This window comes from Corynebacterium sp. MSK019, from assembly GCF_030232425.1.
GTDB lineage: Bacteria > Actinomycetota > Actinomycetes > Mycobacteriales > Mycobacteriaceae > Corynebacterium > Corynebacterium jeikeium_D.
The window spans coordinates 57476-115146 of the sequence record NZ_JASPJT010000009.1; the positions used below are offsets into that span (position 1 = coordinate 57476).

Annotated in this window: 43 protein-coding genes and 2 pseudogenes (2 of these 45 running past the window's edge); 22 read left to right on the top strand and 23 right to left on the bottom strand. The window is 58.4% G+C overall.

The window, feature by feature from the left end:
* Both gltB and QP982_RS07765 read left to right on the top strand, forming a co-directional pair.
* Nucleotides 1-4475 carry the 3' portion of a glutamate synthase large subunit gene (gene gltB / locus QP982_RS07760; RefSeq protein ID WP_502870639.1) on the top strand. The gene continues 148 nt to the left of window position 1, outside the view, so the window shows 4475 of its 4623 coding nt (coding positions 149-4623); its start codon lies off the left edge, out of view; its stop codon occupies nt 4473-4475.
* Nucleotides 4468-6009, top strand: a complete 1542-nt coding sequence (locus QP982_RS07765) for a glutamate synthase subunit beta (protein ID WP_284870378.1) — start codon at nt 4468-4470, stop codon at nt 6007-6009. The genes gltB and QP982_RS07765 overlap by 8 nt, the downstream gene beginning before the upstream one ends.
* Nucleotides 6010-6017: 8 nt before the next feature.
* On the opposite strand, the gene QP982_RS07770 is transcribed toward QP982_RS07765, so the two are convergent.
* Together QP982_RS07770 and QP982_RS07775 are read right to left on the bottom strand one after the other, a co-directional pair.
* On the bottom strand, nt 6018-8579 hold the full coding sequence (locus QP982_RS07770; protein WP_284870379.1) for a multicopper oxidase domain-containing protein: 2562 nt from the start codon (nt 8577-8579) through the stop codon (nt 6018-6020).
* 132 nt (nt 8580-8711) lie between these two features.
* Nucleotides 8712-9701, bottom strand: coding sequence for an LCP family protein (locus QP982_RS07775; RefSeq protein WP_141737765.1), 990 nt, complete (start codon nt 9699-9701; stop codon nt 8712-8714).
* A 366-nt stretch (nt 9702-10067) separates the two neighbouring features.
* Here QP982_RS07775 and QP982_RS07780 point away from each other — a divergent pair, with 366 nt between their 5' ends.
* From QP982_RS07780 to QP982_RS07805, 6 genes are read left to right on the top strand one after another with little or no spacing between them, the layout of a single operon-like run.
* A complete protein-coding gene (locus QP982_RS07780) occupies nt 10068-11945 on the top strand; it encodes a polysaccharide biosynthesis protein (RefSeq protein ID WP_284870380.1) in 1878 nt (625 codons plus the stop codon).
* Nucleotides 11946-11963: 18 nt separating this feature from the next.
* The gene (locus QP982_RS07785; RefSeq protein ID WP_284870381.1) at nt 11964-13208 is read left to right on the top strand and encodes a lipopolysaccharide biosynthesis protein; all 1245 of its coding nucleotides are present in this window, start codon (nt 11964-11966) and stop codon (nt 13206-13208) included.
* Nucleotides 13209-13211: 3 nt separating this feature from the next.
* On the top strand, nt 13212-14402 hold the full coding sequence (locus tag QP982_RS07790) for a glycosyltransferase family 4 protein (RefSeq protein ID WP_284870382.1): 1191 nt from the start codon (nt 13212-13214) through the stop codon (nt 14400-14402).
* The gene (locus QP982_RS07795; RefSeq protein ID WP_284870383.1) at nt 14402-15580 is read left to right on the top strand and encodes a DegT/DnrJ/EryC1/StrS family aminotransferase; all 1179 of its coding nucleotides are present in this window, start codon (nt 14402-14404) and stop codon (nt 15578-15580) included. Before QP982_RS07790 ends, QP982_RS07795 begins: the two co-directional genes overlap by 1 nt.
* A complete protein-coding gene (locus QP982_RS07800; RefSeq protein ID WP_070851594.1) occupies nt 15577-17304 on the top strand; it encodes a hypothetical protein in 1728 nt (575 codons plus the stop codon). The genes QP982_RS07795 and QP982_RS07800 overlap by 4 nt, the downstream gene beginning before the upstream one ends.
* A 10-nt stretch (nt 17305-17314) precedes the next feature.
* The gene (locus QP982_RS07805; RefSeq protein WP_070429100.1) at nt 17315-17968 is read left to right on the top strand and encodes a sugar transferase; all 654 of its coding nucleotides are present in this window, start codon (nt 17315-17317) and stop codon (nt 17966-17968) included.
* 29 nt (nt 17969-17997) lie between these two features.
* Here QP982_RS07805 and QP982_RS07810 read toward each other — a convergent pair whose 3' ends face one another.
* Both QP982_RS07810 and QP982_RS07815 read right to left on the bottom strand, forming a co-directional pair.
* On the bottom strand, nt 17998-18693 hold the full coding sequence (locus QP982_RS07810; protein ID WP_284870384.1) for a NeuD/PglB/VioB family sugar acetyltransferase: 696 nt from the start codon (nt 18691-18693) through the stop codon (nt 17998-18000).
* 58 nt (nt 18694-18751) lie between these two features.
* On the bottom strand, nt 18752-19279 hold the full coding sequence (locus QP982_RS07815) for an HPP family protein (RefSeq protein WP_224784065.1): 528 nt from the start codon (nt 19277-19279) through the stop codon (nt 18752-18754).
* 140 nt (nt 19280-19419) lie between these two features.
* Between QP982_RS07815 and QP982_RS07820 the strand changes: the two genes are divergently transcribed.
* Together QP982_RS07820 and QP982_RS07825 are read left to right on the top strand one after the other, a co-directional pair.
* Entirely contained in the window at nt 19420-19713 is a 294-nt protein-coding gene (locus QP982_RS07820) for an RNA-binding S4 domain-containing protein (RefSeq protein ID WP_070566500.1), read from the top strand.
* 3 nt (nt 19714-19716) lie between these two features.
* Complete coding sequence (locus tag QP982_RS07825) at nt 19717-20598, top strand: glyoxalase/bleomycin resistance/extradiol dioxygenase family protein (protein WP_070566502.1); 882 nt, start codon at nt 19717-19719, stop codon at nt 20596-20598.
* 250 nt (nt 20599-20848) lie between these two features.
* Here the strand turns inward: QP982_RS07825 and QP982_RS07830 are convergent, their stop codons facing one another.
* The gene (locus QP982_RS07830) at nt 20849-22033 is read right to left on the bottom strand and encodes an isocitrate/isopropylmalate family dehydrogenase (RefSeq protein ID WP_284870385.1); all 1185 of its coding nucleotides are present in this window, start codon (nt 22031-22033) and stop codon (nt 20849-20851) included.
* A 44-nt stretch (nt 22034-22077) separates the two neighbouring features.
* Nucleotides 22078-22626: a neocarzinostatin apoprotein domain-containing protein gene (locus QP982_RS07835; protein ID WP_147719267.1), complete on the bottom strand. Its 549-nt coding sequence runs from the start codon at nt 22624-22626 to the stop codon at nt 22078-22080.
* Nucleotides 22627-22829: 203 nt separating this feature from the next.
* On the opposite strand from QP982_RS07835, the gene QP982_RS07840 reads away from it, so the two are divergent.
* The 4 genes from QP982_RS07840 to QP982_RS07855 are packed head-to-tail and all read left to right on the top strand — an operon-like array spanning nt 22830 to nt 26479.
* On the top strand, nt 22830-23885 hold the full coding sequence (locus QP982_RS07840) for a heme/hemin ABC transporter substrate-binding protein (protein ID WP_049193908.1): 1056 nt from the start codon (nt 22830-22832) through the stop codon (nt 23883-23885).
* Nucleotides 23886-23896: 11 nt separating this feature from the next.
* Nucleotides 23897-24976: a FecCD family ABC transporter permease gene (locus QP982_RS07845; protein ID WP_284826744.1), complete on the top strand. Its 1080-nt coding sequence runs from the start codon at nt 23897-23899 to the stop codon at nt 24974-24976.
* The gene (locus QP982_RS07850; protein ID WP_284870386.1) at nt 24976-25800 is read left to right on the top strand and encodes a heme ABC transporter ATP-binding protein; all 825 of its coding nucleotides are present in this window, start codon (nt 24976-24978) and stop codon (nt 25798-25800) included. The genes QP982_RS07845 and QP982_RS07850 overlap by 1 nt, the downstream gene beginning before the upstream one ends.
* Nucleotides 25793-26479 (top strand): biliverdin-producing heme oxygenase, encoded by a 687-nt coding sequence (locus QP982_RS07855; RefSeq protein WP_048732014.1) that lies wholly within the window; start codon nt 25793-25795, stop codon nt 26477-26479. Before QP982_RS07850 ends, QP982_RS07855 begins: the two co-directional genes overlap by 8 nt.
* Nucleotides 26480-26522: 43 nt before the next feature.
* On the opposite strand, the gene QP982_RS07860 is transcribed toward QP982_RS07855, so the two are convergent.
* The 4 genes from QP982_RS07860 to QP982_RS07875 form a co-directional block, all read right to left on the bottom strand.
* Complete coding sequence (locus tag QP982_RS07860; RefSeq protein WP_242458691.1) at nt 26523-26996, bottom strand: hypothetical protein; 474 nt, start codon at nt 26994-26996, stop codon at nt 26523-26525.
* Between the two features lie 637 nt (nt 26997-27633).
* The gene (locus QP982_RS07865; RefSeq protein ID WP_284870387.1) at nt 27634-29397 is read right to left on the bottom strand and encodes a phospho-sugar mutase; all 1764 of its coding nucleotides are present in this window, start codon (nt 29395-29397) and stop codon (nt 27634-27636) included.
* A gap of 10 nt (nt 29398-29407) precedes the next feature.
* On the bottom strand, nt 29408-30058 hold the full coding sequence (gene deoC, locus QP982_RS07870) for a deoxyribose-phosphate aldolase (RefSeq protein WP_070549375.1): 651 nt from the start codon (nt 30056-30058) through the stop codon (nt 29408-29410).
* Nucleotides 30059-30162: 104 nt separating this feature from the next.
* Entirely contained in the window at nt 30163-31449 is a 1287-nt protein-coding gene (locus tag QP982_RS07875; protein WP_070566519.1) for a thymidine phosphorylase, read from the bottom strand.
* 169 nt (nt 31450-31618) lie between these two features.
* Between QP982_RS07875 and QP982_RS07880 the strand changes: the two genes are divergently transcribed.
* Together QP982_RS07880 and QP982_RS07885 are read left to right on the top strand one after the other, a co-directional pair.
* On the top strand, nt 31619-32038 hold the full coding sequence (locus QP982_RS07880) for a cytidine deaminase (RefSeq protein WP_049189792.1): 420 nt from the start codon (nt 31619-31621) through the stop codon (nt 32036-32038).
* Between the two features lie 45 nt (nt 32039-32083).
* Nucleotides 32084-33301 carry a NupC/NupG family nucleoside CNT transporter gene (locus tag QP982_RS07885; RefSeq protein WP_048732023.1) on the top strand — a complete coding sequence of 406 codons (1218 nt, stop codon included), beginning with the start codon at nt 32084-32086 and terminating at the stop codon, nt 33299-33301.
* On the opposite strand, the gene QP982_RS07890 is transcribed toward QP982_RS07885, so the two are convergent.
* From QP982_RS07890 to QP982_RS07900, 3 genes are all read right to left on the bottom strand, one after another.
* Complete coding sequence (locus QP982_RS07890) at nt 33296-34393, bottom strand: YihY/virulence factor BrkB family protein (protein ID WP_049172490.1); 1098 nt, start codon at nt 34391-34393, stop codon at nt 33296-33298. The two genes, QP982_RS07885 and QP982_RS07890, sit on opposite strands and share 6 nt — an antisense overlap.
* Nucleotides 34394-34536: 143 nt before the next feature.
* Entirely contained in the window at nt 34537-35538 is a 1002-nt protein-coding gene (locus QP982_RS07895; protein WP_049172610.1) for a sugar-binding transcriptional regulator, read from the bottom strand.
* 259 nt (nt 35539-35797) lie between these two features.
* On the bottom strand, nt 35798-37831 hold the full coding sequence (locus QP982_RS07900; RefSeq protein ID WP_284870388.1) for a M13 family metallopeptidase: 2034 nt from the start codon (nt 37829-37831) through the stop codon (nt 35798-35800).
* Nucleotides 37832-37937: 106 nt separating this feature from the next.
* On the opposite strand from QP982_RS07900, the gene QP982_RS07905 reads away from it, so the two are divergent.
* Nucleotides 37938-38864, top strand: a complete 927-nt coding sequence (locus QP982_RS07905; protein WP_147722184.1) for a glycoside hydrolase family 25 protein — start codon at nt 37938-37940, stop codon at nt 38862-38864.
* 27 nt (nt 38865-38891) lie between these two features.
* Here QP982_RS07905 and QP982_RS07910 read toward each other — a convergent pair whose 3' ends face one another.
* The 8 genes from QP982_RS07910 to QP982_RS07945 form a co-directional block, all read right to left on the bottom strand.
* Nucleotides 38892-39920: a TIGR00730 family Rossman fold protein gene (locus QP982_RS07910; protein ID WP_049193895.1), complete on the bottom strand. Its 1029-nt coding sequence runs from the start codon at nt 39918-39920 to the stop codon at nt 38892-38894.
* A gap of 40 nt (nt 39921-39960) precedes the next feature.
* On the bottom strand, nt 39961-43359 hold the full coding sequence (locus tag QP982_RS07915; RefSeq protein ID WP_284870389.1) for an arabinosyltransferase domain-containing protein: 3399 nt from the start codon (nt 43357-43359) through the stop codon (nt 39961-39963).
* A 132-nt stretch (nt 43360-43491) separates the two neighbouring features.
* Nucleotides 43492-45525 (bottom strand): galactan 5-O-arabinofuranosyltransferase, encoded by a 2034-nt coding sequence (locus QP982_RS07920; protein WP_284870390.1) that lies wholly within the window; start codon nt 45523-45525, stop codon nt 43492-43494.
* A gap of 74 nt (nt 45526-45599) precedes the next feature.
* Nucleotides 45600-47054 (bottom strand): MATE family efflux transporter, encoded by a 1455-nt coding sequence (locus QP982_RS07925; protein WP_070602246.1) that lies wholly within the window; start codon nt 47052-47054, stop codon nt 45600-45602.
* Nucleotides 47036-48097, bottom strand: a complete 1062-nt coding sequence (locus QP982_RS07930; protein WP_076772192.1) for a PLP-dependent cysteine synthase family protein — start codon at nt 48095-48097, stop codon at nt 47036-47038. Before QP982_RS07930 ends, QP982_RS07925 begins: the two co-directional genes overlap by 19 nt.
* An 18-nt stretch (nt 48098-48115) precedes the next feature.
* Complete coding sequence (locus tag QP982_RS07935; RefSeq protein ID WP_284870391.1) at nt 48116-49504, bottom strand: alanine racemase; 1389 nt, start codon at nt 49502-49504, stop codon at nt 48116-48118.
* Nucleotides 49498-50490, bottom strand: coding sequence for an ornithine cyclodeaminase (locus tag QP982_RS07940; protein ID WP_070429116.1), 993 nt, complete (start codon nt 50488-50490; stop codon nt 49498-49500). The genes QP982_RS07935 and QP982_RS07940 overlap by 7 nt, the downstream gene beginning before the upstream one ends.
* The gene (locus QP982_RS07945) at nt 50487-51455 is read right to left on the bottom strand and encodes a TauD/TfdA family dioxygenase (protein ID WP_070602250.1); all 969 of its coding nucleotides are present in this window, start codon (nt 51453-51455) and stop codon (nt 50487-50489) included. The genes QP982_RS07940 and QP982_RS07945 overlap by 4 nt, the downstream gene beginning before the upstream one ends.
* Nucleotides 51456-51619: 164 nt before the next feature.
* Between QP982_RS07945 and QP982_RS07950 the strand changes: the two genes are divergently transcribed.
* From QP982_RS07950 to QP982_RS10710, 5 genes and pseudogenes are all read left to right on the top strand, one after another.
* Entirely contained in the window at nt 51620-53152 is a 1533-nt protein-coding gene (locus QP982_RS07950; RefSeq protein WP_035010183.1) for an ABC transporter substrate-binding protein, read from the top strand.
* A 1-nt stretch (nt 53153) separates the two neighbouring features.
* The gene (locus QP982_RS07955; RefSeq protein ID WP_284870392.1) at nt 53154-54101 is read left to right on the top strand and encodes an ABC transporter permease; all 948 of its coding nucleotides are present in this window, start codon (nt 53154-53156) and stop codon (nt 54099-54101) included.
* Entirely contained in the window at nt 54098-54889 is a 792-nt protein-coding gene (locus QP982_RS07960; protein WP_284870393.1) for an ABC transporter permease subunit, read from the top strand. Before QP982_RS07955 ends, QP982_RS07960 begins: the two co-directional genes overlap by 4 nt.
* 20 nt (nt 54890-54909) lie before the next feature.
* A pseudogene (locus QP982_RS10705) lies at nt 54910-55396 on the top strand (ATP-binding cassette domain-containing protein); the annotation flags it as partial.
* Between the two features lie 365 nt (nt 55397-55761).
* Nucleotides 55762-56352: pseudogene (locus QP982_RS10710) on the top strand (ABC transporter ATP-binding protein); the annotation flags it as partial.
* 200 nt (nt 56353-56552) lie between these two features.
* On the opposite strand, the gene dprE2 reads toward QP982_RS10710, so the two are convergent.
* Together dprE2 and dprE1 are read right to left on the bottom strand one after the other, a co-directional pair.
* Nucleotides 56553-57314 carry a decaprenylphospho-beta-D-erythro-pentofuranosid-2-ulose 2-reductase gene (dprE2, locus tag QP982_RS07970; RefSeq protein WP_005510898.1) on the bottom strand — a complete coding sequence of 254 codons (762 nt, stop codon included), beginning with the start codon at nt 57312-57314 and terminating at the stop codon, nt 56553-56555.
* Nucleotides 57315-57339: 25 nt separating this feature from the next.
* On the bottom strand, nt 57340-57671 hold the 3' end of the coding sequence (gene dprE1 / locus QP982_RS07975; RefSeq protein ID WP_284870395.1) for a decaprenylphosphoryl-beta-D-ribose oxidase. The gene runs 1138 nt beyond the window's last position; only the last 332 of its 1470 coding nucleotides appear in the window; the start codon falls outside the window, past its right edge; its stop codon occupies nt 57340-57342.

The following is a 57671-nucleotide window of genomic DNA, read 5'->3' on the forward strand; positions in this document are numbered from 1 at the left end:
TTCAGGCACTGATCAACCTCGACCACCGCGGTGCCGCCGGTGCAGAGAAAACCACCGGCGACGGTGCCGGCATTCTCATTCAGGTGCCGGATGCCTACTACCGCGCTGAGCTGAGTAAAGAAGGCGTCATTTTGCCGCCGGCTGGCACCTACGCCACCGGTATTGCGTTCCTGCCGCAGTCGCGCATGGCCACCCTTGATGCCATCCGGGCTATTGAAGACATCTGCGCCGAAGAGGGCATCGAGATCTTGGCATGGCGCGATGTGCCGATTAACGCTGACGGGCTTGGCCAGATGGCTCGCCAGGCTATGCCGGTGCTGCGTCAGCTCTTCGTTACCGCGAAGAACTACGAGGGTCGCCAGCTCAGCGATATCGATCTCGACCGCAAGATGTTCTTCCTGCGTAAGCGCTGCGAGCGTGAGCTGGGTGAACAGGGCGCTGGCGAGGGCTCTGGTGGCGACACCGTGTACTTCCCGTCGCTGTCCAGCCGCACGATCGTCTACAAGGGCATGCTGACTACTCCGCAGCTGAAGGATTTCTACCTTGACCTGCAGCAGAAGGAAGTCACTTCCGCGCTCGCCATCGTGCACTCACGCTTTTCCACGAACACTTTCCCGTCCTGGCCGCTGGCACACCCGTACCGCTACGTCGCTCACAATGGCGAAATCAACACCGTGCGCGGCAACGAGAACTGGATGCGCGCCCGCGAGTCGCTAATTCGCTCTGGCAAGCTGGGCAACATCGACCGCGCGCTGCCGGTGTGCGACCCCAACGGTTCTGACACTGCGCGTTTCGACGAGGCCCTGGAGTTACTGCATCTCGGTGGTCGTAGTCTCCCGCATGCGGTCATGATGATGGTTCCGCAGGCCTGGGAGCACGACGACAATCTCAGCCCGCAGGTTCGCGCGTTCTACGAGTACCACGCCTGCCTGATGGAGCCGTGGGACGGCCCCGCTGCCATCTGCTTTACCGACGGCCAGGTCATCGGTGCCACCCTGGATCGCAATGGTCTGCGCCCGGGGCGCATCTGGGTGACCGACGAGGGCCTGGTGGTGATGGCCTCCGAAGCTGGTGTCCTGGATATCCCGCCGGAGCAGATTGTGCAGCGCACGCGCGTGCAGCCGGGGCGCATGTTCCTGGTGGACATGAAGGCCGGTCGCATTATTGAGGACAAGGAGATTAAGTCCACGCTGGCCGCCACCGGGCCATACGAGGAATGGATCAAAGAGGGCCTGGTCGACATCACCGACCTGCCACGAGAGCGCTACCAGTACATGCCGCATGCCCGCGCGGTGTTACGACAGCGCGTCTTCGGCATCACCGAAGAAGACGTTGACCTCATCATCCGCCCGATGGCACTCACCGGCGCGGAGGGCCTGGGTTCGATGGGCTCAGACACGCCGATTGCGGCACTGTCCAACCGCCCTCGCATGCTGTTCGACTTCTTCTCGCAGCGGTTCGCGCAGGTTACCAACCCGCCGTTGGACTCGCTGCGCGAAAAGTCCATCACCAGCATGAATACGTTGCTGGGTGCAGAGACCAACATCCTGGAGCCCACCGCCGATGCCGCCCGTCGCATCCGGCTTGAGCATCCAATCCTGGACAACCACGACTTTGTCACCCTGTGCCAGGCGGGCAAGAACGAGGAGTACTCCGAGTTCCGTGCCGAGGTCATCTCTGGCCTGTACCCGGTCGCCCGCGGTGGCCGTGGCCTGCGCAACGCTATCCGTCGTGTTCGCCGTGAGGTCTCTGAGGCCATTGACCGTGGTGCCCGACTGATTGTGCTGTCTGACCGTGAGTCCAACGAGCGCTTTGCCCCCATCCCGTCGCTGCTGCTGACCTCCGCGGTCCACCACCACCTGGTGGAGGAGCGCACTCGCACGCGCGCCAGCCTCATCATTGAGGCTGGCGACGCCCGCGAGGTGCACCACATGGCCATGCTGCTGGGCTTTGGTGCCGATGCCATTAACCCATACATGACTTTCGAAACCATCGATGAGCTGCGCATGAAGGACCAGCTCGGAGCTCTGACGTTGGATCAGGCCTGCTCGAACTACTGCAAGGCTGCCTCCAAGGGCGTGCTGAAGGTCATGTCCAAGATGGGTATCGCCTCACTGCAGTCCTACCGTGGCGCTCAGCTGGCCGACACCGTCGGTCTGTCGCAGGAGTTCCTGGACGAGTACTTCACCGGCGCTGTTTCTCCGCTGGAAGGTATTGGTCTCGACGAGGTCGCAGAAGATGTTGCCGCCCGTCACCGCAGCGCATTCCTGCCGCGTCCGGAAGAGCAGGCACACCGTGAGCTGGATCTCGGCGGCGAGTACAAGTGGCGCCGCGAAGGCGAGTACCACCTATTCAACCCAGAGACAATCTACACGCTGCAGCATGCGACCCGCACTGGTCAGTACGCGGTCTTCCGCGACTACACCAACAAGGTTGATGAGCAGACCAAGCAGCTGGCAACTCTGCGCGGCATGCTCGAGTTCGCCTCAGATCGCGAGCCGATCGACATTGAAGAGGTCGAACCGGTCTCGAGCATCGTCAAGCGTTTCTCCACCGGCGCAATGAGCTATGGCTCCATCTCTGCGGAGGCACATGAGACGCTGGCCATCGCTATGAATCGCCTGGGCGCCATGTCCAACTCCGGCGAGGGCGGCGAGGACCCAGACCGTTTCGAAATGGAGGCCAACGGCGACTGGAAACGCTCTGCCATCAAGCAGGTAGCTTCGGGTCGCTTCGGTGTGACCAGCCACTACCTGTCCAACTGCACCGACATCCAGATCAAGATGGCCCAGGGTGCAAAGCCCGGCGAGGGTGGCCAGTTGCCACCGAACAAGGTCTACCCGTGGATCGCGGAAGTCCGCATCACCACCCCGGGCGTGGGTCTGATCTCGCCGCCACCGCACCACGACATCTACTCAATCGAGGATCTGGCACAGCTCATCTACGACCTCAAGAACGCCAATCCGCGCGCCCGCATTCACGTCAAGCTCGTCTCCGAGCAGGGCGTGGGCACCGTCGCCGCTGGTGTCTCGAAGGCGCATGCCGACGTCGTGCTGATCTCCGGCCACGATGGCGGCACTGGTGCCTCGCCACTGACCAGTCTCAAGCACGCCGGCGGTCCGTGGGAGCTGGGGCTCGCTGAAACCCAGCAGACCCTGATGCTCAACGGGCTGCGCGACCGCATCCGCGTGCAGTGCGATGGCCAGCTCAAGACCGGTCGTGATGTCGTGGTCGCGATGTTGCTGGGTGCTGAGGAGTTTGGTTTTGCCACCGCTCCGCTGGTGGTTGAGGGCTGCGTCATGATGCGCGTCTGCCACCTGGACACCTGTCCAGTCGGTATTGCCACCCAGAATCCGACGTTGCGGAGCAAGTTCACCGGCCGTGCCGAGCACGTGGTCAACTTCTTCACCTTCATCGCCCAGCAGGTCCGTGAATACCTCGCTGAGCTGGGTTTCCGCACCATTGACGAAGCGGTCAGACATGCCGAGTGCCTGCGTCCGCGCAAGGATCTGGGCAACCTTCCGCGCGTCGCAAAGCTTGACCTGGAGCGAATCCTGCACGTTGCCGAAAGCCCCTTCTTTGCGGACCAGGATTCCTACTGCACGAAGGCGCAGGACCACGGCCTTGAGGGCGCGTTGGACGAGCGCCTCATCGACGAAGCGCAGCCCGCGCTGCGTACGGCGCGCGCGAATGGGCTGGCGCCGACACCGGTATCGCTGCACCATGCCATCAGCAATGTGAACCGTTCCGTGGGCACGCGCCTGGGGTATGAAGTCACCAAAGTCGCAGGTAAGCAGGGGCTTGCCGACGACTCCATCGTCGTTAACCTGCTCGGTTCCGCCGGTAACTCGCTGGGTGCGTTCCTGCCGGCCGGTGTGACCATCAAGCTGGAGGGCGATGCCAACGACTTCGTCGGCAAGGGCCTGTGCGGTGGCAAGATTGTGGTTCGACCTTCACGTTCGGCCCCGCCGACCGCGGATGTGGCTACCGACACCATTGCCGGCAATGTCATTGGTTTTGGTGCCACCAGCGGTGAAATCTTCGTTCGCGGCACTGTCGGTGAGCGCTTCTGCGTGCGTAACTCCGGTGCTACGGCCGTGGTCGAGGGCATCGGTAACCACGGTTGCGAGTACATGACCGGTGGCCGCGTCGTAGTGGCGGGCCCGGTCGGTCACAACTTCGGCGCCGGTATGAGCGGCGGTATCGCCTACCTGCTGGATAACGAGGTGACGCGGGCGAACATCAACACCGAGTTGGTCGACATCGTGCCGCTCGACGATGAGGACATCAGCTGGCTGGAGGCAACGCTGTCGAAGCACCGCAAGCTCACGGGTTCTAAGACTCGGTTCCCGGCTACACAGTTCATCAAAATTATGCCGCGTGATTACGCCCGAATTCTCGACGTAGTCGCGAAGGCAAAGGACAACGACGCTGACATCAACGAGGCAATCATGGAGGCAGTAAGCAATGGCTGATCCGAAGGGTTTCATGAAGTTCCAACGCGAAGAGCCTGCTCATCGCCCGGTTCCGCTGCGTCTGATGGACTGGAAAGAGGTCTATGAGGAGGCTAGTCAGGAGCACCTGCAACAGCAGGCTTCTCGCTGCATGGACTGCGGCGTGCCGTTTTGTCACTCGGCCTGCCCTCTGGGCAACATCATTCCGGAGTGGAATGATCTGGTGCGCCAAAACCGCTGGCACGAGGCCTTCGAGCGTCTGCACGCCACCAACAACTTCCCGGAGTGGACGGGCCGACTGTGCCCGGCACCGTGTGAGGGCGGCTGTGTGCTCGGCATCAACGACGATGCGGTGACCATCAAGAATATCGAGTTGGCTATCGTCGAGCGCGGCTTCGATGAGGGTTGGGTGCAGCCGATTGTGCCGACTTTCGACACCGGCCAACACATTGCTGTCATCGGCTCCGGGCCGGCGGGCCTTGCTGCAGCACAGCAGCTCACTCGCGCCGGGCATGATGTCACGGTCTTCGAGCGTGACGACAAGATCGGTGGTCTGATGCGCTACGGCGTTCCGGACTACAAGATGGAGCAGCGTTACCTCGACCGTCGCCTTGAGCAGATGGAAATCGAGGGCACTGAGTTCCGCACCAACATCTCACCGACAGCCGCTGACCTGGCCGATTTCGATGCAGTGGTCCTAGCTACCGGCGCCTCGCTGGCCCGCGACCTGCCCGTTGATGGCCGTGACCTCGAGGGCATTCACCAGGCTATGGAGTACCTGCCGGGTGCCAACCGCGTTGCCGTAGGCGAGCTCGACAGCCCGCCAATTGATGCCAAGGGCAAGAAGGTTGTCGTCATTGGCGGTGGCGACACCGGTATTGACTGCTTTGGTACCGCGCTGCGTCAAGGTGCTGCGTCCGTCACGCAGTTCGATATCCGTCCGCGGGCTCCGAAGTCCCGTGCGGCGTCGACTCCGTGGCCGATGTATCCGCTGGTCTGGAGCGTAGCTACTGCCCACGAAGAAGGTGAGTACACCATCACCGGTTCCGAGCCGCCAGAGGTTACCGAGGCGCTCGGGCTCAACGCCCGCGTCACCGGTGAGACGCTGGGCAAGCGCGTCTTCAACGTCAACACCGTCTCCTTCCACGGCGAGGACGGTCACGTGACCGTCCTGTCCGCCAACGAGGTCGAGGTCATCGATGGCAAGCGCGTGCCCATGGAGGACACGGATTTCGAACTCGATGCCGACCTAGTTCTCATCGCGCTGGGCTTCTCCGGTCCGGAGCGCGGCGGTCTGCCCCATGAGCTGGGGATTCAGTTCAACGATCGCGGTGTGATGATGCGTGACGACGACTACCTCGCCGTGCGCAGCGACATCGAGCAGAACTTCGACGGTCCGGTGTTCGTGGCCGGTGACAATGGCCGCGGGGCCAGTTTGATTGTGTGGGCTATCGCCGAAGGTCGCGCCTGCGCCGAGGCCGTGGACCAGTACTTGATGGGCGAGTCCAATCTGCCGCGCGCTGTCGAGCCGGAGGATGCTCCAATTAAGTTGTAAACCCTGGTTTAGTTCACCACTATGTTGCCGCGTGCCCCCATTTCGGCATGCACCATCTGGTGGTCGACAAAGCGGTACGTGCCAGGCTCCGGGAATTCGGCCTCAACATAACCACCCTGCGCGGCACCGAGGTCAAGGGCTTGGGCACCGCCCACGCCGTCGTCAAGCAAAAGCGCGCCCTCCTTGTACACGCGATGGAACTGCGTGCCGACGATATGGAAGCTCGTGCCCTTGTTGGGGCCGGCGGCAAGTACCCAGAAACGTACCGTCTCACCTGCGCGAATGCGAATTGGGTGGGTGAGATACTGGTCGGGGTAGCCGTTGAACTTGTAGATATCGGGGTCCTCGGCCATGGTCTTGTCGGCGTCGGGGCCGTCCTCGCCCCAGTAGCTTTCCGACTGCACCAGAAGAACCTCGTGGTCAACATCAGTGAGATTCGGTGGGTCGATGATGACGGCACCGTGCATACCGGCAGCGATGTGCATGGACATGGGCATGGTTGCGCAGTGGTACATCCAGATGCCCGCGCGGTCAGCACGGAAGCGGTACTCAAGCTTCTCACCAGGGGCGATGTCGCGCATTGGCTCGTCCGGCGAAACAATGCCGGCGTGAAAGTCGATGGAGTGACTCATGGTGCCGTCATTAATGAGCGTGACGACGAACTCGTCGCCCACCTTGCCGCGCAAAGTTGGCCCCAGCGGTTTGCCGTTGAATACCCAATGCTGCTGCTCGACGCCAGGGGCAGCGTAGCCGGTGAACTCGCTGGCTCTCAGGGTGACGTGGTGAACCGTGGCGTCCTCGGCGGGTTCTAATAGCGGGTTGATGGTGGGGGAATCCGGGCCGGGTTGCTCGCCGACATTCCCGAGCGCACCGGGAGTGGCATGGTCAGCGTGGTTGCCACCTCCGGTGTGGTGTGAATGATCAGTGCTACCTGTATTGACTGTGAGGGTCATGCCCATCTGTCGGTGACCAGCAATGGTGCACCAGCCGTCAATGTCACCGGGAACAACCGGCACTTCAATGGTGGCGGAGTTGCCAGGGGCGACACGTCCGGTGTCCTCGCCGGTGGCCAAGCGCAGATCGTGGACCTGGGAATCAGCGTTGACCATGGTGATGACCAGTCGGTCGCCGGGGTTTGCCTCTATAACGTTCGGGGTATAGGTCATATCGTTGGCGGTAACCGTGACCTCGACGGTTTCTCCGGTGGGCGCAACATCGCTGGTGGTTTCAATGCTTCCCGTACCGCCACCGCTCAGCGCAACACCAATAGTCACTACCAGGCCCAATACAGCCAGAGCGGCGGTAGTTTGAGCACCGAGTCGACGTGCAGTTGCGTGCAGTTCGACCGGCTTCGGCGTTGCTTCTTTGTTGGCCCGTGCCTTCTGACTTTCTTTCAGCGCACCAATCTGAGCCTTCGCGGCACGGCCGACAAGTGGCAGATAGGACACCAAGGCAAGGGAGACCATTGCGGAGACCGCTACTTTGGTCCAGGACGGCAGCGGCATTAGCCACAGTGCCAGACCAATATTGATGGTCGACCAGCGGAATGCTCCCGCGCGGTCAAGTTCCTTCATACCGGCGGAGACTGGACCAGCACCTCCGCCGATGGTAGCGGGCAAGAGTTGGCTCATCATGCCGATAAGCAATTGTGCGCCGAAACCGATTACCAGCGGCAGCGTAAGGGATGAGATTACGAAGCTGCCGTCAAGCGCCTTGACTGTGGCAACTGTGAGTGTGCCGATCAGCCAGACGACCGCAGCCGCAACAGACAGCGCCGGGTAGCTGAGGCGGTCGCGGGGGTCTTTAGCGACAGTCATGACGTTGTGCGCCCACGGAATGGCGGCTATGACCCAGCCGATAGTGATGATGCCTAGGCCGACGGAGGCGAACCAGTTGAAGCTGGTCAGTGCACCGATTGTGGTAGTCGCGATACCTATGAGCTGTACTGCTAGTGCCAGCTTCGGGCGGGAATGCGGCGACATCTGGGTTCGCCACAGCGCTGGGAACATGGTGATGAGCGTGCCGCAGGCCGCGAGCCCGAGGAAGCCAATGAGGTTGATGGCTTCATGTGCCAGTAGGAGGTCGTCGTGAAGCGCTTCGCCCTTCGGAGATGCGAGGATGGCGCCGAGCGTGGCGCCGATCGGCAGTAGGCATGCCGACGCGACGTAGTACGCAACGGAGATGGCGAATGGTCGATTGCGCTTCGCTACCAGGTCGCGTCCGAGGGAAATCGCATGCCATGCGACGGCGACGCCGACGACCGCTGCGCCGGCGGTGGTCACTGGCCACCAATCACCCAGCTTTCCGATGACTGTTGTGCCAATACCTACGTTGAGCAGGTAAATGTTTGCTAACTGAATGTGCCGATTGCCATCGGGCACATCGATTTTCAGTAGTTTCTCGGTGAAGTGGCGGCCCCAAATGAGGATGGAGTTGGTGACGGCGCCGAGGGTAAAGAGGTGCACCAACAGCCAGCGCCCATCGGAGACAAATGGGTGGACTAATGCGGCCACAATGATGGCAGCGAACCACCAGCGCACCGGCATACTGGCCTTGCGATGCCAGGACATGCGGTGACTCTTGCCAGGTTTAGAAGGTGGTTTGGTTGTGGGGGCTTGGGGTTCTGGTGTGGCGGGCGACGACATATATCAATAATACGCATACTAGTTGCGTATTTAATAGGGGTGCATGTAAGAGTGCTTTTATTTGGGCAGGTCTTCGCCGTTTTTGTAGGCCTGCCAGAACTGTGTGGTCTGCTGTGTCCAGACCGCATTGACACCATCGTCGGCAGGGCCTGTCGGTAGTGTCGCGGTGGACACCGGTGTGGACGCGGCGCGCTGCATCAGGCTGCGGACATCATTCAGACTGACAGTAGTGGCCGTTCCATTAGTTAGGGCGGTGAGGAGGGCAGTGAACTCCTTCATGGAGTTCACGGAGCCGCTGCTGTCAATGATTCCTTCGCTGCGGTAGTAATCCAGTAGCGCTCCCAGAATTTCCTGCTGGTGGTTGATGCGCGAGAGGTCACTGCCACCCGTTTCGGTCTTGCGAGCGCGAAGCTGTGTGACCACACCTTGGCCGGAAAAGTGCTGCTCACCTTTGCCTTCGCGGACGATGCGACCGCCGTCATCGACGGGGAGGTCTGCGCCGCCGAGGCTATCGATGATGCCGGTGACACCGTTGAAAGTGGTGGCGATGGTGTCATCGATGGGAATCCCAGCTTCTTCAGTAATCGCCATGGCTGCGCAGTCCATGCCCGCTTGGGCTGATCCGCGGTCATCGACATCGGCGACGGATCCGTAGGCGAATGCGGAGTTCAGTTTGTCCTTTTTGCCGGAGTGCTCGGTGGCGTGAGAACCAGCGCAGTCGGGTAAATCTACCAGGGAATCTCGCGGCACAGAGACAATGTCAATCCACTCCGGATCGTGACGCATACGCATGAGCATGATGACATCTGAGCGGTGTCCCACCATGGATGAGTCTTGACTATCGACACCAAGGATGAGCAGTGTCTCTTGGTGCGTGGCCGATGTGTCGGCGACGTTCTGTGTCTGACTCATCCGGTTTTGAATCAGCATCAGGGTAGCAAGCAACAGCGCCATCACCGTTAGAACTGAAACGGCAGTAATCAGTGCAGCAAGGAAGGGCTTTCGGATGATGAAAGCGCGTGCCCGACGCGTTGATGATGTGCTCACGGGGGAAGTGTAACCCTTTTGTCAAAAACGATTGTTTGAGTATTCACGCAAATACTTCCTTGAATAAGCATCTCAATAAAGAGGTGATTTTGCATTAATTGCAATCGTCAGGAAGTGGTTACGTTAGAAGTTAGTTTGTACAGCTAGTTATATGAATGTAAACAGATTGAAGCTTCGGTAAATAGTTGGTGAAACATTGTTTTACCAGGGAGAATGATGGGTGGAAAGGGTGGCTTTTTGGCTACCCGAACGATGGGGTAGCCCTTTGGGGTAGGAGCTGTAAATGTAGTTTATATCGCATAGTATGCCAAGCCTGTGGAACGCATTGTGCGTTAGGAAATTTAACCAGCAGTAAAAGGCATAAGAATGTTTATCCGAGACTGGAAGCAGCTCGCCTGGTGTGTATTTGATGTACTCGCTTGGCTGGTTGCGCTGTCCGCCGCTAACGGAATCGTCCGCGGGGAATTGGTATCTTTCTCTGAGATATCAGGCACTAATTTTTTGGTTGTCGCCGTCGCCGTAGTCGTCATTGTCCTGCTAGGCCTGCTGCTCGGGGAGTACACTAACCCGCAACGCGTATGGCCCGGCAGTCGAACTGAAGATATTGTTCTGCTGACCATCAGCATGGGTGGCGCTACCGCAGCCACTGGTTTGGCTCAAATTCTGAAGACCGTCCCGGAAATTGCGTGGTACGTTCCGTTCGCCGGTGGGTGTGTCGCAACTTTGGCAAGTATCTATACCCGAACTCTCGCTCGCTGGATCACCAACAACTTTGGTTCCCGCCAGACGGATGATCGCTTGATTGTTCTCGGTGCAGGCCGTCGAGCCAAGTTTTTTATTAACAGCCTTACGGATTCCGGTATTTCCCGTGAGAACCGCTTCCACTTGGTTGGAATCGTCGATCCCGAAGAAAGCGGCGAGAACCATATTTCTCGTATCCATGGTCTCCGCGTGATTCGTGGCATTGATCAGCTGGGCGAAGTCGCATCGCGCACTTCGGCGGAGTCGGTCATTATTGCGACTGATGAGCCACTGTCCACTGAGTGCATCAACGTCCTCAACCACATTTGTGAGGAATCGTCCCTGCGCCTGCTCATTCTGCCGCCGGTGGAGGAGTACTCGCGCCACCGTGGCGCTGTCGCTACCTCGCAGGTGCGCGAAATTAACATCGCCGACCTCATTGGCCGTCAGCCCCTACACCTGGATGAATCCAAGGTCGCTTCGATAATCCGCGGTAAGAAGGTGCTGGTCACAGGCGCTGGCGGTTCTATCGGTTCCGAGATCTGCCGACAGGTTCACCGCTTTGAGCCGGCAGAACTTATCATGCTGGATCGCGATGAGGGCGGCTTGCATGCCACTCAGCTGTCGCTGACGGGTTCGGCGCTTCTCGACGGCTCCGATACCGTCTTGGCTGATATCCGTGACGCGGAAATGCTGACGCAGATCTTCACCGAGCGCAAGCCCGATGTTGTCTACCATGCTGCAGCTCTCAAGCACCTGCCGCTGCTGGAGAGCTACCCTGCAGAAGCAGTGCAAACCAATGTCATCGGAACCCAGAACGTCCTGGATGCAGCCGCTGCGGCCAATGTTTCAACCGTTATTAATATTTCCACGGACAAGGCTGCGAACCCAGCCTCGATTCTGGGTGAATCCAAGCGCGCCGCAGAACGTCTGACTGCGCACATGGGGCAAACTCACGAAGGTGTCTGGGCATCTGTCCGCTTCGGTAACGTGTTTGGCTCGCGTGGCTCGGTCATTACGACTTTCCAGCGTCAGATTGAAGAGGGCGGCCCGGTTACGGTGACGCACCCTGACGTTCAGCGCTACTTCATGACCATTCCAGAGGCATCGCAGCTGGTGCTGCAGGCTACCGTTATTGCAGAGTCCGGTGAGACTCTGGTGCTGGAGATGGGTAAGCCGGTCAAGATTGCTGAGCTGGCGGAGAACCTTATCAGGCTCCATGACGCAGACGTAGAGATTGTCTACACGGGTCTTCGCGAAGGTGAGAAGATCTCCGAGGACTTGGTTGATGACCGCGAGGTTCCCAAGATTGGTGATCGTCATCCGCTGATCACTGAGGTACGTGTTGAGCCGGAACGGCTGAATTCGCGGATTCTCCCGTGCACACATAATCACGATGCTGCACGTCGTTGGCTTGCAGAGCACGGTGGGGCGCAAAGCAGTATTGCGGCGTATCCCGCTGGTGCACAATCACTTGCAACCGCTAGCTCGAAAGCAAAATAGTTAGGATGACTCCCCACCGTGACAACCACCAGCTCCTCTAACTTCGGGCAGCTGGCGCAAAGAGTTCGAACAGTTGCGACGATTTCGGCAGCTTCAGCGCTCGCCGCAGTCGTCGCCTTTGTGGTCAGTATTCTTTCCGCGCGAGTGCTGGGGCCCGCCGGTCGAGGTGAGGTCGCTACCGTTTTGCAGTTCGCCTATATTGTGGCGCCCTTCGTCGGCTTTGGGGCCGATCGGCTATTGCTGCGCCGCGATGATTACGACCACGGTCTCATTCCGAGTGGTTTCGCCATGACTGTGGTCGCTCTGATTGCCTGTGCCATCGCAGGTGTCGTCTACGGACCGTGGACGGCAATGGCCGGCATTGTCGCCTTGGTTACCGTGTCATTTTCAATGGTTCGTGCGATGGCTATCAGCCGCCATCGAGTGTCTTTCTTCGTCGCAGTATTCGTCTGTTTCCAAGGCTCGGTGCTGCTGATTAGCACTGCGCTGTATTTCGCTGGAGTCGAGGACTGGCGCTGGTGGGCTGCGGCCTATATCGTCCCGGCACTGCCACTGGCAATCTGGTCGCTAGCGAAGTCACGCGAGCATACCGATTCCCGTGTCGGCGGAGTGGTAGAGACGGCTCGTACAAATGCCCCGTTCATCGCATCGGGTCTCGGACCGCTGACGACCACACGCTTGGGTCGCGTTTTGCTGCCGGCGCTGGCCTCGCCGGCGTCGTTAGGCCTTTTCGTGGTCGTGGCGACGGCGACGGAACCGCTGTACTGGGTCGCGCAGTCGGTCGCCGATCAGCGCACCAGCGACCAGAGGGGTCGCGAACTCACCCCGTCTCGTGTGCTCCGACACCTTGGCATAGTCACTGCAGCGTACGGCGCGCTTGGTGCGCTCGGTGGTGTGGCACTCTACTTCCTCATCGTGCCGGTATTCGGCCATGAGTTTGAGCCTGCTCGGGAGTTGGTGCTGCCACTGACTATCGCGGCCGTGGTGCTCGGCTGCTACCGACACCTGTGCGGTGAAATTCTCGGCAGCGACAATCCCCGTCGAATTGGCCGAGTGGAGCTCATTTCCGCCGTTATCGCTGTCATTTGTTACCCGATTGGCATTCTTCTCGGAGACGCCCTCGGTCTCGCGTGGACCAGCGCAGTTGTCTACTTTGCAGCAGCCGTTGTTGCCGCAGTGGCGTTGATGCAGCCGAGCAGAGGCCCGAAAAATCCATCAACCACCAACGAAGAACTTCCCGTCGACGTAATCGAGGAAAGCTAAACAATGCGAATCACTTATATCCACCAGCACTTTGTTCTCCCCGGTGAGCCGGGTGGTTCCCGACCCTACGAGTTTGCCCGCCGAATGGCCGCTGCAGGCCACGAGGTGACAATGATCTGTGGTCGCGATGAGGCCATGGATAAAACGGTCGATGGCATCCACGTGCGTCGTTTAGCGATTCCGTACCGCAATGAAATGTCGAAGCGCGAGCGCATCGTCAGTTTCTTCAACTTCCTGGTGCGCGCCTCCGCGGTTGCTGCCCGTGTGCCTGCCGACGTGATTTACGCGTCCTCGACTCCGCTGACTGTGGCGGTTCCGGGAATTGTGGCGAAGTTTACCCAGCGTGCGTCGTTGGTGGCGGAGATTCGTGACCTGTGGCCAGAGGTGCCAATCAAGTTGGGCTACCTCAATAATCCGGTGGCGATTTTCCTGGCCAAGCAACTGGAGAAGGCATTTTATGCGGCATCGAGCGAGGTCGTGGCGCTGTCGCCGTCGATGGCCGATGGCGTCAAAGAGGTCGCTCCGAAGAAGCGCGTGACCGTCATTCCGAATGCGTCGGACTTTGAGCGTTTTGATGTCCCGGCCGAGCAGCGTGCAGCTTTCCGCAAGGAGCAGGGCTGGGGCGATGACGTGGTGGCGGTCTACGCCGGTGGTTTTGGCATGTCCTACCAGCTGGAGTGGCTTGTGGATTTGGCGGCGCAGCTGCGTCGTGATGGCGTGGAGAATGTGCGCTTTGTCCTGCTGGGGCAGGGAAGCGACTCGGATGCGTTGTACCAGCGCGCCGAGAACGCTGGCCTCGATGCCGATGCGATGTTCCTCGGCCGTCAGCCGAAGGAAGATGTCGCCAAGTACGTGTCTGCCGCCGATATCGCGCTATCACCGCTGCGTGATGACCCCTGCCTGGAAGGCAACTCCCTGAACAAGGTCTTCGATGCCATGGCCGCATCGCGTCCGGTGGTATTCAACCACGGTGGCTGGCTGGAGGAAGCCGCAACCGAGCACGATGCCGGTTGGCGTCTCTCGCGCGATATTCCGACCGCGGCCAAGCGATTCGCTGAGATCATCTCCGACCGCGATGAGATGCGCGCAGCGGGACAGCGAAACCACGAACTGGGTGAGAAGCGTTTTGCTCGTGACAGCCTGTACAACCAGCTCATCGAGGTACTCAACCGCGTCCGAAAGGTTCAGAAGTAATGACTAACGCCGACGCTAACAAGCCCAATGAGCGGATCTTTCTTTCGCTCGCGACAGTCACCGAAGCAGAAGAACAGGCCGTCGTTCGTGCACTCCACTCTGGTTGGGTGGCTCCGTTGGGCCCCGAGGTAGACGCGTTTGAAGCGGAGATTGCCAAGCGCTGCGGTGTTGAGCACTCGCTCGCGCTGTCGTCTGGAACTGCTGGCCTGCACTTGGCGCTGCTCGCGCTGGGGATTGGTGAAGGTGACTACATCCCGGTTTCCACCATGACCTTCGCGGCCACGACCAACGCCATCGCTTACGTCGGCGCTACGCCAGTGTTTGTCGATGCCGCAGAGGACGGCAACATCGACCCTGAGCTGCTGCTCCGCACCGTCGATGATCTGCTTGCCGAGGGCAAGAGCGTTCCCGCCGTGATGATTGTGGACCTCTTCGGCCGCTGCGCCGACTACCCGGCCTTCGCGCCACGCCTGGAAGAACTCGGCATCGCGCTCATCGAGGATGCCGCCGAGGCGCTCGGTGCCAGCGTCGATGGTCAGCCGGCCGGCAGCTTTGGCCGTGCCGCCGCGCTGTCTTTCAACGGCAACAAAATCATGACCACCTCCGGCGGTGGCATGCTGCTGTCCAACGATGCTGATCTCATCGCCCGCGCGCGCTACCTGTCCACGCAGGCGCGTCAGCCCGTCGCTTGGTACGAACACACCGAAATCGGCTACAACTACCGTCTTTCCAATCTGCTTGCCGCGCTGGGGCGGGCGCAGCACTCGCGTCTGGACGACATGATTGCTCGCCGCCGCCAGATTCGCGACGCGTACCTAGATTTGCTCGCCTCGCTTGACGACGATGCCCCTGGTAAAGGTACCCGCTTGCTATCTGACTCCGATGAGCGTTTCACCGAGAACTGCTGGCTGACCTCGATTGTGCTGCCGCAGGAGGCCGTCGATAAGGGTGTGCTGAGTCCGGACAGCGTGATTGCAGCGCTGGGCGAGGCCAACATCGAGGCCCGTCATCTGTGGAAACCGATGCACCTGCAGCCAGTGTACGAGGGCGCGCGGGCCACCATCAACGGCACCGCTGAGAATCTTTTCTCCCGTGGCATTACTCTTCCTAGTGGTCCGGCGCTGGACGATGATGACGTCGCGCGGGTGATTGGTGTTCTGAAGGAAGTGCTGGGATGACCAAAGCTATCGACACGGGAATAGCCCGGATATCGCAACTGACAGCTATCGAGGCGGTTCTGTGGCTGTTCTCAGTCGTCGTAGTGACATCGTGGACGGATCCGCTGCAGGGGGCGCAGATCGGTACCATTTTGTTGGCTTTTTTCTGCCTGCGTACTTTCTTGGGCAACGGCGGTCGGACAATCACACCGTTGGGCGTATTTGCGCTTGTGACCCTGTTTACGGCAGCTTTTCCTGCTTACGAAGCGTGGGATGACACAAGAGTTTCAAGCGAAGCGTTGCGCACGGCCGTTGGCCTCACCTACTTGCTGACCTTTCTCGTGACCATGATTTCTTGGCGCTTTGGTCGAGAAATTCGTTTCGATAAAAAGGTGCTTCCTGGCCGGTGGCTTTTCATCCTCATCGGCCTTGCGCTGTACGCGTTTTCGTACCAATTCCGCGCCTCTAATCTACTGCCTGGCATCATTATTGAAAGCCCGGCAATTGTGGGAATCCTGTTGGTTTCCTTTGGTGCCTGGTGGTCGCGATCGGTGATTCTCCTGGTTTTGTCATTGCCAGTAGTGCTAGGCATGTCGGCGGTGTACGTCCTAGATATTCATAGTGGACAAGGCCGCTTGCGTATCGCAGCTGTGGGGCTTGGGCTCTTGGTGTTGTTCGCGATTCGTGTGCGGGGTTTTTGGATCAAGCTTCTGGCCATTGTTATGGGCCCTGGTGCGTTGATGGTGTTTGCAACGCTGCGTAAAGCTCACCAGGAGAGCATCAATAAGGGTAATTCAGCTAACCGCACTGGTCTGGAATCTTTGACTGATCCATTTGTTACCTTCGCAAATCTGGTCGACCTGCATGAGCAGGGACGCTTTGAATTTCAAGGCGGAAAAAACCTGCTGACTCCGCTAACGCCGATTGCGCCGGAGAGCTGGGATTTGCCTCGTGCAGTGGGGTACGAGTTGGTTAAGTATTGGAAGCCAGAGAAGGCAATCCCGAAGTACGACTGGTATTCGGTGGCCGCTAACGCTACCGGTGAGTGGTACTGGATGTGGGGCAGCATTGGTGTCGTCATCGGCGGATTAGTACTCGGACTCGGCATTGCCCTGTTTAACTGGGCAGTTACTCGCGGACATGCTGCACTGCAGACGCGCTGGTGGGCGCCAGCATTGTTTATTACTGCAGTGACTTTCGCGGCTGGTCTGGGTGACCTTATTTGGGGCGGCCTGCATATTTACTGGTTCCGGACGCTGCCGCGAATTGGTCTTGAAATCGCAATCGCATTCTTCGTTGCCTTTGTGGTGGGAATCGTTTCCTTGTTCCGCAGTGACAAGACTAGGTTGACCGAAAGTACCGAGGAAGAGGAACTCACTTCTGAGCCAGTGCAGGCGGTAAATGCTATCGAGCGAGTTGCCGATGAACCTGTATCTGAGACGGATTCGGAGCCGGAACCAGTCTCTGAAGTGGAACCAGAACCAGTACCCGCAGCCGAGCCCGAACCAGTCATGGTCGCCGATAGCGGAGAGCAGGTTGTTCCGGAGTCGGGGCCAGCGGTGACCGTCGTCAAGCAAAGCGCGCCTGACAACAAGAATGACAACACCAAACTGCGCGTTGCGGCAGCCGCGTTTGCGACGGCTGGGGCGGCAGGTGCGATTGGTTGGCTGGTTAGGACGCGCCCGAACGCGGAGGTCGATGCGCGTGCCGAAAAGCTCTTGCACGAAATGTTCAACGAAAAGTAGGAGATAACCAGTGGATTCATTGGGCATCCGCGCGCAGCGAGCAGTCAAGCGTGGCATCGACATCGCAGCCTCGGCGGCAGGTCTGATTGTGCTGTCCCCGGTGCTGGGCGCCACGGCCTTGGCAGTGCGAACCTCTATGGGCAAGCCAGTCCTGTTCCGTCAGGAACGTCCGGGCAAGGACGGCGAACTGTTTAACATGCTCAAGTTCCGGACGATGCATCACCTCGATCCGGCAAAAGGGCTTGTAGACGACGCCTCGCGCCTCACCGAGGTGGGAAAACTCCTGCGCTCCACAAGCTTGGATGAGCTCCCGGAGCTCATTAACGTCCTGCGCGGCGACATGAGCCTCGTCGGCCCGCGCCCACTGCTTGTGAAATACCTTGACCTCTACACGCCTCGCCAGGCACGTCGCCATGAAGTTCGACCGGGCATCACTGGCCTCGCACAGGTGTCAGGGCGCAACGGCCTTTCCTGGGAGGATCGCTTTGAGCTGGACGTTCAGTACGTCGACAATTGGTCATTGCTTGCCGACGCCAAAATCCTCCTCGACACCATCCTGGTCGTGCTTAAGCGGGATGGGATTGCGGAGGAAGGCCAGGCGACGATGACGGAGTTTACTGGCCAGCAGGAGAAGGAGAGCACTTGCCAGGAGACTTCTAGCTAGCGTTGGGCTCTTAAGCTAGCGCATTTTTGTTATCGCAGTGTTTTCTTAACCTTTGCGGGAACCCCGGCGACTAGCGTGTATTCGGGCACATCCTTGTTCACTGCTGCACCGGAACCAACGTATGAACCTTCGCCGACGGCCACGCCCGGATTGATAACGGAGTTAGCCCCAATGGTGGATTCCGCACCGAGAGTGACGAATCCAGAGATGGCGGCCAGCGGGAAGATACTTACAAAATTATTTGTCACGGCATCGTGGCCGACCTCCACGTTTACGTGAACTTGGCAGTGAGCGCCGATTTCAATGTTGCAAGTGATTCGCGCACCAGGGCATACAACTGTGCCCGGACCGATGCTGACCACAGCACCAATTGTTGTGTCAGGATGAACCAAAGTTGCAGGAATAAGTCCAGTGGAATCTGCACGGTGAGCAATCGAGCGTCGAGCAGCGCCGTTGCCGATTGCAACTACGTAGTGCACGTCCTTAGGCAGATCCTTGAGAGTATTGGTATCGCCTAGGTACTCGATGCCTAGCTTGTGGAAATAGGTCATATCCGGGGTGCCATCATCAATGAGCCCCAAAATCTCCCATTGCTGTGGCAGTCCGTTTTCCACGGCGTAGTCATTGATATCGCGGATATGGCTAGCCACTTCGCGCCCAAAACCGCCAGCGCCGACGATGACAATTTTTTCGGTCGTCGTGTTGTTAATCCACTGCTTTGGCATGAGTGTCATTATCCCACTGATAGCCGTTTTTAGCCGGAGCGCTTGGCCCCGAATCCACCTACCACCAGTAGGTGGGATACCGAAGGCCGCGCAGTCGATTTGCGAGGATGCCAAGCACCACGATCATGATTGACGAAGCGAAAATGAAGCCTATGAAGCGGAAGTCGTTGGCAAGCCCATGGCCGTGTGGCATCAGTACGGTGACCATAGCAGTAGCGGTGGCAGGGGAATGAGCCGCGCGAGCAAGAAGCATGAGCGCGAAGGCAACGCCGGCGGCAACCGCTGCAGCAATGATGGTCGAACCCAGCATGTGCAGAATTGCGATGCCAGTCGTGCAGCCGATGAGGTGTCCGACCACGACATTTCGTGGCTGAGCCAGGGGCAGGTTCGGTGCGCCGACGATAAGCGCCATGGCAGCGCCAATAGGAGGCAAAAATAGCAGGTCAGAGACAGAAGTTGAGATGAGTGCCAGGGTCATCAGCGGCAGGCTCACGGCGACCGAGGCGGCGACAATATGGCGCAGCGGCGGGCGAGGTGGTGCTTCGCTGGCGATAAGGGGCCGTCTCGTTGGCCGTGAATAGGACATGGAAAGCATGTTAGGATGCGCTGCTTCGCTCCGCAGAGGTTCAGAGTTTTTATTGAAATAGAGGTTTCATGAGACGCTCTGAACCTCTCTGAACCAGCCAAACTCCGACCATTTTCGCCGGGTATGACACACTTAAGGGCATGGAGCCTATCGATGTCGCAATCCGGGACGAGTCCATCCGTCTCGGGCAATTCCTGAAGTTGGCCAACCTGGTGGAAACGGGCGGTCTGGCCAAGGAACTCATTGCTGAGGGCCAGGTCAGCGTGAACGGTGAGGTCGACACTCGTCGTGGCAAGGTGCTGCGTCCAGGGGACGTCGTCTCTATTGCTGGTATGTCGGCACGCGTGGCCACTGCCGATGAAGTCGATGATGACTACTTTGATGAGGCCACCGCCGATGATGACTTTGATCCTGAAAAGTGGAGGAACCTGTAACTCATGCCCGCATTTCCCGCCGAATTTGGCATGCCCCTGCGCGTAGATTTGCTCTCCGCTGCACCGCGTAAGACCGAGCGCTTCTACCGCGGCGTTCTCGGATGGGCTTACCGCAACACCGCGCCGATTCATGAGGATGCCCGCGAAGCTTCCGTTGGTCGACGCATCGCCATGCTGTCCGGAATGCCGGTGTCAGTGCTGCTGGAGGCCGATAAGGACGCTGAGGATGCCTTCGTCAACCAGTGGCGTGTGAACTTCCATGTCGACTCTGCCGCTGGTGCCGTCGAGAAGGCGCGCGAGCTCGGCGCCGAGGTCTTCCAGGAACCGACTCCGCTTGTCGACGGATCCACAATGGCCGTCGTTTCCGACCCCGCCGGTGGCCTGATTGGACTACTGGAACAACCGGGTGAGCAGGCCTTCATCGCAGCGGGCGAGCCCGGCACCCCGGTGTGGTTCGAGCTGGTTGCAGGCCCGGAGGAGACCTTTGAGCAGGTCGCGGACTTCTACCACAACTTCTTTGGCTGGGAAATCGCCGTGCGCAACAAGAACGAGCACGGCACTTTCGCAGTCGCGATGGAAGACGGGGCACCGTTCGCAGGTTTGGTAGCCAGCTCGGTTGCCGCACAGACCGATGCGGCCGATAAGAGCTTCGTTGGCTGGCTAGCGTACCTCGGCGTGGAGAACATCGACACCGCTGTCGCTAAGGCTGAGGAACTGGGCGGTTCCGTGCTCGTCGCCCCGCAGGCCACCGAGTTCGGTCCGCTGGCAACCGTGCAGGACCCGTGTGGTGCGGCAGTTGTGCTCTGCGAGGTGCCGCTGCCGCCGGAGGAGGACATCCGCGAGTCCGACCCGCTGGAAGGCATTGACCTCAGCCAGTTCCAGTAGGGGCTCAGAGTTCTTCGTCGTCGTCCTCGGGGGCCCGTTTCCCGGTGTAGTTAACGTGTAAAGGATCGTCTTCGTTAGTGATCTCACGTAAAGGCACAGCTCGAGCAGCACTATATCTGTTTCTACTCATATTTCTTGGCCCTCCCCCCTATGAGTAATCCCAGTCATCGGCGCTCTCCTTATCGGCGGAGGGTCAACGGCTGGGATTGATAGCAACCACTTTAATTGCGCTTCGTAATCGAGTCAATGCCTACAACCCCAGCTCCGCCCGCACTGCAGTCACAAACTCACTAGTTGTCGCGATGCCGCCGAGGTCCAACGTCGGCGCGGTGCACTTGGCGGCGTAGACGGCCTCGCGCAGCTTGGCTGCGGGCGCAAGTTCCGAGGTCGGATGCCCAAGGTGCTCCGCGCACATTGCCGCAGAGAGCAAAAACGCAGCCGGGTTGGCGATGCCGCGCCCGGCAATGTCCGGTGCCGAACCGTGCACCGGCTCGAAAACCGCAAAGTCGTCGCCAACATTCGCCGACGCCGCCAGCCCCAGCCCGCCAATCAAACCGGCACCGATGTCACTGAGAATGTCGCCGATGAGGTTTTCCGCGATGATGACATCAAAGCGCGCCGGGTCGGTCACCAGCTGCATTGCCACGGCATCCGCATTGGCAAAATCGAATGCAACCTGCGGATACTCCTCCGCCACCTCTTCAACTGCCCCGCGAATCACACGCGCAGAGTCCCGCAGGATATTCGGCTTGTCCGCCACCGTCACCATCGGCGTGGCCTCCGAATCGGGGTTTGCCGCCTGGCGCGCGAGAGCCAACTTGGCCGCCTGTCGCGCAAGGCGGTGCCACGCAAAGGACGTCGTCACGCGCAAAGAAATCGCAACGTCGCCACGCTTATCGACGGCGCGAGCCACCGTCGAGTCCTCCACCACCTCTGCCCACAGGTGGTGGTGCGGGGAGTCGGCCGGGGCGTCGTGAGACGGAAGGAGATAGTCGTGACTGTAGAGGCCCTCGGTGTTTTCGCGGACGATGGTGAAGTCGGCAGCCGCGCCGGGCAGGGTGACCGGACGGATGTTGGCGAAGAGATCGAGGCGCTGGCGCAGCTGGAGAACAGGGGAGCGGTAGATCAGGCCGGTACCGCGCAGATGCGGTGCTAGTTCTTCCTCAGCCTCGCGAGCGGGCTTGGAGGTAATCGCCGCGAGCAGAGCGGCGTCGCTGCATCCGAGTGTTTCCCAAGTTTCCTGCGGGACGGGATTGCCGTGCGCGCACCACTGGGACCAGCCAATTTGTGCCTCTGTCAGCTCCCAGTGCGGGAAGACATCGGCGATGAGTCCTCGGCAGGCATCGGTGATTTCAGGGCCGATGCCGTCGCCGGGCAGGAGTGTGATGCGGCGCGGTGCCGCTTCTAAAGCAGTCGCAGGCTGGTCGGTTTCCATGGCTCTTAGCCTAGGACTGCGACGCCTGCGCGTGTGCGGTTTGGCTACTTTGCGAAAGTAACCGGGATCTCGGTGATGTCCTCGAAGCCCTCGCTGTGGTCACCGAAGAGCTTCAGCACGCAGTCCTGCTGGGTGCAGTCCACGGCCTCGCCGGTGGGGACGACGCTGAGCTCGAAGTGTGCGGTGTTGTCGTCGGCGATGGTGGTGGTGCCGCCGGACTTCTTGGTAATCCACTGCTGCGACTGGGTGCCGGCACTGCGGTCGCCGGTGCAGTCCGGGACGGGGTTGCCTGGAGCCTTCTCGGCGGCGCAGAGTGCGGCGTAGTAGCCGTAGTCGGGGTCGAGACCAGACAGGTCGACGGAGATGACATCGCCCTCGGAGAGGTCGTTGACCGGCTCGGCCTCCATGGTTACTTCGCCGGCGCTGGCGTCGGTTTCTTGATCTGCAGCGGAGCTGGTGGTTTCCGAAGCGTTGGCAGCATCCTGCGCGGCATTGTCCGCGTCATCTGCGCCACAGGCGGCGAGAAGTGGAAGTGCGGCGACGGCCGGAATAGCCAGGAAAGCCGCGCGACGCTGGAGTGTACGAGTAGTCATAGGAGGTAACGTCCTTCCGAAAAACTGTAGAAATTACTATCCTTATTTAAGGGTAGGCTAACCTAGAACTAAAAGATAGCCTAAGATTCTTTGGGTGAGTAGAGCAAAGTCCTTTCTAAGCTCTTTGTTACTAGTGTTAGTCGTTATTTAGTCAATCTTTTTGTCGTCTATCTCCGTGCAGCGTCAGCTCACAGAGGGGGAATATGTTCACCGTGCCTGCCTGTCGCGTTCGCAGCCTTGCCGGAACACTGCTGAGTGTTGTCCTAGTCGCAGGACTAGTCGCCTGTGGTTCCGATGATGCCGCGAGGGAGGGGGCATCGTCGTCAAGCGCTGGCGTGACGACGGTTCCGCGCGCCGACAACATTTCCGCTCACGGTGCCGCGCATGCGAACCTACCTTCGGAAAACCCCGAAGTGCTGCTGAAAGACCCGAAGCCAGCAGAAGATAAGGACTACCAGCGTATTCTCACGCTTGACCGGGCGGGAGCACTCAGCCGAGCGGTCTACACGCTTGGCCTCGGAGACCGTCTGGTGGGGCGCGACTCCACCTCCGATTTCCCGGCGGTAAAGGATTTGCCGAACCTCACCATCGGCGGGCATGCAGTCAATGCTGAGTCGGTGATGAAGCTGAAGCCGGAGCTCATCATTACCGATGGCACGATTGGCCCTAGCCGTGTCTTCGACACGTTTGAAAAAGCGGGAATCACTGTCGTCCATGTGTCGGACGAGCGCACTCCTGAGACGATCAACACGCTTATCGACGAAGTCGCGGGCGCAGTCGGCCTGGCTGACCAAGTTGGCCCGGTGAAGGAGCACCTGGACAAGGAGCTGGCGGCTGCGACCGAGTACGCGCAGGCCAAGGCCGATGGCCGCAAGATGATGATTCTGTATGTGCGCGGAACCGGTGTGGCCATGATTGCGGGACCGGATTCTGGTGGGCGTTCTCTGATCACTCGTCTCGGCGGTGTCGATGCCGGTGAGGGCGTGGGTATTGAGGGTGCGTTCACGCCTATTACTCCGGAGTCCCTGATTGCTGCGGCTCCAGACACCATCCTGGTTATGTCTGGTGGCCTGGAGTCCGTCGGCGGGATTGAAGGCTTGAAGGAAATCCCGGGCATCGCACAGACCCCGGCGGGCCAGAATGAGTCCGTTGTGGACGTGCCCGATTCGCAGCTGCTGTCCTTTGACTCGCAGTCGCCGCGTGCGATTCGCGCCATTGCGGATGCTCTCTACGGTGCTGACAAGACTGCGGGGAAGTGACTGGCTGAGCAATGCAGACAACCGCGAACAAAACTAGTCCGTTCAGACAGGTGGCCGTTTTCATTGGACTCGCCCTAGCGCTGGTGCTGGCAATAGGTTGGTCGGCCTCCGTGGGGCAGTTCGGCGCCACCATCGGCGAATCACTGAGCTCAATGGTGAGGCTAGTGTTCAATGGCGGTCTCGGTGACACGCCAGAGCCCATCGACACCGTGCTGTGGCAAGTGCGATTGCCGCGCATCGCGCTGGCCTGCCTCGTTGGTGCGGGACTAGCCCTCGCAGGTGTGGCGCTGCAAGCGGTGTTCGGCAACCCGCTTGCCGAACCCGGCCTCATCGGCGTTTCCTCCGGCGCCGCCGTCGGCGCTGCCACCGCCACAGTTTTGGGCACCGCCGCCGGGCTTTCCGGAGTGCTCGGCGGAGTGTTGAGTGTCTTCGCCAGCAGCTGGGCCATTGCGGTCTCAGCTTTTATCGGTGGTGCTGTGGCCACGGCTATTGTGGCCGCCAATGCGCACGGTGGCCGCGATATCGCCCGAATCATTCTGGTCGGTGTGGCTGTGAACTCTATCTGTGGTGGTTTGGTGTCGCTTCTGACATTCGTGGCCTCCACGGCTGCCCGCGACCGCATTGTGTTCTGGCAGATGGGCTCGTTTGCCAGCGCCACCTGGACGCAGGTTGTCATCATTACGCTGGTGACAGTTCCGGCCGTAATTGCCATGTGGGTCAGCTACCGCAAGCTGGACATTCTGAGTCTTGGTGAAGCGCAAGCCCGCCACCTGGGTATTAACGTCGTCACGCTGCGTCGCGCCATCATTTTTGGCACGTCCCTGGTCGTGGCGGCTGGAGTGGCATTTTCCGGCATCATCGTCTTCATCGGCCTGGTCGTGCCGCACGCTGCACGACTGCTGCTGGGACCAGCGCATCGCACGCTGATTCCTGCATGCATCCTCGGCGGCGCGCTGGCCACAACGCTGGCCGACCTCGCGGCCCGCACCATGATCACCGGTGCGGACCTGCCGCTGGGAATGCTCACCTCGATTGTCGGTGGCCCACTGTTCTTCTGGCTGCTCCTGCGTTCGAAGAGGGCGGTGCACTAATGGAAATTCACTCTGGCCTGGGTATTTCTGCCGAAAATGTCAGCATCACCCTGGGTGGTCACCGCATCCTCAACGATATTTCCGTGGTCGCCGAGCCCGGAAAAGTCACCGCGCTGGTCGGCCCGAATGGTGCTGGAAAGTCGACACTCCTTGCAGCGCTTTCCGGCGACCATGAGCTCAGTGGCGGCAACGTCCGGATCGGCGAGCACTCCATTACCGAGCTCTCCATCGCCGACCTGGCCCGCTACCGCGCCGTCCTGGTGCAGAGCCAAGAACTGTCCGTGCCATTCACCAGCCGCGAAGTCATCAACTTCGGACGCAACCCCTGGGGCGGCCCGAACGAAGAGCTGCTCGAGGAAGTCATCACCGAATGCGACGTCGCGCACCTTCTTGACCGGGAAGTCCCGACCCTCTCCGGCGGTGAGCGCGCCCGCGTCCACAGCGCGCGCGTCTTCTACCAGGACACTCCCGTCGTGCTTCTCGACGAACCGACCGCGGCCCTGGACCTCCACCACGCCGAAAAAATCATGGGAATGATGCGCGCCCGCGCGGCGGCGGGCAAAGCCGTGGTCGTGGTCCTGCACGATTTGTCCGCCGCAGCGGCGTATGCCGATCACGTTGTGGTGGTGGCGCAGGGGCGCGTCGTAAAGCAAGGCCCGCCTGCGGAAACCCTGGATGCACAGACCGTCAGCGAAGTCTACGGCATCGGTGTGGAAGTGCTTCAGGACTCCGCGGGCAACCCCGTGCTGGTGCCTCAGCGTGCGGGCCACAATCTCTCACCCCAGTCTCCGAACCTCGCAGAGAAAGAAGAAAATCATGGTTGAAAACACGATTAAAAAGGATGACAAGCTGGCTGCTCAGCCCTTGGCAGAGCGACTCAAAGTGGAGACTGCGGGTGTCCACAGTGAAGCGGAAAACTCCGACTTCATGTCGAGACTGCTGGCGGGTGAACTGGACGCGCAGGCGGCCATCGATTTAACTGGTCAGCTCTACTTTGTTTACGAAGCGTTGGAGCAGGCAGTGCGGTCCACTGCGGAGTCGCCGCAGGTCAGCGCGGTCTACGATGCGCAGCTGGAGCGCCTGGAGGCTCTGGCGGCCGACCTTGAGCATTTGGTGGGGCCTGACTGGCGGGAAAAGATCTCGCCAGTGGAGGCGACAAAGAACTACGTGGCCGAGCTTCGTGAAATCGAAAGCAACGGTAACGCCAACGCCGCATTGGCACACCATTACGTTCGCTACCTGGGCGATCTTTCTGGTGGCCAGGTGATTGCGTCCATGCTGGCCAAGCACTACGGCATCGGTGCGGAGGGAACCCGATTCTATGACTTCTCCGCGATCGGAAAAATTAAGCCCTACCGCGACGGCTACCGACAGAGTCTGTCTGAGCTGGGCATTTCGGATGCCGATAAAAATGCCGTGGTTGACGAGGCGAAAAAGGCATTTCGTCTCAACCGGGCCATTTTCCACGACCTAGCTGGCGGCCTAGACGACGCAGTGGCGTAGGTCGCGGACTGGAGTGCTGTGACCGTGGCGGGGGCGGTATGCGTTAGCCGATGTACACCACTGCGTTACGGCCGCCCGTGCACTTGATGTTGCCGCCAGCAGGGCGGCACCACATGTTGTAGGTCAGGCCAGTCGTTGGGCTGTAGGCCGTGATGGTGCCGGATTCCGCACCAGTGGAATTGCGGTAGCGGACGTAGGCGCTGTGTACATTTCGAACGAACGGATCGCTCGTTGAGGACGTGCCCTTCCATGCGCTGGAGAGGTTGCCGCCAGCCAGGCCCGATGAGCGAGACGAGCCCGAATTACCGGATGAGCCACTCGAATCTTGAACAACCACGGTCTCAGTCTGTGTGACCGGTGGGTTGGGCTGGCTCGAAGCATCGGCAGCGGCCTGTGTAGTGGCAGCCGTCTGTGTGTCGGCCGCAGTTACCGAGTCATCTTTACTCAGGGTGACATAAAGTACCGCGCCAACCAGGCCCAGCAGGACCACGACCAGCACTGAAATGAGCGCAATCATTGTGCCGGAAGTACCTGATCTTTGCTGCGGATACGCCGGGGCTGCGTAAGCGAAAGTTGGTGCCGGCTGCCCAGCGAATTGGGGCTGTGGTTGTGGTTGGGGTTGAGGTGCCTGGTTCGGGTACACGGGGCCGAAAGAACCGGTGGAAGGATTCGAATTGTAGTTGGGGTCTGAGCTGGGGAACTCGTTATGCGACATGCTGGACGTACCAATCACGAGGAGGAAGTGTTCCCCCTGTGATGAGCCCAACCCGCGTAGCGAATGGTGCTCCATCCCCTGGGGACACGGTTAACGGCTTTTATTGTATTACTGGGAAAACTGTAAAGCATGTTAGGAGACGCATGTCTTGCGCAAAATGCGGCAAGGACGGGTTTAGCTAGACCCGAAATGAGGTGGTGAGCTTCAAATGAGGCTGTGACCATCGAGAAACTGCCTAAGTTTATGTCAGTTTCGGCACTAATTTCTGCTTGTTTTTGTCATAAACCTAGTCAGTAACTTGTGAGCCGGCCCAAGACTCCGGGCTGCACATGCGAAACTGGGGTGCGCGTGAAACCCCACGGCCATTTTTCGGCCGTTTCGTTCATGCGCACCCCAGTTTGTTGCGAGGTGTAGCTGGTAGCTGGTAGCTGCTTAGTGGCTACATCCCCAGGATTTCCTTGAGCTCGGCCTTAATCTGGTCGAGCCGCTCGGCCGCGGCCACGTGCGGAATCGCGGCCGAAGCGACCGGCAGCACGACTTCCAGGTAGCACTTCAGCTTCGGTTCCGTGCCGGAAGGCCGGGCAATGACGCGGTCGTTGGCCTCGGTGAGGATGAGAATGCCGTCGGTAGGCGGGATGTGATAGCTCTCGCCCTTGGCGTCGACCATGTCTAGGCCATCATTCATGTCCGTGACCTGCGTGACCTTCGCTCCGGCCAGTTGTGCAGGCGGGTTGGCGCGCAGAGTGTCCATGCCCTTGGTGATCAGCGATCGGTCCTCGACGCGGAATGTCAACGGGGCGGTCTTGTAGAGACCATGGGCGCGGGCGACATCATCCAGCAGGTCCTGAATTCCCAGCCCCTGGCCCTTCAGCCGCGCCACCGCGTCAGCGACACGCACCGCCGCAGATACGCCGTCTTTGTCTCGCACGACTGCCGGGTCAGTGCAGTAGCCAATGGCCTCCTCGTAGCCGAAGACGAGCCCGTCCACACCAGCAATCCACTTAAAGCCAGTCAGTGTAGCGCGATAATTCAGTCCGTGACCTGCGGCAATCTTGCCCAGCAGGCGTGAGGACACAATCGAGTTAGCCATTGTGGCCGGGAACTCTGCGCCCTCATCATTGGTCACGGTCGCAATCCCACGGGCCTCGGCATCCGCAGCGATGACTTCACCCAGAAACGCACCGATGTCGTCGCCGGAGAGCTGTCGCCAGCCGCCATCGACGCCGCTGTCCGGAATAGCTACCGAGCAGCGGTCCGCATCCGGATCAGCCGCGATGATGACATCCGCGTCTTCGGCACGTGCCAGCTCAAACGCAAGATCCAGCGCCCCGGCTTCCTCCGGGTTCGGGAACGATACCGTCGGGAACTCCGGATCCGGCGCGAACTGCTTCTCAACCACGCTGACATTCGAGAAACCTGCCGCGTTCAGTGTGCGCACGATGGTCTCGCCACCGACACCATGCATCGGGGTGAGAACAATCTTCGCTGCCTGCTTCTCTTCGCTTGACGACGTCGTTGCGAGCGCAGCCGCCCGTTTCACATAGGCATCCAGCAGTTCAGGACCAACCTGCTCGACGGCATCGAAGTCACGCGGGACCTCATCAGCCGGTGGAGCAGCGGCGATGGCGTCCGCAATTTGCTTGTCATGGGGCGCGATGATTTGGACGCCTCGGCGGGAATCCGACTCCACCGCGCGGCCACCGAGGTAAACCTTGTAGCCGTTGTCCTTCGGTGGATTGTGGCTGGCCGTGACCATGATGCCGGCATCGGCATTGAGGTGGCGCACGGCAAAGGCGGTCACCGGTGTGGGCAGCTGCTGTGGCAGAGCCAGGGCCTTGCCACCGGCTGCGGCGACAACCGCAGCGGCATCGCGGTGAAAATCGGCGGAGCCGTGGCGGGCATCGCAACCAATGACCACGGTGAAGTCGTCGCCCACAATGTTCTTCAGATGCGCAACCAGGCCAGCGGTGGCACGGATGACCGTGGCACGGTTCATGCGGGACTGACCAGCTGCAACGACACCGCGAAGACCTGCAGTGCCGAATTCGAGTGGCCCGGCGAAACGGCTTTCCAGCTCGGCAATCGCATCGGGGTTGGCGGCCTTGGCTTCGTCGTAAAGCGAAGAGAGCTCGGCGGCGGTGGCCTCGTCCGGATCGTGGGCGATCCAATCGGTGATGGTGGCTTGTAGCTGTTCGGAGAGCATCGGGGTTCGCCTACTTCAGACCGTCGAGGACAGCGGCGGAGGAGGAAAGACCCAGGCGAGAGGCGCCAGCGGCGATCATTTCCTCAGCGGCAGCGGCATCGCGGATACCGCCAGAAGCCTTGACGCCCAGGCGGTCGCCCACGGTTTCGCGCATGAGCTTCACGGCGTGAGCGGAAGCGCCGCCGGCCGGGTGGAAGCCTGTGGAGGTCTTGACGAAGTCTGCGCCTGCGGACTCGGAGGCCTTGCAGGCTGCGATGATCTCCTCATCGGTCAGGGCGGCCGACTCGATGATGACCTTCAGGACCTTGCCCGGAATGGCATCGCGAACAGCCTTGATTTCGGCCTCGAGGTCGTCGAAGCGGTGCTCCTTGGCGAAGGCGATGTTAATGACCATGTCGACTTCTTCAGCGCCATCGGCCACAGCGCGAGCGGCTTCAGCGGCCTTGATCTCGGCCTTTACCGCGCCGGAGGGGAAGCCGACGACAGTGGCGATGTGCAGGCCTTCCGGTACCTCGACTGGGAGCTGCGAGGGGGAGATGCAGATGGAGTAGGTGCCGAGCTTGCCGGCCTCAGCGATAAGAGCCTTGACCTGGTCAGAGGTGGCTTCTGGCTTGAGCAGGGTGTGGTCAATCATCTTGGCAACATCAGCGCGGGAAGTCATGGGAGAAATCAAGTCCTTTCGGAAATTTGGGAGAGAGCGTCAAGGTAGGGAGGTGGCGGGCTCGGGGCGGGAAGTGGCGCCGGCGCGAGTCTGTCAGTAATTTTCTAGGACACGCGATCGAGGATAATCTCGCGCTCGGCTGTAGGCGCGGTGTCGCCGATTTCAATGCCCGGCTCGATGGACTCGAGAGCGCGCTCGAACTTATCCGGAGTTTCAGTGTGCAGCGTGAGCAGCTTCTGGCCCTTGGCCACCTTGTCTCCCGGCTTGGCAAAAATCTCAATACCGGCAGTGGCCTGCACCGGATCATCCTTACGAGCACGTCCCGCGCCCAAGCGCCAGGAACCAACGCCGAGAGCCAGTGCATCCAGCTTGGTCAGGTAACCATCGGCTTGTGCAACCACGTCGTGCGTGTGAGGCGCCACCGGCAACGCGGCATCCGGATCGCCGCCCTGAGCGCGGATCATCTTCTTCCACGAATCCATTGCGCGGCCGTCCTTCAGAGCCTGCTCCACGTCGGCATCGTGCACACCAGCCAGCTCCAGCATGTTTCGGGCCAGCTCACAGGTCAGCTCCACGACATCTGCGGGGCCACCACCTGCGAGAACTTCCACCGATTCGCGGACCTCGAGGGCATTGCCGATGGTCAGGCCTAGCGGAGTGGACATGTCCGTCAGTAGCGCGCGGGTGTTCACGCCCGCGTCGTTGCCCAGGTCAACCATGGTGCGAGCCAATTCGCGGGCCTGATTCAGATCCTTCATGAAGGCGCCCGAACCGACCTTGACATCCAGCACCAAGCTGGAGGTGCCCTCCGCAATCTTCTTGGACATGATTGACGAGGCAATCAGCGGAATGCAGTCCACCGTCGAGGTGATGTCACGCAGCGCGTAAATCTTCTTATCCGCAGGTGCCAGGCCCGCACCGGCTGCTGCGACGACCGCGCCGGAATCTTCCAGGATTTGCATCAGGCGGTCATTCGGAACATCAGCCTGCCAGCCTGGAATGGATTCCAGCTTGTCCAGGGTGCCGCCGGTGTGGCCGAGGCCGCGACCGGACAGCTGTGGGACGGCCACGCCGTAGGAGGACACCAGTGGACCCAGCGGCAGCGTGATTTTGTCACCGACACCGCCGGTGGAGTGCTTGTCCGTGGTGGGCTTGCTCAGCGAGGCGAAGCTCATGGTCTCGCCCGAGTCAATCATCGCCTGAGTCCAATCCACAATCTCGCGGCGGTTCATGCCGCGGATGAAGATGGCCATGTTCAGCGCCGCCATCTGCTCATCGCCCACGACGCCACGAGTGTAGGCGTCAATGACCCAGGAAATCTCTTCCGGACTGAGCTCACCGCCATCACGCTTTACCTTGATGACGTCAACTACATCGAACTTTTCAGCCATTGTTCGCTCCTTTTATAGGCGATTGTGCTTAGCGATATTGGTCTTGTGAACTCTGCTGATTCCGATTATCATCAGCACTAGAACAAATGTCAATAGTTAACTTTCCATTTGTACCCACATAAGTATGTTTGCATAAACACCTCGCACAGGCTCGGGGAGGGAGAGCACAATGTCCCACATCTCAGACGAAGAACTACTGGCTAAGGCCTACGCAGCCACGGAAAACTCGTACGTCCCCTATTCAGGTTTTCCGGTCGGTGCCGCACTTCTGCTTGACGACGGCACGGTGGTCACAGGCTGCAACGTGGAAAATGCGTCCTATGGGTTGACCAACTGCGCAGAGCGCACAGCCGTGTTCCGCATGGTCGCAGAGCACGGCGGCAACCATAAGATTGCGGCCTGTGCCATTGTCGGGCGAAAGGCGGCACCGTGCCACCCCTGTGGTGCCTGTCGGCAGGTCCTGCACGAATTTGGGTGCAAGCGTGTCATTGTGGAATCCGAGCGCCCGGAAAATGGTGGTTTAGGCGCTCCGGCCAGCATCGACTTCGAAAAAATTCTCCCTTACGCCTTTGGTCCCGAGGACCTGTAGGCATCATCACCACAGCCTCTTTTATCAAGAAAGAAGACCTTAGTCATGGATAGACTGCAAGGCTTACTGGGCATCATCCTCGTCATCGGATTTGCCATTGCTATCTCAAAGAACAGGAAAGCCATTAACTGGCGCACGCTCGGCGTTGGCCTGCTGCTGCAAGCGGTGTTCGCGCTGGTAGTGCTGAAGTGGGAACCCGGCTTCCAGGCGTTGAAGAGCGTCGCCGGTGCCATTGAGAAGATGATCGACTTTACAAATGAGGGCACCTCATTTGTCTTCGGTAATCTTTTCGACGGCACGGGGAAAAACTTCGTCTTCGTGCTCAACGTGCTGCCAGTGATCATCTTCCTGGGCGCAGTCCTCGGTGCCCTCTACTACCTGCGGGTAGTGCAGTACTTCGTTGAGTATGTCGGGTCCGCACTGAAGTTCATTATGGGAACCTCGAAGGTAGAGTCCGTCTTCGCTTCCACGGTGATTTTCCTCGGGCAGTCGGAGGCTCCGCTCGTCGTTAAGCCGTATATTCCGAAACTGACCAAGTCGGAGCTGTTCGCATGTATGTCGGGCGGTTTTGCTTCGGTGGCCGGATCGACGTTGATTGGTTACTCCCTGCTCGGTGCGCCATTGGAGTACCTGCTGGCGGCATCGGTAATGAACGCGCCGGGCTCGCTGCTGATTGCGAAGACTTTCTGGCCGGAGACGGAGGAATCCGATCTGGATGCGTCGGTGAAGGATGTCCGCGACACTGAGTCGAAGAACGTCATTGACGCGCTAGGATCGGGTGCGTTGGCCGGCGGTCGTATCGCTGTGGTTGTGGCATGTCTGTTGATTGCGTTCATCGCTGTGATTGCGATGCTGTCGGCCATGATTGGCGGCATCGGCGGCTGGTTCGGTCAGGAAAACTGGTCACTGGAGGGGCTGTTCGGCCTAATCTTCGCGCCGATTGCCTGGTTGATTGGTGTGCCGTGGGAGAACGCAGGGCTGGTCGGTAGCTTCATTGGTGAGAAGACGATTCTGAACGAGTTCGTCGGCTACACCTCGTTCTCGGAGCACGTCGACTCGCTGGATCCGAAGTCCATCATGTTGGCGACCTTCGCCCTGGCTGGCTTCGCCAACCTGTCTTCCATTGCAATTCAGATCGGTTCCTTCGGTGCGCTATCGCCGGAGCGTCGCGGTGAGATTGCCAAGAACGGTCCGCTGGCGCTGATTGCGGGTCTGTGCACCAACCTGCTCAACGCTGCAATTGTGGGTGTGATTGCGCTATAGCTCTTCCTCAGTTCGGAATTCGGCCGCCTGCTTTTCTAGATTCTGATGGATTTTCTGCTCGCCCTCGGCGGCCGCGGTAGCTCGGGGTGGAAGCTGGATGTATCGCTCTGCGGGCAGGCCGGCGCGCAGTTGGCGCATCCTCTCAACCTCGGCATCCAGCTTGAAGCCGAAGACCACGACGACATTAATGCCCCAAAGTGCAGTCATGAGAGCAATGACGGCACCCATGGCGCCGTAGGGGTTTGAAGCCGCAAAGTTGAACAGGTAAAGCTGCAATGCCTTGCCAATACCCAGCGAGCTGATAATTGCCAGTGCCGAACCGGTACTGAGCCAGCGGAATTTGCGCATGCGCACATTCGGTGTGAAGTAGTACAGCGAGCCAATCAGAATCATCGACATGACGATAATGACCGGCCAGCGCAGCCAACTCCAGACGGAGATGCAGAAGTCAATGACCTGTCGCGTGGTCGATTCAATACCCAACGGGCGGGCAACCGGTTCGACGATGGTGATAACTAGCTGGTCATTGACAACAATCGCAATGAGCAGTACCACCGTGCCAATGAGCAGCAATAGCGTAATGGCGACCATGAGCAGGTGGTAGCGAATAAGCGTGCGGCCTTCGGATACGCCATAGATGGAGTTACCCGTGCGCGAAAATGCGCGCGTGTAGGCCGACGACGAAATCAGCGCAAAGACAATACCGATAGTCAGTGCGACGAGACCGCCCGTGGCGGAGCCGATAATCGTTGAGATGACATTGCGAATCGGTTCGGCATACTCAGCTGGAATGTAGCTGCGGATGAAATCCTCGGTCAGTCGGTTGAGGTCATCGGTGTAACCGGACAACATCAGCGTGGCAATTGAGTAAATCGCAAGCAGTGCGGGTGCGAAGGTTAGCACCGTGTAGTAAGTCAACTTCGCGGCGGCGTCGAAACCGAGCTCCAAGAAAAACTCGATACCCGCACGCTTGAGAGCGTAGAGCGCTCCTTTCCACCCCACGGGTGGCAACTTCTTCGCGGACTGAGCAAAAGATGCGTCCGCCGACTCGTAGGCCTGGAGTGTGTGCTTGATCTGCTGTGCTGGTGACACCTAAAGAATCGTCCTCTCCGACCGGACAGCGGCTGCAACATATATGCGGACATCTGCGCTCGCTTAAGTCTATCGGTCGAAGAGGGCAGAGACGCTTCTCGGGCCCGGGTGTCAGTTCTTTGTACTGATGCGTCCCGAGACAGCTAATCCGTGGCAGAGGGAGGGGTGGAGCTAGTGGGTGAGTCTGGCGAGCCCGGTGAGTCCGATGAGTCGAGCGAAAGTAGGCGCTCGGCGGTGGCATCGTCAATGACCAAGTGAGTGGCCAACTTTGTTCGAAGGGCCACATCGATAGCCTCGGCCTTGTGTGCGCCACCGGCCACAAGTACCCGAGTGGGGATCCGGCGCAGGTCAGAGAGGCTGATACCTACCGTGCGGGCATCGACCTCTGGCAGCGCAATGCCACCGTCCGGGCGGTAGAAGCGTGAGCAGGCATCGCCCACTGCGCGCTCCACGAGTAAGTCCTTTTCGGTTGCCGACAGCTGCCCCAAGTTCAAGGCCAGTGAATCATGGTCGACTGCGCCGACAGTGAAAACGGCAATGTCCACCGTCCGGCCAAGCGCCAATACGCTGGCGATGAACCGATCCTGTTCCACGATGCGCTTGGTCTCGACCGAATCGAAAATCACCGGCAGCGGCAATGTGCGGGCATAGGCATGGAAAGCGTGGCAGAACCCGCCAATAGTGCGGATGTCATTCGTCGACTTATCGGAATGACTCATTCCGCCCTTGAGCTGCACAATTTCCACGCCCGAGACATCCTTGGACTTCAGTTGCGTGGATACGGAGTACATGGTCTTACCCCACGAAACACCGAGAAGGGTACCGTCGACCACCAGCTCGTCGAGAAGCTCGGCGCCCACACGCCCCAACTCGCGGAGCAAGACCGCGTTGCCAGCGCGTGCCGGTTGCGCCAGGCGCACATCGTTGAGCTGGTAGCGATCCCGCATCTGCGTCGCGGTCTCTGAGGCTTCCTCGCGCGGGTCGTGGATTTCAATGCGCACGTAACCGCGCTCACGGCCAAGGTTGAGCAGTTTAGAGACCGTTGGGCGGGAAACCCCGAGTTCGGTTGCAACCTGAGACTGTGTGAGCCCCTCGCCGTAATAGAGCTTGACGGCGGTGAGTGCTTGGATGTCGCGGGTGTCCACAGCGGCCTCCTCCAGCAAGAGCACTTAGTAAGCGCACTTGTAACAGGAACCTCGCTTGATTGGGACCCTGCCCGACTTGGTCATCGGGAAAGCGTGCGCCTCACCTGTGATTTTAGTTCTACGTTTGCAAAAACAAAAAGTCAGCTTTTGCATTTGTAGTAAACGGTGAGGCGTTTGCTGTCCCCGGAGGCTGCGGAAGGCATCGGAGAGCCCGGAAAGCATCGGAGGATAAGGCAGCGCAGGTTGGGTTCCCGCAGAATTACCAGATATTCACGCGCTCATTCGGCTCACGCCACATGCCGTCCCCCGCTGAAGTGCCGAAGGCCTCATGGAACTCATCGATGTTGCTGGCAATGACGTTGCAGCGGAACTCCGCCGGCGAGTGCGGGTCAATGGCAAGCAGCTGACGTGCAAACTCCGGACGAATCTTGGAACGCCAGACCAGTGCCCACTGCTTGAACAGGTCACGGTAGGTCTCGGGGGTGTCCTCCAACCCGAGTTCCTTTCCGCGGGCAGCGAGGAAACGGCGGAAAGCGACGACAGCAATACCAAGCCCGCCCAAGTCACCGATGTTCTCTCCCAGGGTGAAGCGACCGTTGACACCGGGCAGGTCAGCGCCCTCCTCGGCCTGCTCGCGCAGAGCCTGCGGAACCAGGCCCTCGTACTGGTCCACCAGTGCGGAGGTCAGCTTCTCAAAAGCTGCGCGATCCTCATCGGTCCACCACTGGTGAAGGTTGCCGTGACCGTCATACTGCGAGCCCTGGTCATCAAAACCATGACCAATCTCGTGACCAATAACCGCACCGATGCCACCGAAGTTCTCCGCCGGGGAAGCGTCCGGTGAGAAGAACGGCGACTGCAAAATCGCAGCCGGGAACGTGATGTCATTGACCACCGGATTGTAGAAGGCATTGACCGTCTGCGGAGTACCATGCCACTCATCACGATTGGCCGGGGTGCCCAGCTTTGCCACCTCATAATCATGCGCAAAAGCGCTGGCAGCGCGAGCATTCTCCATCAGTGAATTCCCGAGCTCCATCGCCGAGTAATCACGCCAACGCTCTGGGTAACCAATCTTGGCCTTAAATAGCGACAGCTTCTCCAGCGCCCGCTCCTGCGTCGCCTTCGTCATCCACGGCAGCTCCGAAATGCGCTCCCGGTACGCCGCCAGCAGGTAGTCCACCAGTTCCAAGACCTGCTCCTTGTACTCCGGTGGGAAATGCTTTTCCACATACAGCTTGCCGACGTCATGTCCAACCGCCCCGTCCGCAAAGGCAACACCACGCTTCCAGCGTGCACGCTGCTCGGTCGAGCCCTGCAGGGTTCGGCCGTAGAAGTTAAAGCTCTCCGCAGAGAAGTCATCCGACAGGTAGGCGGCGCGCTGGTGGAGGACGCGCCACAGTGCCCACAGGCGCAGATCTGCCAGGTCAGTGTCCTGCCACAGCTTGCTCAAGTGCTCGAAGTACGACGGCATCATCACCACGATGGTGTCGATGGCAGTCTGGTTCGTCTTATTGACACCGGTGGCCGCGAGCCACTCCGCGACCGGGAAGCCGGTAGGGAGGTCAGCAATGGCCGTCTTGTTATAGGTCTTCAGTGCATCGCGGGTATCGACCACATTCCAGTGACCGGCGGCGATGCGCTTTTCAAAAGCCACGATGCGCGCCGCCGCAGCGGCCGGGTCCACCAACTCGAATGCAGCAAGCGCGGTGGAGAGGTCTCCCGCGCCGTCGTCATGCGAGGAGAGGAGCTTCAACATAGCGGCAACATGCTGCTCATAGGCAGCGAGGGTGTCGGCGTGACCAGGCTCGCGGTAGTAAGCCTCATCCGGGAGGCCGAGGCCCGACTGCAACAGATAGAGAGTATCCAGGTCCGAGCCGGAATCCTTCTCTACCCAGTACCCGAGCGCACCACCGACACCGAGGCGATCGAGGTGGCCGAGCGCCAACGCCAGCTCATGCGCGTTCTCGGCGGAGGCAATCATTTCTAAATCCTGCGCGAGAGGAGCTGCGCCGGCGTTATTAATAGCGGCTTCGTCCATAAAAGAGTTGTACAAGCGAGCGACGCGGGAATTCGGATCCGCATCGGCGGCAGTGGTGATGAGCTCGCGGACGTTTTCCTCCGCCTCATCCCGCAGCTTGTAAAAGGCGCCATCGATGGGGCGGTCAGCCGGGATGACGTGATTACTAACCCACTCACCGTTGGTGGCCAAGTAGAGGTCATCCTGTGGGCGAGGAGTCGTTGAGAGTTGGGACGTTGCGGACTGGGTCTCAGTATTAGTGCTATTTGTCATGCCGCCAGTCTAGGGGCAAGGGCGGATTGAAGCTGTGACTGGAGGGGCGGGATAAGTTTAGGATTACGAATGGGGCTAAAGTGATTTAGGGGGTAAGGTGCAAACCATGAAATTTCTTCCACTTTCCGCGACCGCGGTGCTGAAGCGACGCCCGGGCCGCGCCACTTTGGCAAGTATCGTGGCCGTTGCGCCGCTGACCTTGGGTGTTATTGCACCGGCTGACGCGCAACCCCAGGACGCATCTGCACACTCCAACCCGTCCGCTGCTGATTCCAAGGGGTCGCTCGACTTTTTGACTGTTCAGGAGTCGCAGGGCTCTGGTGCCAACGGTTCCTCAACTGGTTCGGCTACCAGCGCATCGTCGAACCCGGCTCGCACCGGCTTCCACATGGGGCCGACTGGTGTGGACGTCTCCAAGTGGCAGCGCCCAGGTGGCGTCGCGCTGAAATGGAACGAGGTCGCAGCTAGCGGCCAGAAGTTCGCTTTCATCAAGGCCACCGACGGTGTCGAAGGTGACCAGAAGTACTTCCTCGAGGACTCCATCGCCGCCGCGAAGGCCGGTCTGTACGTGGGCAGCTACCACAAGGCACACCCGGATCGCTCCGCAACCGCGCAGGCTGACCAGTACGTAGAAGCACTGCAGCAGCGCGATGAACAAATCTCCACAGACAAGACACTACCGCCTGTGCTTGACATCGAGCTAGACAATGGCCTCAACCCAACCCAGCTGCAAAAGTGGACCAAGGACTTCCTCGAGCGCGTTGAGGAAAAGACCGGCGAAACCCCGATGATTTACACCTACCGTTGGTTCTGGCAGAACCCGATGGGTAACTCGACCGACTTCACCGACTACCCGCTGTGGCTCGCCGCCTACGAAGACAGCGCTCCGACCTCGCTGCCGGGCGGTTGGGAGAGCATGGCCTTCTGGCAGCGTTCCTCCACCGGCCGCGTCGATGGCATCCCGACCATCGTGGATGAGGATGTCTTCAACGGCACCGAAGCTGAGCTGCAGCAGCTGGCTGCTGCTCACTAGCAGTGTGTTGTGGGGCCTGGGGGCAGGCTAAAACTTCGTCCGCCCCGCACGCCACGCAATCAACGCAGGCAGGAGCTTGTCGACGTCGTCGACGACGATAAGCGCATCGAGAAGCTCCGGTCGCACAAACCCCGCATCCACAACTTTGCGCAGGAGCGCCAACAGGGGCTCCCAGAAGCCCGAAGGTCCCAGCAACGCCACTGGCTTGGCATGAATCCCCAGGTGCTGCTGGGTCCACACCTCGAAGAACTCTTCCAGTGTGCCCGCACCGCCGGGGAGTGCAACAAAAGCATCGCCGAGCTCATACATGCGCGACTTTCGATCGGCCATAGTCGCAACAGTTTCCAGGTGAGTCAGCCGCGGATGGGCAATTTCCTTCTTGACCAAGACCTCGGGGATGACACCTGTGACACTGCCGCCGTCGTCAAGCGCTGCGTTAGCAACCGTGCCCATAAGACCAATCGCCGCGCCACCGTAGACGAGCTCCACCCGATTTTCCGCGAGTGTCTGGCCGAGACGTTCGGCGGTGACGCGCCAGGCGGGATCGTTGCCGAAGCCGGAGCCGCAGAAAACAGTTAGTGACGACAGTGCGCGCTGTGGCTGTTCACGGCCAGCGGCAAGCTGCGGCAGCTCTTCGCGGAGCTTCGGCAGAGTAGTCTCGGCCAGCATAGGGGCGATTTTCCCGGTCGGCAGCCAGGGGTCGAGCCAGCGGACCTCTTCAATCTCGGCATGGGGCTGAACGTTTGCCAACTCGTCGGTGAACTCTCCGACATAGCGCACATGGTGGCCGACGACCTCGAAGCCCGCCTCGTTGGCGGCGGCTGCGCGGGCGATATTCCACGGACGCAACAGCGATAGCTCGATGTCCACGCCGAGCTCCTCGGAGACCTCGCGCGCGGCGGTGACCTCCGGGTTATCGACGGACTCACCCGGCTCGAACTTGCCGCCGGGCAGCATGAACGTATCCGTACCTCGCTTACGAACGCACAAAACCCGCCCCACCGGGTCAGTCACAACCATTGCGGCGACAACGATGGAACGGGTTTGTGCAGTCACTCGGTCTCCTTAGGTGAAGGAGGCACCGAGGCTCTTTCGCCTAGGGATCCTTCACAATCATCTTCCCGGGCGAGTATAGACCCGAGCGAGTGATATCTTCATACTCAATTTCGGCGACATCCGGCTTGACCTTGTCCTTATTCGGACGCGGCGAGAGCTTCTCGACGGAACCCCAGTCGCGGCGCCAGTCGTTCTTGAGGTAAGTCGGTACGGACGTAGCCTCATTCACAGCGTCGGAGAATCCGAGCGGACCACCGCCATCGACCGACTGCCAGACATCTGCACCGACGACCTTCAGGCCACGGTCCGGAGTGATGCGGTATTCCGGAAGCTCTGCGACACCTGCGTAGTGGTCGAACGGACGCTGGCACGGGAACTGGAAGGCAACCGGCCAGTCCGGGATAGTCGCAGTTTCCGGCGAAATGACATCAGTCATCGACTGCAGCTCGGCCAGGCGCGGCGGGGTCAGTGCCAGCCACTGATCCTCGGAGACGTCATTGTCCTCCGCGACCAGTCGCACAGCGGTCGCTCCCTCTGGGATCTCCTCGGTCAGGAAGCGCAGGTTACGCCAGGTCGGAGCAGGGCCGATATCAATCGGCTCCGACTCGGAGAGGACCTCGAAGCCATCCTCGTCGCCGCCCTTGCGACCGTACTCTGCCACCAGCTTGCGACCCTGCTGAGCCACACCGTTGATGTCGTGGTGGAAGATACGGCCGGCCGCCGATACGACGAGTAGCGGGTGGTCCTCGTCAATCTCAGGCAGCTGGAACCAGGAAGTTTCCAGGCTTGCAGGACGCTGAATGTCCTCGGAGTAGGAGCCAAGCACCGGCACCTTATCCGGATCCAAGCCAAATGGCAGCTCGACCTGCGAGCCGTTGACACCCTTGTCGGCGCGCTTGCCGCCGTCGGTGCCCGACGCGGAGCCGCCCTCAACTGTGGCGTCCGGATCAGTAGACTGATCATCAGTGTCGGCAGTACTTGCCTGGCTCTGGCTGGTGTCCACAGCTTCGGCCTTCATGTTTGACGGGACGCCGTTCGGGTCGAAGCCACGGTTCTTGCCGCCACCGCGCAACGATTCCGCTAGCGGCTTGCCATCGACGGTATTCAGGAAGCCATCGTTCGGATCGGTTTCCATCAGCACATCGCTCGCCATATTACATGTCTGACCAGCCAAGGAGCGGATATTGCCCGCGGCGACCGAGTATGCCGGGTACTGCGATACTGCGCCCTTGCCCAGTGAAGCCACCATGAACATCGTCACCAGCAGCGTCGTCACTGCAATCGGGGACGATGCAACTGCATTGACGCGGCGCGCGCGTGCCGACTTTTCCTGCGACTTCGGCTTGGTACGGAACTCCTGGACGAAGTTCATTACGGCACCAGCCAGCAGCAGTAGCAAGGCCAGAGCCAATACTGCTGAACCCAGCTGGTGGCCGCGCAACTGAATGGTCTTGTCGAACCACGGCACGCCGTAGGACGACACATACCACCAGCCGTTAATGCCCATCAGCGAGAAAGCGAGGATGAAGGTGATACCACCGGCAAAGAACAGCTGGTTGCGCGGGTTACCTGCTACCCAATGGCTAATGGCCATAGCGGCAAGTGCTGCCAGGGAAGCCGCGATGCCCGCGTACACGCCGAAGTGGTGCGTCCACTTTGTCGGCGTGAAGGTCAGGAAGAACATGGTGCCGATGAACATGAACACCAGGCGTGCCGACGGGCCGGCCAGAGCCCCCGGAACGGTGCGGTGACGAAGCAGCGCGGCAATCGTGATGGTCAAGCACGCCAGTGCAATCAGAACTGGGAAACGACGCGGGAAGGCGCCGTCGACCGACTGCAGCACCAGCCAGTAGTAGCGGACGTACTCGTTGTACCAAGGCTCCGACGGGCCGATGATGCTGCGGACGCGAATGGACTCGCGGACCGTGGCCAAAGTCTGGTCGCCGAAGACACCGACCAAGATTGCGGTGCCCGCAGCCAGGAACGGCGCAATCTGCATCAGTGGGGCCTGCCAACCACCACCGAGAGCCTTATGGCGCTCAACGACAATGCGCACCAGCATCGGGATGCCTGCGAGCAGGGCAGCAACTGCCATTAGGCCCGTTGGGCCCGAGCCCAGTGCCAGCGTGGCGATAACCACTGCGACTGCAGCTGGCAGCAGGCGTCGAGTCAGAATTGCGCGCTCAATGAATACCCAGGTCAGCAGGGATCCCAGAGCAATGACCGGCTCCGGGCGCAGTCCGTTGTTGTACGGCAGCCAGAAGGCCAACAGCACACCAGCAGCAGACCAGTAGGCCACCCGGCGCTGGGCAATCTTGTCGCCGAGGCGCGGGATAACCATTCGGGAAATAATGAACCACACCAGCAGTGCGGACAGCAGCGCCGGTAGTCGCATCCACAGAGATGAGGTGGACACCTTCACCATCAGCGACAGCAGGTCGTAGTAAGGGCTGCCGAACGGTGACTCAGGAGCGCCGAACCAACGGTAGTAGTTCGCCATGTAGCCCGACTCGTCGGAGACGCGCGCCATGGTGAAGATGTAACCGTCATCGGAAGTGTTGCCACCGATGAAGTGCCAAACAACCAAAATCGTGCCAACCAGGATGTCCAGCGGAGTCGGCTTCAACGCACCGCGCTTGAACAGCGGAGTGAAGGAGGAACCGTCGATACGGTCAATGCGAGCTAACGCGACCAGAGAAGCCAGCGTCAGAAGCAGACCCAAGTACATGACGATGTACTTCACCACTGTCGGGTGTGAGGTGTAGCGGGAGTCGATGTTCATGTGGACATCGAGTCCATCGGCTACGGCCTTGGCCGCGTCGCCGTCAGCGGGCAGGTCAGTGTAGATACCGGTGACCTGCGGGCGGTAATCGCCCTGTGCGGTGGCGGTGAGCTTCTCACCATCTGAGTTCTTGGCGCCGTCGATGTTGACGGTGGTCTCATGCTCGTTTGAGCGGATCTCCAGGATCTTGCCCTTGTTGCTGGCAAGCTCCTTCTTATCCAGGCTCATCACCACGCTGTCGCGCAGAATGACGTCGAGGCCGTCCTTGCCCGAACGCACCATCAAGCCCCGTTTAGTCGGCTTATCCGCGGTCGGCGGGATAGTCGACAACAGGGTTGTCCGCTTGTCGGAAAGTTCATCCGTCAGCGACAGAGGCAGATCGACGCTCAAATCCAACGGTGCCTGCGCCATGAGTGGCGCATCCACTGAGTTCAGTGTGTCGCGCTGAGGCCAAGACACGGAGGACTGAGTATTCACGACCGGGAGGAACGGTGTGATGACAAAGCAAATGAAACCGACGATTCCAGCGATAATCGCTGTCCAACGAGTCAGTGTCGTAGGAGAGGGGCCGTCCATAGGCGGTCTCTCCACGCGGTCGATGGTCACTTCGGGTGAGCCGTCGACACTTTCTTTGATTTCTTTAGTTTCGGCAGTCACAAGGAAAGATACTACGGTAATTGGCGTTTTTCTTTGAGTTTGCAACGCGAAAGTTACATCACAGTTTCCACATTAGTAACAGGAATCACGTTTATAGCAGGGGATAGCCGCCCAATACCTACTTGCCAACACCTATTTGCGAACCGCCACTACAAACGGGCCGACCTGGTTTAGCTCCCAGTGCTTCTCAAATGCAGAGCGGGCAAAATTCAGGCTCCGGAAGACCACATTCGGATTGTTCGGATAGATATCATCCGCGATGTCCAACGTCAGCGGAGCGGCATCCTCGCCATCAGGCGTCTCAACTTCGCCCCGCATCACAATGGCATCTGGTCCGCGCCACGGCGTTTCGTCCATTGTCTGCACGAGCTCATCGGGGTCGCGAATCTCCGACCATTCCTCCAACGCCTGATTACGGCGGTCAAACTCACCCAGAGGGTTAGCGTAGTGGCTGGTCAGTGCCTGGAATCCGTACCAGGGATAGAGTGCCTGGAAATTCTTCTCATCCGTCAGCACCACTGTCTGGGCCGGATCGAGCCCAGCCTCCTTCAGCGTTTGGTCCACCGCTGAGTACCACGCCCCGGCATTCGGTGGGAAGCGGTCCGCGCGCTCGCCGTTACCGTCGGTGTCGGTATGCGCCAAGTCGATGGCGCCATGCAACTTATTCGGAATCGACTGTGCGTAGCCAATGCCCGCCAGCAACAAGACTGCCGCCATTACCGCGGAAACACGCTTGGCAATGTGAGCTGGTGCCGCTTGCGGCCAGTACTTCTCGATGCCGTTGAGACGGGCGTCGGCAAGCGCGACCACACCAGCCGCGATTAACATGAACGTAATCGGTGCGGTGAGGCGAAACCCCAGCAGCGTGCGTCCGAGCAGTGTCGCCACCATCGAGGCCACTACCCAGCCGTAGAGCACCAGCGTGCCCAGGCCGAGCGCGCGCGCATCCGGCTCTGTGGCGCTGACCAGCATGCGCACGACACCGATGAAACACAGCACACCGATCACGCTGGCAGCGAGCATCGGCAAAGGCAGCTGCGCGCCCTCTGGCGGCAGGTAATGCGTCGCTGTCGCGCCCGAGCGCGGTGCGCCCGCCGCAACCGCCAGCATGTACGGACCCCACACCGTCGCCGCAATCAGCATCGATCCCACGCCCATTATGATCAGGCGCACTACAGGCATCCACGAGCTTGACGACGTCCACGCGACCACGGCCAACACGACCACAATAAGCGCGCCTACGGCAGTGTAAAGAGTGTAGAAAGTCGCAGAAATACCCAGGAAGACGAGCACGCCAAACATGGCGGACCAAGCGCCGGTGAGACCGCGCCAGGCCATCACGGTCATCGCCGGAAGACCCATAGCAACGACTGCGGCGTAGGGCTCATCGGCGACAGTGGCCAGGGCGACGGCCGTGGTTGTCAGCGCAATGCCAGTGGCTACTGGCAGGGAGCCACTCAGGCGTTGCCACACCGGAACCAAAACACAGCCAGCAGCGGCGAGTGTCATCAACGCCCAGGGCTGGAAGACCTCCCAGCCGGCAATGCCCAGGATATTGGCCAGGCGTCCGCCCAGGAAGAACCAACCAGCGGGGTAGAAAGACGGGATGTCGATGTACGACATGTCATGCAGGCCAGGCTCCGCGGCCATCCTGGTGAGATACTCAGTGCGGAACTCCTGGTCGACAGAAAGGCCGTCCAGCCACAGCCTGGTCGAGCCCAGCGGCAGGCCGACGGCAGAGACCACCAGAATGGCCGGTGACATGTAAGCCATCAGGTACGTCAACCACGTTAGCCACCTGGGGCGATTGTCTTTGCCCTTGGTGGCGAAGAAATACAGCAGGACGGTGGTGAGCGTCAGCGTGATGACAATCAGCGCTGTTGCGACCGCCCTGGTCAGCTGCGAGCCACCAAAGGCCGGCAGCGACAGGCGGTGGAACACAAACCAGGACGCCAGAGCGATAACCGAACCGCCCACAAGCGCTGCGACCAGGTAGAGGAAGGCAGCCTTGAGGGAGAGCTGGTCATCATTGAAAATCTCGTAACGGTCTTCGTCGGTGAACTCGCCTGCGAGCCGGTTTGTGGAAAACTCTGTAGTTTCGTCAAAAGCTGGCGAAGCCTGTTGGGCTTCGCTGCATGATGAGGTGTCGGCCTGCTTGTCAACCATGCTTTTAAGTGTTGCACACGAACGTGAACGACCGGATACCTGCGACGTGGATATCGCTTTGAGGGACGAGTTCTTTAGAGTTTCACGGTAAGGTCTTTACGCGTCGCGAGAAGGAAAGCTCTCCAAAGGATTATTGAAGAACTGGCAAGCCCGATGACCAATCCCCACCACACCCCGTGAGGCCCTAGACCGATGGGAAAAGCAAGTACTAAAGCAGCTGGCAAACCTATAATCCAATAACCAGTGAGGGATGCCTTCAAACCAGTAGTGGTGTCGCTAATCCCGCGCAGGAGACCGATAGCTATGTTTTGTGCAGTATCGACAAATTCCATCACTGCGCCAATAGCCAACAACCCCAATGCGATGCTTAATGTCTCGGTGGCATTGGATTTCTCGGAGCTGTTTATAAATGGGGAAAGTACGAGGCGGGGAGCGCAAAGAAAGCTGACGGAAGCAACAGCAACGATGGCAGCCATCATCGTTTGAGTTCGAATGCCGACTTGGCGTGCAAGGGAGTTGTCATTCAGACCCCAAGCGCGACTCACAAGAATAGAGCTGCCGTGGGAGAACCCAACACCAATCTGGAAAACAATAAAGGTTATTTGATAGACGACGTTGTGCGCTGCGAGTGCTTCTGTGCCAAAGGATCCCATGACCATCGCCAGCACAGAAAACATGCCCGCTTCGGCTCCGTAGGTTGCTGAGACTGGAAGCCCCAGACGAAGCTGAGTGCGGACGAGGTGACGGAGCCTTCCGTGCATCGTGTCTCCGTCGGCACTCCAGAAATCGAGGGCAAGAAAAGTTGAGAGGTCGGGATCTCGGATGGTGATTCGCAGATAAATTAGGGCCGACAATAAATGAACCAGTGTGGTGGACAGTCCAATGCCTAGCAGACCCAATGCAGGAAACGGCCCGAATCCAAAACCGAGCGCGTAGTTCAACGCTGCATTCACTACGATCATCGCGACGGTTATGTGTAGTAGCGATTTTGGTTTACCGAGGCCTACACAAAACTGACGGGAGACTTGGAACCACAAACAAGGAACAAGACCTGGCGCGAGCAACCACATCATGGAAGTGGCTGCGGAACTAATCTCAGCGGACTGGCCGAAAAATGGCAGCGCGTAGGCAATCCCGATTAGCACTAGTGCTCCCACGAGGCCACTGGCAGTTGCTAGGAACCAGCCGGTGCGTGAAAGATTGCGAATTTCGCCTTGCAACGTAGTAACAGATAGTTCAGAGTCCGCTCGTTCGCGAGATTTGCTTTCGTACAGCGCATGAGCCGACGCAATCCTATTGCCCAGTGGTGTTAATAGGCCCACAGCCATTGTGCGTACTTGGTTAAACCACACCACTGCCAAGCCTCCGCCAGCCAGAGCCTCGAGGCTAAGTTGACCCATCATGAGAGTGTCCGTGGTTGAGATTGCGATGTTCGCAAGCTGTGTGCCGGCGAGGGGAAGAGACATCGCCAAAAGCTGACGATTTAAGTTCTGTGAGGTAGTACCGGGCACTACTTTTCCTTCGACCATGAAATTCGTGTTGAACCTAGCGGAATTGAACTTTTCCCAGCGCGCAATGACGTAATTTGTGCCCAAATTTTGTCCTCGAGGGCGACATCGAGTAAACCACGTTCGGACATCCACTCATCGTTGAATACGGTATCTAGATACTTTTCCCCTCCATCGCACACCATGGTCAACGATGTAGAGCCAGCGGGAAAGCCCGGCAGGAGCTCGAGGGCTGCTATTACGGCTCCGCCAGCAGATCCTCCCAGTAGAAGCCCCATGTGCTTTCCGATTGTTCGGCATGCAGCGAAAGCTGCTTTGTCGGATACCTTTGCTCCGTAGTCGAGTAAGTCGTAGCGAACTGAAGTGCCGATAACTGCACCTTCGGGGGTGCCCGTTCCAGATTGCCAATAGTCGTGTCCAGGAGCACCGAATGCAATGGAACCTTCCGGTTCGACGCCTATAATAGTGGGACGGTGTCCCAATTGATGGAGACGTTCAGTAACTCCAAAGAGGCTTCCACCTGTGCCTACGGCACTAATGATATGAGTCGGGCTTTCCCCAAGATCATTTAAAATTTCATCAGCTGCAGGGTAATAACCCATCGAGTTTGCGACATTGTCATGCTGCTTCATGAATACCCAGCCGTGTTGTTTGCCGAGCTCCTCAGCATGGTTTTCTCTAGCCGATGTGGCGAGCGAATCGTCATCTTGATTGGAAACGAAGCACATCTGTGCATTCATTGCACGCATGGAGTTCAATTTATCTTTACAAGAATGATTATCGACGACTGCTACGAAGTCGTATCCGCGCTCAAGTGCAAGAAGTGCTAAGCCCTGTCCAGTATTACCGGAAGTCGATTCAACGATAGTGCCATGCTCTTGAAGTCGGTTATCCTGCTCTGCCGCCTTAATCATCGACTGGGCCATCCGGATTTTCGCACTTCCAGTTGGGTTGAATTGCTCGAGCTTAAGCAAAACGCGACTTTTCTGGGGAGTACAGACAAGCTCGAACAGAGGAGTATTGCCAATGAGTTGAGACATCTGCGTATAAATTCTTTTTGGCATCTTTATTTGGCCTCTGTTCTAGCGATCTTCCGTGATGGTCATGGTGACAGGATTAAAGGCGTATTTCTGAGGAATCCGATAACCGTGGAAAGCAGACTCGTTCGAGTCCATTTGATACCCGGCTGTGTCGGGATAGACTAGGAAATCTCCAGGTCGAGGCCTGTCGGGGAGTTGAATCATTCTTTTGCTGAGATAATCGCTGTCTAAGCACGTTGATCCGGAAACTGCTGTTGCGGTAGCTACTCCCGAGTCGATAATGACTCCGTTACGCACAAGGTATGGGTCCGGATAATACTCCGAGTTGAACCATTGCTCTGAGAGGCTGAGACTAGTTCCACGTACGACAGTTACTGTCCGTGCAGCATTGGGCAATGCGTGACACGAAAGAACAGGAAAGAAACTAGCACCCGCGAACTGGCATAAAGACCGTCCAGGCTCTGCCAAAATCTTTATGTTGTGACGATGAGCGCGCTGAGCCATGGAGTCCGAGCTGCGTCGAGTGGACTCCATATCTCGACGTGTCAGTGGGCGATGTTGATTAGCTATAAACCGTAGTGAGTATTGTCCGGATAAAGGTGATCCGAACGGATATTGGTCTTTAGGTTTATTCGAATCTATGAACATTTCGTTTTTTAGTCGAGATTGCAGGTTTCGCCAGACTCCATACTCGACTGAGCTTGTGGGAAATCCACCTCCAATGGAAATAGTGTCGGCCCGTGGAGACAGGGAGCGCACCTTGAGTAGGGTGTCGATTGCCAGATGCGACATGTTTATCCTCTCGTGGAGGTCATAACCGTTGCAGTGGAAACTTAGGCCGGTAATTTCGATGTTGGCACGGCCTTGGCTAAGACGAGCGGTTAGAGACAAGGCGGTATCGATGCTCATACCAAACCGTGTGGAGGGGGTTTGGTTCGCAATCCGGAGAAGAACTCGGAGCTGATTAGGCGTATCGATTTCGTCGACAAATTGGGAAATTATTCTTGAATCTACTTCATTGGAAATAGTTAGAGTTGCATCGTGGCAAACTGCCAAATGGATAAGTTCTCGACTCGGTGTAGCACCAGTAATGATTAATTTATTTCCTGGTACACCAGCGGCCAGAGATGATTGGAACTCTTCGACGCTGGCGACATCGATTCCACTGTCGAAACCACGAAGAGCACTCAGTGCTATCTCGCGACTGAAGTGCGCGGACTTATTTGCCTTTTTGCCAAACCGGATACCGAATTTAATGCCGACTTCCTTAGCGGTTGTATGCCAGGCTGAAAGTGTTTGAGCAAATTGGTTTGGGCAAAGGACATGAAAAGGGGTGTCGGAAAGCTCAGCAATGAAGTCAAGTTTCCCTGAGCCAATCAGAGCCGTTTGCCAGCTTGGAACATCAATCTTGCATGATATGGCACTTACCACAGGGATATCTCCGTCCCGAATCCCTGCTTAAGACCTTCCTTGGCGAGGATTTGGCCGACAGCGATATCGGTTAGAACTAGTCCGCTGTTATAGCAAAACGTAGTTTCGTCAATACGAGGCAGTTTGCGCCCTTTGCGGAGCAAATCGGATAGTTCGGCATGGACATTCGGCAACCGACCATCGGTGTCAGCGTAATCGCGACCGGTAACATTCATCTGTTCGATACTCGTCGTGATGACTCTGCTCGCTTGATGACAGATATCAGGGGCGATTCCGTAGCCCACAACAACGACGGTTGCGTGCCGGGGAATATCGGATGCTGTGACAGTACAACGAGTCTCAGGTCCAGCGGCCCCGATAATGAGATCACAGTTTGAACTCACAGTTGTAGGATCGTCTACAATCTTGATTTTTATTTTTCGGCCAAGCTTCACTGCTGCTGTTGATGCAATCTTGGCGCCTTTCTCTAGTCCCACGCTGTGGCTGCCGGCGAGATAAATCGTGTTTAATGTTTCAAAGGTTTCAAGGAGAAAAGGGGCTGCGTTTTGTCCTTGGGTTCCCGAACCGATGATGAGAGCGCTCTGAGGAATTGCACCAGCATACTGTGCCAATAGCGCTGAGACTGCCGGGGTTCTGAGAGTTCCTGCCGCAGCGCCGTCGAGAAGTGCAATAGGATATCCGCTGGAATCGTCGTACAGTGTGAGGGTCGTGTAATAGCTTCTATCCCTGGCGCTTTGTTGGTGAGTTTTGCTCCAATGGGTATAGGAAGTCTTGAATCCGACGGAATTTGAAGAACGACTTCTGCCGACCATCGAGTAACTCACGCTTTCAGGTACTTCAACTTTGATTTTCCCTGGGCACAGAGTTCCTGGCTGGTCGAGCTCGATGAGAGCGGATTTCACCGACTCGAGTACGGACTCGGGTGAAATTTTTATTTGAGCTAATTCTGATCTGCTGAGGACGGTCAGGTTAGTTCGCTGTTTCATAGGATTTCACCATCCATAAATCGGATGTGTTGGCCGTAGCCGGGTTCGTTGATTTCATTGATGGGGCGTGTGTTTTTGGTTCCCATAATGTTGATGCGTAGCATCCAGCGGTCGGTCCCGTCGTAGTTGGCTACGAAAGGTACTCGTCCGTGGGCGCATCGGTCATTGTTGATGATGACCATCTGACCTGGCTTTATAGGTACCGTATAGGTGACAGTGTGAAGAGCCTGTTGAAGCTTCTCAAATGCCTCCCACCACTGTAAGGTTCCAGAATTTTTGTCTGTGTAGGCGGGGTCAAACCTCATGCCTAAATTGCCATCAGTTTTCCAGATTGATGTCATGGCAGTAGGAGCTGCATATTCGTAATCACCGTAAGATGCATCTGGAATAATGATGGCTCCGTCCCCGGTTAGAATTTTTTTCGAATCTACATCGAGTAGATGCCATGCTTCATCGATGGGGGCCAGCGTAGTGCCGACATTTTTGGGGTTACGAAGACCAAATAAAGCGAAGTGCGTCGCGCGCCGCGGATGAAAAGCATCTTCTGTGTGCAGGGTCAATGTGGTGTTGCTGCTGGCGCCAACTTGCTGGTTCTCCTGGCCGCGGGTCGGCACCAAGTCTGTGGTGATACGGCCTTTCTGCTGTCCGAACCATCCGAATGGGCGACCGACAGCGCTAGCGATGATCGCAAGAACGAATCTCCAGGTTCGGACCTTGCCAACGCATTCCTGCCACGTGGCTGGGGTAGGTCCGTGAACTGCAGGGAAGGGAAGTCCATGGATGGAAGTGGCATGGGCAGTAGGGGAGAGCAGAATTAGTTCTTTCAGTTCCTCCAGCTCATCAGTCAAAAGATGATTGATGGCATTGTACGAGTCGGGAGAGCTAATCTTCTGTGTCGCAGCCAGTTCGTCGGCAGCTTTAACGATCCTGTGTGAGAGTTCTTGGCTCAGGTGCAAATGCTGCATGACAGAGAGATTAGGTGAGGGTAGCCTATGCTGTAAAGGTTGGCCTAGGTAATTATTCTTAAAAGAATTTCGTTAGTAGGCTTGCCTAAGCTTTACTGCTGCTGTAGTTGTTAGCTATGTCTTTTCTCCTGTGGGCAGTCTTTCTTAGAGATTAAGGAACCATCATGACCAATTTTTCTCGACGCCAATTCCTCGCTGCAATGGCAGTTATTGGGACAGGCACTTTTCTGACGGCGTGTACGTCACGAGAGTCGACGGCAGGGGATGGGGCTGCCAGTGGGGATGAAGTCGAAAACGTTAATGTGCTGCGTGTTGGGGCTCTCGGGAAAGCGGCAAGCGCTCAACGAGACCCTTACCAGCTTTTGCCTAATGATTCAGATATGCTTATTAGCTCCCTGATCTGGGAGGCTCTGACGGTGCCGGGCGAGAAAGAAACTGTAGTGCCACGCCTGATGCAGGAATGGAAACAGAATAATCCGACTGAGTGGGAATTTATGATTGCCGACGGTGCTACCTTCCATGATGGTTCCTCGGTCACATCTGAAGATGTCGTGTGGTCGTTGAAGAAGATGCTTTCGGATGAGGAAAACTCATTCCGGCTTCCAGTGATGCCTGATAGCATTCGTGCTGCTGGAGCCAACGTCGTTGTGATGGAAACTGCGGAACCGAATTCACAGCTTCCGATGCTTGCGCGATTGATGACCTTCGTGATGAAGAAGGGTTCCTCTGCTGAAAAGCCCATTGGATCGGGGCCGTTCCAGCTGGTCAGTTGGGAAAATGGTTCTGCTAAGCTCAAGCGTTTCGATAACTATCACGGAACAGTAGCAGGAGTTGCTGAGGTCCATGTCATTCCATTTGAAGACTCCACCGCAATGACTAATGCGCTGTTGTCCGGGCAAATTGACTTAGCTCAAGCTGCGGGTCCTATTGCGGCCCGATCCGTCGAAGGAAATGAAGATATAAAGATTGTGCGCCGGATGAATGACTCGGTTATTCCACTAATCATGCGTACCTCAGATGGGCCTTTCTCAGATGTGAAAGTTCGTCAGGCGCTGCGCCTTGCAGTTGATCGGGAGCAAATCATCCAACGAGCTCTCTCCGGTTATGGAACCCCTGCAAACGACATTCTTGGAACGGCAGATTCGAACCTGGATTCTTCGTTAGTGCGTAAGCGTGACGTTGTGAAAGCGAAGAATCTCCTCCAAGAGGCAGATTTTGACCTTGAGAAAACGTATGACTTGTACGTTACCCCTGAGGCTCCGGGTCAAGTAGAGGCGATGAAGGTTATCGCTGATCAGGTGAAAGAAATCGGCATGACTCTCAATGTAGTGGAGCAGGATTCGGGTACTTTCTACGACGAGACATGGACCAAGGCAGACCTATATTGTGGCTATTGGGGAACTAATGATTCTGTGCTCTTCTTCGCTGGGAAGGTTCTCGACGGTGACGCGGCCTCTAATGAGACCGCATTTGATGATGCTGAATTCAACGAGATCTATGACCAGGTACTGGAAAGCACCGATACTGAGAGAATTAACCAGCTAAGCCGCCAGCTGCAGAAGATTGAGTTCGAGCGATCCGGGTATCTGGTCTGGGGTGCATCTGACGGAGTCGATATTGCGAGAGCTAATTTGAGTGGTCTGCCTAAGGCTCCAGGCTATGGTCGTGTCCTTCTTGAAACCGTCCAGAAGGCTTAGTGTGCCAGCGGAAATCGCGCGTTGGCTTATTCCTCGGCTGATAATTCGTGGAGGCTTACTTTTCGCAGTTCTCGGACTTGTTTTTGTAGCGATTGATTGGCTGCCCGGTAATGCTGCCTCCGCAATCTTGGGCGCAAACCGGACCCCGGAAGCTCTGGCAGCGCTAGAAAGAAACCTGAATCTTGATAAGCCGCTTATGGCCCGCTTCCTGAGCTGGCTGGGAAGTGCGTTTGCGGGCGACTTTGGTACTTCCGTAAACGGAGTACCGATTATTAATCTGCTGAGTTCAGCGCTGCCTGTGACGCTGGCAACAACTGGTATGGCATTTTTAGTCACTGCTGTTCTTTCGGTAGCAATCGCCATTTTTTGGGCTTCACGTGCTGAAAGACCCTGGATTTCGCACATTATTGACCGATCGACAGTGGCATTAATTGCGCTACCAGAGTTTGTCGTTGGTGTGTTTCTGGTAGCGGTATTCTCTCTCTGGCTTGGTTGGTTTCCCGCGGTCACTATAACCGCGGAAGGCTTGCCAACCCAGATAAGTATGTACGCATTACCGGTTATGGCGCTGGTAATTCCTCAGGCGGCCTGGAATTCGAGAATGCTTTTCGCAGCGTTCGAGGATGCTTCTCACAACACTGCGGTCCGCAATGCTGAGCTAAACGGAATCGTGGGAAATCAGCTGGCACTTCGACATATCCTGCCGCTATCCGCACCGACATTTGCTACTTCAATGGCTACAACAGCAGGTGTTTTGGTAGCAGGGACAGTCACAGTCGAAGCGTTATTTAACCATCCTGGAGTGGGGCTTTTGGTGTCTAATGCAGTCGCGCAACGGGATATCTCGGTGATTCTTGCCGTACTTGCTGTAACAGGGGCGATCATATTGGTGTTGCTGACTGTGGCAGATGCAATAAAAGTCGCATTCACCCCGAAGGTGCAACTATGATTCGAAGGTTTTTAGCGGGGGCCTTTATCGCCCTAGTGTTAGGCGGACCGGTCGCTGCTGGTTTGTTTGGCATTGAACTGTCGGCGCATGGCGTGCCCTTCGCTAACGGTAACGAGGAGGGTTTCCTAGGAACAGAACACCTGGGGAGAAGCGTGGGCGCTGCAGTGCTTGTCGGTGGCCGGTCCTTGGTCGTAACTGCAATTATCGTCGGTTCTTTGACCACGGCATTTGGCGCTCTATTCGGTATCTTGGGGTCGCTAAAGCCAAAACTGGGCTTCTTTATTGAAGCAGTGGCGGATGTCACCATCTTGGTGCCCGCAGTAATTCTTTTGCTTTTAACCGCAGTCTTGTATCCCAATGGTGGGCTACCAGCGCTTATTGGTGTTTCGGTTGCGGTGGGTACGCCTTATGCTGCCCGTGTGGTCGCCGCCGCCACCTATCCCGTTGCTAACGCTGGTTATGTTCAGGCTGCGCTGGGCAGTGGCGTATCGACCGTCTCGATAATCTTGCGGGACATCATTCCCAATATTTCCGCAGTACTTCGTTCGGTATGGAGTCTTCGCATTATCGAAGCGCTGTATGTGCTGGCTACGGCGAGCTTCCTTGGGGTCGGGAGAAGCCTCGGTGAGTTTGCATGGTCAGCGATGGTGCGGGATAACGCGAGTGGAATATCACTGAACCCCTGGTCAGTACTTGCACCAGCCGCCGCGTTGGCAGCGACATCGATTGCTGTAGTGGCCCTGATTAATGGGAGGCAGAAGGAACCGAAGGATGTGCCGAGCTCGTGATTGATGTAGATATTTCCGTGATGCAAAGCGGGCACGTTATCCTACCCCGCACAGTGCTCACTGCCCGAGCGGGTGAGATTACGGTTTTAACTGGGGTGAGCGGCTCCGGGAAGACATCACTTTTAAAGGCATTGATTGGTGCGGTACCGGAGAGATCGGAAGTAATTGGTGGGGTTTCTGTCGAGTCCAGTGGGTGGCGAGATGTAAACCCGCTGGAGCTTCCATCATGTGAATTAGCTCATTTTCGCCGTGAGCACATTGCTTTCGTAGGACAGGATCCGGGCGCCGAGTTGCCACCATTGATGTCAGTAGCCCGGATGCTCCGGGAGCTAGCTCCAGCGGCCGACGTTGCAGCGTTGCTGCAGCGTGTAGATCTTCCAGCCAGCATTGCTTCCCGACGTATTCACCAGCTTTCTGGTGGACAGCAGCGACGGGTGGCACTGGCTCGGGCACTATCGCGTTCGCCTGAAGCCATCGCTCTTGATGAGCCCTTCGCCGGCCTTGACTCCGATACTTCGACGGTAATCGCTCATCTGCTAAGAGGCATCGCGGATAGTGGCGTTACGGTCATTTTCACCGCCCACCAGGTTCCTAAGCTTGCGATTTGCATTGACTCGGTCGTGGCTGTCGGGAATGGAACGGAAAAAAGCGATTCGATCACCCAGCGCGTGGAACGCCAGAGTGTAGAGACGACTTCTGGCCACAGCCCGCGTTCAGTAACGAAAGGCATCCAGGTCACAGAACTCTCCAAAGCCTCGATTGGTGAATCTATGCCGGGGGCGGGGGCAGGGGCGGGTGCGTCTCCAGTCTTAAGAGTTTCCAACCTGAGCTGCGTGAATAATGAACGCGTGACTCTTTTTCAGGGCCTCTCTTTCGCTGTACAGCGTGGCACTATGGTTGGGGTCAAGGGACCGTCGGGAAGCGGAAAGTCGACACTACTTCGGTGCCTAATCGGGCTAAACCACGCAGAGTCGGGTGAGATTGAATGTGCTGGTGTAACTCGTGAAGCTAAGCGTACATGGCCACGGAAGAATCGTTTGATGATGCAGATAGTTCCGCAGGATCCTGCCTCTACGTTGAACCCGAAAATGACCGCGCTCGATGCCGTAGCGCGTGCAGCCCGGGTGTCGGTAAGGGGACGCCGTGACGCACGCCGAGCGGCAATAGATTTGCTCGATCAAGTCGGTATCGATAAGCAGCTCGCACAGCGTAAGCCAAGTGGACTCTCTGGAGGGCAGAGGCAGCGTGTTGCAATCGCACGTGCTCTAGCCGTGCGCCCAAAGCTCCTGCTCTGCGATGAAATTACCTCGGCGCTTGATTATCAAGCAGCGACCAAAGTGATGAGCGTTCTGCAAGAACTCAACAGCGAGGGAATGGGCATAGTTCTAGTCAGTCACGATGATGAGCTGCTGCAATCGTATTGCTCCACGGTTATCCCAATTGGAACTGCAGCTGTGGGTTGAGACTAATACACGCTTGGTTGTCTGAGCCCAGGCGCTAAAAGTGGGGTCAAGGATGAAAAGGGGGCCTAAGTGCAAGAAACTCTCAAGTTTCTTGCACTTCTCGCCCTCCTCAGAAAACAGCCCTGGGGTTTTATCGAAACGGATGCAAGAAACTTGAGAGTCAGCGCGGAAATACCCTGTAAAGCTCTGCTGTTCGAGTCTTAAATCGGCAGCTTCTTGAAAATCGGGCGCGGGATGTGCTTCAGCACCATCATCACCAGCTGGAACGCTGGCGGAGCCCAGACCAGGGTTTTACCGGCCTCGACGGATTTCACTGCGAGCTTGGCGACATCTTCCTTGTTCACGGTCAACGGAGCCTCGTCTACGTCTGCGGACATGCGGGTACGGACCTGACCCGGGCGGATAACCAGGGTCTTGACACCGTACTCCTCCAGGGCTTCGCCCAGGTTCAGGTAGAAACCATCCAGGCCGGCCTTGGTGGAACCGTAGACAAAGTTGGAGCGGCGCACGCGCTCACCAGCAACGGAGGACATGGCAATGAACTGGCCATGACCCTGTGCCTTGAACTTCTGACCAACCAGAACACCCATAGACACCGCGCCGGTGTAGTTGATGTTTGCAGCCAGGACGGCCTTGCGCTGGTTCTGCCAGAGCTCCTCGGCGTCGCCAAGCATGCCGAACGCGACGATGCAGATATCCACGTCGCCGTCGGCAAATGCCTTATCGACGACCTCCGGGTGGGAGTCGAAGTCCGTTGCGTCGAAGTCGAGGGTGACCACCTCGGAAGCGCCGGCGGCCTTCATCTTCTCAGCGGAGGCCTCGCGCAGTGGATCGTTGGGCAGGGAAGCCAGGATGACCTTGGCCGGGCCCTTCTTCAGGAACTCGGCGGTAATAGCCAGGCCGATTTCACTAGTGCCGCCGAGCAGCAGGATGGACTGGGCAGCGCCTACAGCATTAATCATTGGGGCTTAAATCCTCTCGGTTCTTTTAGTGCAGTTCCAGTCGACGCGACATGTCAGAGGCGAAGACACCGTGCGGGTCGATCTCGTTGCGGGTGTTCAGCCAGCTCTGCATCTCGGGGTACATCTGGTGGAAGTTAGCGGCGGAAGTGCGCGATTCCTTGGCCAGGTAGAGGCGGCCGCCGAACTCCATGACGCGCTTATCCAGATCATCGAGGAAGGCGCCCAGACCCGGCTTGATCGGGAAGTCCACGCAGACGTTCCAACCCGGCATCGGGTAGGACAGTGGAGCGCGGTTACCCTCGCCGAACAGCTTGAACACATTCAGTGCCGAGTAGTGGCCGGAGCGCTGGATATCGC

Excerpts from the sequence above, each read along its gene's own strand:
- QP982_RS07925 (WP_070602246.1), bottom strand. The coding sequence starts at position 47,054 with ATGGTCGAAGGAAAAGTAGTGCCCGGTACTACCTCACAGAACTTAAAT.
- QP982_RS07835 (WP_147719267.1), bottom strand. The coding sequence starts at position 22,626 with ATGACTACTCGTACACTCCAGCGTCGCGCGGCTTTCCTGGCTATTCCG.
- QP982_RS07840 (WP_049193908.1), top strand. The coding sequence starts at position 22,830 with ATGTTCACCGTGCCTGCCTGTCGCGTTCGCAGCCTTGCCGGAACACTG.
- deoC (WP_070549375.1), bottom strand. The coding sequence starts at position 30,058 with ATGACTTCCCGCGCTGATGTTGCCAAGATGATTGACCACACCCTGCTC.
- QP982_RS07930 (WP_076772192.1), bottom strand. The coding sequence starts at position 48,097 with ATGCCAAAAAGAATTTATACGCAGATGTCTCAACTCATTGGCAATACT.
- QP982_RS07885 (WP_048732023.1), top strand. The coding sequence starts at position 32,084 with ATGGATAGACTGCAAGGCTTACTGGGCATCATCCTCGTCATCGGATTT.
- QP982_RS07875 (WP_070566519.1), bottom strand. The coding sequence starts at position 31,449 with ATGGCTGAAAAGTTCGATGTAGTTGACGTCATCAAGGTAAAGCGTGAT.
- QP982_RS07770 (WP_284870379.1), bottom strand. The coding sequence starts at position 8,579 with ATGTCCTGGCATCGCAAGGCCAGTATGCCGGTGCGCTGGTGGTTCGCT.
- QP982_RS07850 (WP_284870386.1), top strand. The coding sequence starts at position 24,976 with ATGGAAATTCACTCTGGCCTGGGTATTTCTGCCGAAAATGTCAGCATC.
- dprE2 (WP_005510898.1), bottom strand. The coding sequence starts at position 57,314 with ATGATTAATGCTGTAGGCGCTGCCCAGTCCATCCTGCTGCTCGGCGGC.
- QP982_RS07860 (WP_242458691.1), bottom strand. The coding sequence starts at position 26,996 with ATGATTGCGCTCATTTCAGTGCTGGTCGTGGTCCTGCTGGGCCTGGTT.
- QP982_RS07830 (WP_284870385.1), bottom strand. The coding sequence starts at position 22,033 with ATGGAAACCGACCAGCCTGCGACTGCTTTAGAAGCGGCACCGCGCCGC.
- QP982_RS07920 (WP_284870390.1), bottom strand. The coding sequence starts at position 45,525 with ATGGTTGACAAGCAGGCCGACACCTCATCATGCAGCGAAGCCCAACAG.
- QP982_RS07820 (WP_070566500.1), top strand. The coding sequence starts at position 19,420 with ATGGAGCCTATCGATGTCGCAATCCGGGACGAGTCCATCCGTCTCGGG.
- QP982_RS07800 (WP_070851594.1), top strand. The coding sequence starts at position 15,577 with ATGACCAAAGCTATCGACACGGGAATAGCCCGGATATCGCAACTGACA.
- QP982_RS07790 (WP_284870382.1), top strand. The coding sequence starts at position 13,212 with ATGCGAATCACTTATATCCACCAGCACTTTGTTCTCCCCGGTGAGCCG.
- QP982_RS07960 (WP_284870393.1), top strand. The coding sequence starts at position 54,098 with ATGATTCGAAGGTTTTTAGCGGGGGCCTTTATCGCCCTAGTGTTAGGC.
- QP982_RS07945 (WP_070602250.1), bottom strand. The coding sequence starts at position 51,455 with ATGCAGCATTTGCACCTGAGCCAAGAACTCTCACACAGGATCGTTAAA.
- QP982_RS07880 (WP_049189792.1), top strand. The coding sequence starts at position 31,619 with ATGTCCCACATCTCAGACGAAGAACTACTGGCTAAGGCCTACGCAGCC.
- QP982_RS07940 (WP_070429116.1), bottom strand. The coding sequence starts at position 50,490 with ATGAAACAGCGAACTAACCTGACCGTCCTCAGCAGATCAGAATTAGCT.
- QP982_RS07780 (WP_284870380.1), top strand. The coding sequence starts at position 10,068 with ATGTTTATCCGAGACTGGAAGCAGCTCGCCTGGTGTGTATTTGATGTA.
- QP982_RS07865 (WP_284870387.1), bottom strand. The coding sequence starts at position 29,397 with ATGCTCTCCGAACAGCTACAAGCCACCATCACCGATTGGATCGCCCAC.
- QP982_RS07900 (WP_284870388.1), bottom strand. The coding sequence starts at position 37,831 with ATGACAAATAGCACTAATACTGAGACCCAGTCCGCAACGTCCCAACTC.
- QP982_RS07845 (WP_284826744.1), top strand. The coding sequence starts at position 23,897 with ATGCAGACAACCGCGAACAAAACTAGTCCGTTCAGACAGGTGGCCGTT.
- QP982_RS07825 (WP_070566502.1), top strand. The coding sequence starts at position 19,717 with ATGCCCGCATTTCCCGCCGAATTTGGCATGCCCCTGCGCGTAGATTTG.
- QP982_RS07815 (WP_224784065.1), bottom strand. The coding sequence starts at position 19,279 with ATGTCCTATTCACGGCCAACGAGACGGCCCCTTATCGCCAGCGAAGCA.
- QP982_RS07855 (WP_048732014.1), top strand. The coding sequence starts at position 25,793 with ATGGTTGAAAACACGATTAAAAAGGATGACAAGCTGGCTGCTCAGCCC.
- QP982_RS07765 (WP_284870378.1), top strand. The coding sequence starts at position 4,468 with ATGGCTGATCCGAAGGGTTTCATGAAGTTCCAACGCGAAGAGCCTGCT.
- QP982_RS07810 (WP_284870384.1), bottom strand. The coding sequence starts at position 18,693 with ATGCCAAAGCAGTGGATTAACAACACGACGACCGAAAAAATTGTCATC.
- QP982_RS07795 (WP_284870383.1), top strand. The coding sequence starts at position 14,402 with ATGACTAACGCCGACGCTAACAAGCCCAATGAGCGGATCTTTCTTTCG.
- QP982_RS07950 (WP_035010183.1), top strand. The coding sequence starts at position 51,620 with ATGACCAATTTTTCTCGACGCCAATTCCTCGCTGCAATGGCAGTTATT.
- QP982_RS07905 (WP_147722184.1), top strand. The coding sequence starts at position 37,938 with ATGAAATTTCTTCCACTTTCCGCGACCGCGGTGCTGAAGCGACGCCCG.